This window comes from candidate division KSB1 bacterium (assembly GCA_034521575.1).
Classification (GTDB): domain Bacteria; phylum Zhuqueibacterota; class Zhuqueibacteria; order Residuimicrobiales; family Krinioviventaceae; genus JAXHMJ01.
Window position 1 is genome coordinate 2,076,173 of sequence record JAXHMJ010000005.1, and the last position, 57,671, is coordinate 2,133,843.

At 43.9% G+C, this 57,671-nt stretch carries 42 protein-coding genes and 1 pseudogene (2 of these 43 running past the window's edge); 8 read left to right on the top strand and 35 right to left on the bottom strand.

Translation table 11 applies throughout. The features are described 5' to 3' along the window. From U5R06_22290 to U5R06_22355, 14 genes are all read right to left on the bottom strand, one after another. Positions 1-5,230: the 5' portion of a tetratricopeptide repeat protein gene (locus U5R06_22290; GenBank protein ID MDZ7725475.1), read on the bottom strand. 2,849 nt of this gene lie to the left of the window's left edge; only the first 5,230 of its 8,079 coding nucleotides appear in the window; its start codon is at positions 5,228-5,230; its stop codon lies off the left edge, out of view. 9 nt (positions 5,231-5,239) lie between these two features. Then, positions 5,240-5,791 (bottom strand): DUF1318 domain-containing protein, encoded by a 552-nt coding sequence (locus U5R06_22295; GenBank protein MDZ7725476.1) that lies wholly within the window; start codon positions 5,789-5,791, stop codon positions 5,240-5,242. 22 nt (positions 5,792-5,813) lie between these two features. Further along, positions 5,814-9,071: a hypothetical protein gene (locus tag U5R06_22300; protein ID MDZ7725477.1), complete on the bottom strand. Its 3,258-nt coding sequence runs from the start codon at positions 9,069-9,071 to the stop codon at positions 5,814-5,816. 12 nt (positions 9,072-9,083) lie between these two features. Continuing rightward, the gene (locus U5R06_22305; GenBank protein ID MDZ7725478.1) at positions 9,084-10,496 is read right to left on the bottom strand and encodes a UDPGP type 1 family protein; all 1,413 of its coding nucleotides are present in this window, start codon (positions 10,494-10,496) and stop codon (positions 9,084-9,086) included. Positions 10,497-10,508: 12 nt separating this feature from the next. Continuing rightward, a complete protein-coding gene (lon, locus tag U5R06_22310; protein MDZ7725479.1) occupies positions 10,509-12,902 on the bottom strand; it encodes an endopeptidase La in 2,394 nt (797 codons plus the stop codon). Next, complete coding sequence (locus U5R06_22315; protein MDZ7725480.1) at positions 12,899-13,354, bottom strand: Hsp20/alpha crystallin family protein; 456 nt, start codon at positions 13,352-13,354, stop codon at positions 12,899-12,901. Before U5R06_22315 ends, lon begins: the two co-directional genes overlap by 4 nt. A gap of 78 nt (positions 13,355-13,432) precedes the next feature. Beyond that, positions 13,433-14,089, bottom strand: a complete 657-nt coding sequence (locus U5R06_22320; protein MDZ7725481.1) for a TrkA family potassium uptake protein — start codon at positions 14,087-14,089, stop codon at positions 13,433-13,435. An 18-nt stretch (positions 14,090-14,107) separates the two neighbouring features. After that, positions 14,108-15,493: a TrkH family potassium uptake protein gene (locus tag U5R06_22325; protein MDZ7725482.1), complete on the bottom strand. Its 1,386-nt coding sequence runs from the start codon at positions 15,491-15,493 to the stop codon at positions 14,108-14,110. A 70-nt stretch (positions 15,494-15,563) separates the two neighbouring features. Next, positions 15,564-16,271: a hypothetical protein gene (locus U5R06_22330; protein ID MDZ7725483.1), complete on the bottom strand. Its 708-nt coding sequence runs from the start codon at positions 16,269-16,271 to the stop codon at positions 15,564-15,566. Then, complete coding sequence (fusA, locus tag U5R06_22335; GenBank protein MDZ7725484.1) at positions 16,225-18,378, bottom strand: elongation factor G; 2,154 nt, start codon at positions 18,376-18,378, stop codon at positions 16,225-16,227. Before fusA ends, U5R06_22330 begins: the two co-directional genes overlap by 47 nt. Before the next feature lie 247 nt (positions 18,379-18,625). Further along, a complete protein-coding gene (gene hflC / locus U5R06_22340; GenBank protein MDZ7725485.1) occupies positions 18,626-19,570 on the bottom strand; it encodes a protease modulator HflC in 945 nt (314 codons plus the stop codon). Then, the gene (gene hflK, locus U5R06_22345) at positions 19,570-20,553 is read right to left on the bottom strand and encodes an FtsH protease activity modulator HflK (protein ID MDZ7725486.1); all 984 of its coding nucleotides are present in this window, start codon (positions 20,551-20,553) and stop codon (positions 19,570-19,572) included. Before hflK ends, hflC begins: the two co-directional genes overlap by 1 nt. A 310-nt stretch (positions 20,554-20,863) precedes the next feature. After that, complete coding sequence (locus U5R06_22350; protein ID MDZ7725487.1) at positions 20,864-22,153, bottom strand: glucose-1-phosphate adenylyltransferase; 1,290 nt, start codon at positions 22,151-22,153, stop codon at positions 20,864-20,866. 14 nt (positions 22,154-22,167) lie between these two features. Beyond that, a complete protein-coding gene (locus tag U5R06_22355; protein ID MDZ7725488.1) occupies positions 22,168-22,416 on the bottom strand; it encodes a hypothetical protein in 249 nt (82 codons plus the stop codon). Between the two features lie 171 nt (positions 22,417-22,587). On the opposite strand from U5R06_22355, the gene purL reads away from it, so the two are divergent. The 5 genes from purL to U5R06_22380 all read left to right on the top strand — a co-directional run bounded on the left by purL (position 22,588) and on the right by U5R06_22380 (position 28,995). Then, positions 22,588-25,446, top strand: a complete 2,859-nt coding sequence (gene purL, locus U5R06_22360) for a phosphoribosylformylglycinamidine synthase subunit PurL (protein MDZ7725489.1) — start codon at positions 22,588-22,590, stop codon at positions 25,444-25,446. Between the two features lie 3 nt (positions 25,447-25,449). After that, positions 25,450-26,265 carry a phosphoribosylformylglycinamidine synthase I gene (gene purQ, locus U5R06_22365; GenBank protein ID MDZ7725490.1) on the top strand — a complete coding sequence of 272 codons (816 nt, stop codon included), beginning with the start codon at positions 25,450-25,452 and terminating at the stop codon, positions 26,263-26,265. 88 nt (positions 26,266-26,353) lie between these two features. Further along, a complete protein-coding gene (locus U5R06_22370) occupies positions 26,354-27,685 on the top strand; it encodes a hypothetical protein (protein ID MDZ7725491.1) in 1,332 nt (443 codons plus the stop codon). Next, positions 27,685-28,392 carry a ComF family protein gene (locus tag U5R06_22375; GenBank protein ID MDZ7725492.1) on the top strand — a complete coding sequence of 236 codons (708 nt, stop codon included), beginning with the start codon at positions 27,685-27,687 and terminating at the stop codon, positions 28,390-28,392. The genes U5R06_22370 and U5R06_22375 overlap by 1 nt, the downstream gene beginning before the upstream one ends. A gap of 27 nt (positions 28,393-28,419) precedes the next feature. Then, complete coding sequence (locus U5R06_22380; protein MDZ7725493.1) at positions 28,420-28,995, top strand: phosphatase PAP2 family protein; 576 nt, start codon at positions 28,420-28,422, stop codon at positions 28,993-28,995. A 14-nt stretch (positions 28,996-29,009) separates the two neighbouring features. Here U5R06_22380 and U5R06_22385 read toward each other — a convergent pair whose 3' ends face one another. The 21 genes and pseudogenes from U5R06_22385 to U5R06_22485 all read right to left on the bottom strand — a co-directional run bounded on the left by U5R06_22385 (position 29,010) and on the right by U5R06_22485 (position 54,440). Beyond that, positions 29,010-29,972 carry a phosphoenolpyruvate carboxykinase (ATP) gene (locus U5R06_22385; GenBank protein MDZ7725494.1) on the bottom strand — a complete coding sequence of 321 codons (963 nt, stop codon included), beginning with the start codon at positions 29,970-29,972 and terminating at the stop codon, positions 29,010-29,012. A gap of 71 nt (positions 29,973-30,043) precedes the next feature. Then, positions 30,044-30,694: pseudogene (locus U5R06_22390) on the bottom strand (phosphoenolpyruvate carboxykinase (ATP)). 201 nt (positions 30,695-30,895) lie between these two features. Next, a complete protein-coding gene (locus tag U5R06_22395) occupies positions 30,896-32,149 on the bottom strand; it encodes an asparagine synthetase B (protein MDZ7725495.1) in 1,254 nt (417 codons plus the stop codon). Beyond that, positions 32,146-33,852, bottom strand: a complete 1,707-nt coding sequence (locus U5R06_22400; GenBank protein MDZ7725496.1) for a tetratricopeptide repeat protein — start codon at positions 33,850-33,852, stop codon at positions 32,146-32,148. The genes U5R06_22395 and U5R06_22400 overlap by 4 nt, the downstream gene beginning before the upstream one ends. 97 nt (positions 33,853-33,949) lie before the next feature. Beyond that, positions 33,950-37,270, bottom strand: coding sequence for a DUF4175 family protein (locus U5R06_22405; protein ID MDZ7725497.1), 3,321 nt, complete (start codon positions 37,268-37,270; stop codon positions 33,950-33,952). A gap of 4 nt (positions 37,271-37,274) precedes the next feature. Then, entirely contained in the window at positions 37,275-37,853 is a 579-nt protein-coding gene (locus tag U5R06_22410) for a DUF4159 domain-containing protein (GenBank protein ID MDZ7725498.1), read from the bottom strand. A 161-nt stretch (positions 37,854-38,014) separates the two neighbouring features. Beyond that, positions 38,015-39,313, bottom strand: coding sequence for a peptidylprolyl isomerase (locus U5R06_22415; protein MDZ7725499.1), 1,299 nt, complete (start codon positions 39,311-39,313; stop codon positions 38,015-38,017). Next, entirely contained in the window at positions 39,306-40,175 is an 870-nt protein-coding gene (locus U5R06_22420) for a peptidylprolyl isomerase (protein MDZ7725500.1), read from the bottom strand. The genes U5R06_22415 and U5R06_22420 overlap by 8 nt, the downstream gene beginning before the upstream one ends. Beyond that, complete coding sequence (locus tag U5R06_22425; GenBank protein MDZ7725501.1) at positions 40,172-41,389, bottom strand: peptidyl-prolyl cis-trans isomerase; 1,218 nt, start codon at positions 41,387-41,389, stop codon at positions 40,172-40,174. The genes U5R06_22420 and U5R06_22425 overlap by 4 nt, the downstream gene beginning before the upstream one ends. A 4-nt stretch (positions 41,390-41,393) precedes the next feature. Then, the gene (locus U5R06_22430) at positions 41,394-41,900 is read right to left on the bottom strand and encodes a hypothetical protein (GenBank protein ID MDZ7725502.1); all 507 of its coding nucleotides are present in this window, start codon (positions 41,898-41,900) and stop codon (positions 41,394-41,396) included. Positions 41,901-42,241: 341 nt separating this feature from the next. Further along, on the bottom strand, positions 42,242-43,801 hold the full coding sequence (locus U5R06_22435; GenBank protein ID MDZ7725503.1) for a peptidylprolyl isomerase: 1,560 nt from the start codon (positions 43,799-43,801) through the stop codon (positions 42,242-42,244). Between the two features lie 226 nt (positions 43,802-44,027). After that, positions 44,028-45,458 carry a TRCF domain-containing protein gene (locus tag U5R06_22440; protein ID MDZ7725504.1) on the bottom strand — a complete coding sequence of 477 codons (1,431 nt, stop codon included), beginning with the start codon at positions 45,456-45,458 and terminating at the stop codon, positions 44,028-44,030. Further along, on the bottom strand, positions 45,430-47,259 hold the full coding sequence (locus tag U5R06_22445; protein ID MDZ7725505.1) for a CarD family transcriptional regulator: 1,830 nt from the start codon (positions 47,257-47,259) through the stop codon (positions 45,430-45,432). Before U5R06_22445 ends, U5R06_22440 begins: the two co-directional genes overlap by 29 nt. Positions 47,260-47,344: 85 nt before the next feature. Further along, positions 47,345-47,893: a 16S rRNA (guanine(527)-N(7))-methyltransferase RsmG gene (gene rsmG, locus U5R06_22450; protein ID MDZ7725506.1), complete on the bottom strand. Its 549-nt coding sequence runs from the start codon at positions 47,891-47,893 to the stop codon at positions 47,345-47,347. 101 nt (positions 47,894-47,994) lie between these two features. Beyond that, complete coding sequence (mnmG, locus tag U5R06_22455; GenBank protein ID MDZ7725507.1) at positions 47,995-49,887, bottom strand: tRNA uridine-5-carboxymethylaminomethyl(34) synthesis enzyme MnmG; 1,893 nt, start codon at positions 49,885-49,887, stop codon at positions 47,995-47,997. Positions 49,888-49,905: 18 nt separating this feature from the next. Further along, positions 49,906-50,391 carry a hypothetical protein gene (locus U5R06_22460; GenBank protein ID MDZ7725508.1) on the bottom strand — a complete coding sequence of 162 codons (486 nt, stop codon included), beginning with the start codon at positions 50,389-50,391 and terminating at the stop codon, positions 49,906-49,908. Then, positions 50,388-51,275, bottom strand: a complete 888-nt coding sequence (gene mnmE, locus U5R06_22465; GenBank protein MDZ7725509.1) for a tRNA uridine-5-carboxymethylaminomethyl(34) synthesis GTPase MnmE — start codon at positions 51,273-51,275, stop codon at positions 50,388-50,390. Before mnmE ends, U5R06_22460 begins: the two co-directional genes overlap by 4 nt. A 75-nt stretch (positions 51,276-51,350) precedes the next feature. Beyond that, complete coding sequence (gene yidC / locus U5R06_22470; protein ID MDZ7725510.1) at positions 51,351-53,111, bottom strand: membrane protein insertase YidC; 1,761 nt, start codon at positions 53,109-53,111, stop codon at positions 51,351-51,353. A 20-nt stretch (positions 53,112-53,131) separates the two neighbouring features. Next, the gene (gene yidD / locus U5R06_22475; GenBank protein ID MDZ7725511.1) at positions 53,132-53,371 is read right to left on the bottom strand and encodes a membrane protein insertion efficiency factor YidD; all 240 of its coding nucleotides are present in this window, start codon (positions 53,369-53,371) and stop codon (positions 53,132-53,134) included. Positions 53,372-53,725: 354 nt separating this feature from the next. After that, complete coding sequence (gene rpmH / locus U5R06_22480) at positions 53,726-53,869, bottom strand: 50S ribosomal protein L34 (GenBank protein MDZ7725512.1); 144 nt, start codon at positions 53,867-53,869, stop codon at positions 53,726-53,728. Between the two features lie 76 nt (positions 53,870-53,945). Beyond that, positions 53,946-54,440, bottom strand: coding sequence for a C40 family peptidase (locus U5R06_22485; protein ID MDZ7725513.1), 495 nt, complete (start codon positions 54,438-54,440; stop codon positions 53,946-53,948). Positions 54,441-54,556: 116 nt separating this feature from the next. Here U5R06_22485 and U5R06_22490 point away from each other — a divergent pair, with 116 nt between their 5' ends. The 3 genes from U5R06_22490 to U5R06_22500 all read left to right on the top strand — a co-directional run. Beyond that, entirely contained in the window at positions 54,557-55,462 is a 906-nt protein-coding gene (locus tag U5R06_22490) for an NHL repeat-containing protein (GenBank protein MDZ7725514.1), read from the top strand. A 12-nt stretch (positions 55,463-55,474) separates the two neighbouring features. Continuing rightward, on the top strand, positions 55,475-57,271 hold the full coding sequence (locus tag U5R06_22495) for a hypothetical protein (GenBank protein ID MDZ7725515.1): 1,797 nt from the start codon (positions 55,475-55,477) through the stop codon (positions 57,269-57,271). Between the two features lie 134 nt (positions 57,272-57,405). Then, positions 57,406-57,671 carry the beginning of a hypothetical protein gene (locus U5R06_22500; protein MDZ7725516.1) on the top strand. 1,207 nt of this gene lie beyond the right edge of the window, so only the first 266 of its 1,473 coding nucleotides appear in the window; its start codon is at positions 57,406-57,408; the stop codon falls past the right edge of the window.

The window sequence follows — 57,671 nt, forward strand, 5'->3', positions numbered from 1 at the left end:
TGTAAAACTCGTCATAATAGGAATCATCTTGGTTGGACACGGTTAAAACTAACGTGCCGATTCCGCTGTATAACAGAGTTTGTTCCAGGGCAATCATCGCCTCTTCGGCTTGATCCGGCGGTTCTGACAGGTCCAGTACCAGACAATACGCATTCTGCCGGTACCGGAGAAAATCCTGAACCGCCAGCTTTTTCAATCCGGAAAGTTCCAACACAGATTTTAAAGGCGCCATTGCATTGACCTGCAAACGCCCGGCGAGATGAATGATATGCGCTCCTCCCCATCCGGACAGAGAATCCCGGGGGATGATCTGATAATTCAGAGCGGAAAGAGTATCTCCAAGGGCAGCGGAAAACGAACCGGCAATGCGGTCGCCGGAAATATGCTCCTGCATATCAAATTGATAATAGCTGTACAAGCTGCTGTTCAGCCGGATAATCCGGGGGAACCGGGTATTCGGTCGAACCTGTTCATCGAACCAGGGATACAGCAAAAAAGAACGATCGGGAATCACAATCAGTTGATCCACATCCGGATACTCGGAAACAGGCTGCAAAAGCTGTTTTACAATTTCAATTTGATCCAGGCGCTGCAAGCGTTCAGAGTCTGCCTGCAGATCATTGATCTGATAATCGACCGGAATTTGAACAAGTTGAATGGTATCACGGGTGATCAGCCAGACCAGGCTTTTTCCATCTATATGGGTTTGATAATAAACCATTTGCCCCTGTAACAGATGTGTTTGTATACGGGCGGCAGGAATGGTTACCGGTTTCAGGTACGGCAGGAGAGCGGGTGCAGAGTTTGAAATTTCAGTCAGAATCGAGTCATATCGGGCCTGAACCGTCTGTATGGGTTCCTTGTCTGCATTCAGCGCCGGTTGTTTTCCCGTCGTGATTTGTCCGTTATGCTGACGGGTGCGAAGCCTGTCGCGCAAACTCGCAGCCTGCTGGAACATCAGGTTATGAGACGGATTTGCAAAGCGGGGATTTGACCGTTCCGATATGCGCATGAACGTAGCGGCCCGCATACGCTGCGCACAGGCCAGGGCATTCAAGGTATCGCCTCGTTCAACAGACTCCTGAATTGTCAGCTTGTAGGGATTCTCATACAGGTTTAATACGGTTTTAATATCCATTCCCGGAAGGTCCAGAAATTCAGTCTCCAGCGCATTTAGAGCCTGTTGATAATAGTAAAGAGCATCCCGGGCATTCAGATTTTGTCGCACACTGTCCGGTAAACGCTCGGCAATCAGCCCAAGCTGAGTATAGGTTTTCCAGACCAAATCGGGACGTTGTTGTTCTCTGGCCAGGTTCAAAGCATTTCGCTGCAAAGAAAAGGCTTTGTCCATGTCCCCCCATTTTTTTTGCAATTTACCAATTTTGTATTGAAGCGCTGCAGTTTGTTCATCTTGTTGATAGGATTTGCTGATGCGCAGAGCTTCTTCAAGATGATTTAACGCTTCCTGTGAATGTTCCAGAGCAAACAGAGTGGCGCGCATCTTGTCTACCGGATTCGGACTGTTATAATGCAGCGGATCCACCATAACAGCATCCGCGCGGTAGGCGTGAAAATCAATCAAATCGCGGTAATAACTGCGCTCTTTTGTGCTCAGCTGTTCAATGATCACAGCGGTTCGTTTTAAAAGCCAGCGTCTGGCCTCTTTAAAGGCCGGACGCTCCGGGAGATCCCGGCTGCGAACCCGCGCCAGAAAAATTTGTCCGGCATTGCGGAGATTCAGAGCCTCACCGGCAATATAGTTGGTTTTCCTGCATTTCCAATAGGCTTCTCTGAAATGATCCCAGGCGTTCTGATAATCTCCCCGCAGGTAATTAATATACCCCATATTGTTGTAAACAATCGCCACCGCCTCATAATCATGTTCCTTGAGATACAATTGCTGCTTATCCTGATAATACTCCAATGCCCGGTCAAAATCATCCCGTGCCAGGTGAGTTTGACCCAGAATACTGTAAATAAATGCGGTTTCATCCATCGAAGAAAAACTGAGTGTGGACTGCAGTCCGAGGCGGCGCAGATCATAAGGGACCGGAACGTACAAACCGAACAATCCGAGTTCGATATAAAGCGGCTTGTCTTCGCTCTTTGTGATCAAATCGCTTTTCAGCAATGACAGGGCTTTTTCCGCATACCCGGCGGCCTGGTCGTAGTTTTGCAATTTGTTGTTATTGTGAGCAATGCTTCGATAACTGCGCATCAACCCGTTGTATAAATTCAGCCGCTGTTCAATCTGCATGGCCTGTTTATAATACTCTACAGCATTTTCATGATTACCGTCCAGCTCATACAGCAGCGCCAAACGTTTGAGACTCGACAGGGCTCGTTTGTCCTGATCCAGTTCCTGATACAGACGTACGGCCCGGGTCAGATAAGGAACACCGTTTGTCAAATCTTCAAGTACAAAGGCACAATGTCCCATTCGTTCATAAATCAAGGCTTGCTGGTTTTTGTCCTTGAATGTATTGTCATACTTTAATTTCAGATGATAATACCGATAAGCATTTTCAAACCCGAATTCGCCCAGATTATAATAATTATTGGCCATATTCAATGCCAGTCGGGCTTCCAGTTGAGGAAACTGAGACTCGTCGTTTAACGCCAGCGCCCGGCTGAGTTCACGAATGGCCTGCTCATAATAACGCACTTTTTGATCCCGGGTCCAAAAGGTAACCGTATCGTACAGCCAGAGCAATGGATCGACAATCGTGTTCAGAGCGCGTTTTAAAAACGGTTTTTTTCTATCCTTCAAGGCCTGATAATAGGTTTCAAGAGCCTCATAATTATAGCTCAACGTCAAATACGCGTCAATCAGTGTGTAATCCAGCGCCAGTGCACTGTGCAGGAACGTATTGGATTCTTTGAGAACTTTGGGTCTCATTTTGAAGACGCTGTTTTCGCGTTCAGCAGCGGCTGTGGCTTGATAAGAGAGAGCGAGGCCGGCGCTGTAGAGAATAATATTATTATCAGGTAATTGTGCACTCAGAACCTTGTATTCTTTAACGATTTCATCAATTTGCCGGGCAGCCTCCAAGCATTGAATATATCCGCGGTGTGCCGGCAAATAATTGTTATCGATACTCCAGGCGCGCTTGAACACCACCGCAGCCAATTTAATGTTACCGCGTCTCTGTAACTCGGCGCCGGTTTGCAAAAGTCCTTTAAGCAGCAACTGTTTAGCCTGATCCGCCCACCGGGGATGTTCCGGTTCCAGCGAATTCATGAGTGAATACAATTCCTCATGAAAAGCTTGAAACTCTCCGGTTTTCAGGTAAAGTTCAGCACGCTGCAAGCGGGCAGTCAGCTGTTGGTCGCTGGAAACGTTTTTGTCATCGACAATGGTTGTATAGAGTGTACGGGCCGAATCCATCTCACCCTGAGACTGCAGCAAGTCCGCAGCCCGTAACCGTGAGGCAGCAGACAATCTCGGAGCATGCCGATTTTCCCGCGCCGTATGTATATATTGTGCAATTTTTTCAGTCCGGGTTAATTCCCGGGTGACAATCGAGAAAAATTGCTGCTGCGCCCGCGGGCTCCATTCCGCATGATAAAGGGAATCCGTCAGCAATTCGGAAAATCCGTTCAGGGCCCGGTCGGTTTTCCCCTGTCGGTTTGCCACCCTGGCAATCATATAGCGGCTTTGAGCCCGAACATCCGTATTATCGTCAAACTCCGTCATCATCGATGAAAAAGCCGAATGGGCGGCATTAAAATTTCCGGCACGGAACAACAGATTCGCTTTTAAAAGCGCAACATGAGCCTGCATTGACCGGGGAATATCGTTTTGCATGCTGCTCAGGCTGTCATAAAAGGCCGTCCAACTCCGATCCAGGTCACCGTGACGCTGCTCTAGATCCAGGGCAACTCTGAGGATTTGTCCCAATGTCTGGATGTCTACCTGATTCCGATACTTTGATCTCAGCGAGTCCAGAACCTCACCGGCTTGACTGTGCATCCCCAGCAGCCAGTATCCGATGCTCTGTTCATACCAGGCATTAGCGCAGAGCTGTGTCGAGTCTGGAAACCGGTCTATCAGGGTTCCAACGGCTTCGGTCCGACTCCAGATCACCTGTTGCTGCGCAAAACTCAGGGAATCCTGTTCATAAAACAAAATATCCAGAGACGATGAAGACCATTGATGCGGAAGCTGAAAGGAATTGATTGCATGATTAAATTGATCACGGGCAGTTTCAAATTCGGGCATGGCATTGCTGTCCGGGCGCGTCCAGACGTCAAAATTCCCTTTGACCCGAGATGCAAAATAAAAACGTTGGTCTCTGCCCCATTCCGGTTGCACGGCGTTGAATTGAGGAAACGTAACCGGGCGCGGAGTCCTGTTCGTGTTCAGGGTATCGCTCCCCAAGGAACGTGCTACACTGGGGCGGATGTCCTGAACGGACAATATGGCCTGATCGGCCAAAGTGATTTGCTGATCCCCATTGGTATCCTGCTGCCGCCTGACAAATACAATCTTTTGTTCATCGGGGGAAAACATTGGAAATCCGTCCATTGCAGCACCGCGGGTGACTTTATAAACCGGCGGCTCGAAGGTAAACGCAAAATTGATCCGTTCGATAGTACGGCGCGCTTCTTCCACATTCATAAACCAGATATCGCCGTGATTGTCGTCCGACGACCGGAAGGATGTAAACACCAGATATTCATGTCTGGGACTCCAGCAGGGATGTGTAGCGCCATTAAACGTGATCTGGCGGATCAGTTTGTGCGGGCCTCTGTTTTGCAGCCAGATATTGTCCAGACCTGAACGGTCGGAGACCCAGACAATCTGTCGTCGCGCCGAAATACTGGGATAGGCATCCAGACCCTTGTACTCGGTTAATTGCTCGGGAGGTTTGCCCGCATAAATGTAATCGTCCTTTTCGTTCAGCACCAGCCGGTACAAATCACCTTTGGCGTCACTGCGTTGAGAGACAAAAACAATATATTCGCTTTTGGGGTCCCAGGCCGGCTGATAATCATCCGCCTTGTGAAACGTGACTTGATAGGACATCGCGGTGCGCATATTACGTATCCAGATGTCATTATTTCCAGATTTTTTTGATGTATAGGCAAGCCATTTGCCGTTCGGCGACAGCCTCGGAGTCAAATCCTGGTTCGGATGTGTGGTGACCTGCCGGAATGGAACAGCCGCAGGCAAATAACCGGCGCTAAACAACCAAACACTGCAGAGTATGATTAAAAATTTAGCCATGAGTCTCCATCACTTTTTGGGTTTTTCAAGCCAGCGTCCATCCTTCGTCTGGATCAGAGTTTCAGGAGGCGACTCTTCCTGGCGCATCTGCGCGAGTATTCTTGCCACTTTGATACTGTCGGTTTTAGACACGGAAATATTGGCTGCGATCAACCGTTGATAAATCATACTCCGGCTTTTATTTTCCAGATCAACGCGCTCATGGGTCCATAGATGATAATCCATATCATTTTCGTATTTTTGTCCGCCCAGAATGTCCAAAAAGCCTTTATTGTTTTCTCCCACCGTCTGGTCGCGTTTTAATTCATTGATATCATCGCTATAGAACCTGCGATTTTCCAGCGCGTCCTGAACCGCGGTCTGCTGACCGTCCCGCGCTTGAATAAAAGCAACCTCTCCGCTGCGCGCCGAAGCAGTCAACCAGGTTTGATGCTGAATCTGTTCATGGGTGCCCAGAATTTGGCTTTCAATGACCGTTTTTTCGCCTGTCAGAGTGATTTCCGGCGCCTTGATGCTGCACCCCATGAAAGACAAACTGAACATTATTAAAATCCACCGCATAGACGCCTCCAGAAAACCACGTTTATTGAAATAAATAATTAATCGGTATGCGTGTAAATTCAATCCGGCTGCCGCTCAACCGCACGGGCATGTACCAGGGTTGTTTGAATGAAATAGACGGATAAAAATAACCGTTTTGGATCTCAAAGGAAAACAGTCTCGGTTTCAGTCCCCGGTTCAGCAGCATACGAGCCGAACGGATTCCTGAATCTTTGCCTTTGGGATCCATAGATCTCAGCAGATTATCTGCGAATTTAGAGCCGATCGTGGTAATATAAAAATACCCATTCAGATCAATTCCGGCTTGAGGATCTATGCTTTTTCCATCAATCTCGGTATTGGCATTGACAACGCTTTCTTTCTTTTTTCCGGGAGTATCCGGCATCATTAAAGCGGAATTGATGCCTGCTATGTGCGAAGAGAGCCTAAACGTCACCTGATCCGGCGCCTTGCCCGCCGCGTCCATAGAAAAACGACCGCCGATGTTTCCATCGTACAAGTTGACATAAAAATTCGGGATTTCCACATGTCCGCGTCCCAAATATCCTTCGATAACCGCCTCGGTCAATCGGTAAGCGCCAATTTTGAGCGAATCTATGGTGATTATACTTTTTTCCTGACGGCTGAAATAATCCTGATGCAGCGCATAATCGGGCGCTGAGTGGAAGGGGGTCTGGACCAGGGAATAATCCCGTCCGGTGAACAATCCGGTGTTCAGATCAAATCCCTGATCTACGAATAAATCCACCTGGATATTTTCAACAATTCCGCCGGGGGCGAAATACAAATTGATATTGTGACCGTTCACAGCCGCTGTCAAACCTATTTGTGAGGTGTCCGCATCGACCTGAACATCCGCGTTCAGGCTGCCGATCAACGAAACATCATCCGTCACATCAATCATTCGGGGAGGCGACAGATTCACCTGCGCCCGGGCCGTGCCGGCTGTAGAGGGCAGTGTATACACATCGGATAACAGCATCGCCTTTAAATACAAATCCGGGACTGTTAAAACGGTTGTATCAATATGATAATGTATAAAATCAGTGGTATTGAAACGGTAATCCAGATTTGTATTGTAGAATGGCTGTGACCGCATGGATTCCAGCAGCGCTTCTTTGCAGGTCAGGGTGCCGTTAACGGCAACACCCACTTTTTCATCCAGTTCTGCGGTCAAATGCACTGAAACGCCGGACAATTCGGCATCCGGAGTGATGATTTTTGTGGTGCTGTCCATATTCAGCTGCACCGATGCTGCATAATTCATTCCTTCGATCCCGAGATGTCCCTGCGCCTCGGCCTGCAAGCGGGTCACACCGCTCAGAGCAATATCATTTTTAACGCTGGCCGGCAGCGGCAAAATCTCCAGCAAAGGATGATGATCCAGAGCCAGTTCCGGCATTTCGAAACTGAACAGGATACCGCGGGTAACGTTGATGCTGGCCCTGGCCTGGGCGGAAAGTATATCATTCAAGGCAACATGAAAAGAATCGATGGTAATATTCTGAAACAATGTATCGCTTTGGACGCGCAGGTGATTGTCAAGTCGAAGCGGAGGAATTGAGTAACTCAAATCATCCTGATAGAATGTGAGTTCATCCGTCGAACACAAAATGTGCGCAGTCATGGAATCCAGAGTATTGGCGGTGAAATCTATTTTTGTGTCAAAATGCCCGGCAAGGGGAAAATCAGGGATTTGTTCAAGATCAAGATGCGCAAGTTCGAACGTACCGGACCCGGTCAGCCCCTGAACACCGCCATTACGCGAGTACAGATTAAAGCGGCTGAACAATGCCGCATTCATAATATTGGGAAAGTCCAGTGTGAACCGCGCGCGTGAAGGATAAAATAAACGCGTCAGCTGGGTTTTAATATCCAGGCGCCCCGGTCCCGATGTGACAGGAATACTTTGTGGTTGTTTTACAAAGAGAGAGTCGTAATGCAGAATTATATGCGGTTCGGTGCTTTGGTGTTGTAGACCCGACAACTTTGACGTGAATTGAGCGCTCAAGTTAAAGTTTTGCAGCAAGGCTTCTCCGGAATTAACGGTTATTCCGAACCGATCCAGTTTTAGTTCCGAATGCAGTGTCCACGGCAGAGAAGATGTGTCATGGGGGGCGTAACCATTGATTCCGGTTCCTTTCAGAGACAGATACGAATTGGGGTTGTGCAAATAATAATCCCAAAGCAGGGTATCCGGGATAAAAGGCCGGGCCAGAGTCAGCACATCTTTTAACGGGATTCGGCTTTCAATCACCTTGAAATCAATAAAAGGCCGGGTGGACAGACTGTCTGCTTTGCCCTGGATCTGCAACCATTCATATTGTCCGATCTGCAGGGCAATCGGATTGAAGATGATTGATTCCCGGTGCCCATCCAGTACTGCAACCGTTTGCAAAGACACCGGAAACGGTAATTTATAGCGAAATACAGAGTCTTGGATCACCTGTTCGAACGAGAGTTCGGATATCTCTGTGTTCATTTGCAGCAAAATATCGCTCAGAGATCGGAAAGTTAGGTTTGATACAAAATTCAGGTTGGTGTTCAGAGACAAACTACCGGACGGAGTCGTTTGTTCAATCCTCACGGGCGAATTTTCAGCGCTGAGTTTAAAATCCCCGCGAACTTTTGCCTCCGGCGCCAAAACATTACCCCGGGGCAGATAGAACTCTTTGATATTCAGGCTGATGTTGCCGATATGGAGCGTCTGTTGGCTGGTGTCATTATGGGCGCTGAACCTGATTTCTGCATGGTTGAGTGAAATTTCGCGAATATCGACTGTAATGGGAATGTCGCTTTCAACCGAATCGAGTTTTTTCTCGTCACGAACAACATCTGCCGAGTCAGAATCTTGCGGAGGCGGCATCGGAATATTCAGCGTAAAATCGGCGGAATCAATCACGAGTTTATGAAATACCAGCTGTTTTCGCAGCAGGGGAACCAGGCTGTATTTGAACTGAATACGGGCTGCGTGTTTTACGGTGAGTGGGAAATCAGAATCCGTTGACGAATCCGGATAAAGGCGGATGTTCCTGAACTCAAATCCGTTGAAAATACTGAAATGCACCCCCTGCATCTCCAGATTTTGTCCCAGATGTTCTTTTAAAAGACGCGATGAAATATTTTCAACCCGGCCGGGGGTAAGATACCAGTTGAGGGAGAAAACCGCCAGGCCCACCAGCGCAACTGCAAAAAGAACAAGCACAAGCAAAAAGATACAGAATCGGCCGAAAAATGAAGGCTTTCGGCCGGATTGGTGCGATCCGGATCGAGATTTCATAGGCTCCTGCCGTTAATCCAATACGATATCACCCATAGGTTTGTAGTTTACAGGTAATTTTTCTTTCAATTCATCAGCGGTCAATGCAAACAGCGGGCTGATCTCCACCCGGCATAGCAGATCACCGTTTTCATCCCGTAGCCCGGAGACACCGGCTTGTTCGAGCCATTCGGCATAATACTCGGATATATCCTGTCGGGCGGTTTCCGGTGAATCTTGACCTTTTTTGTTCTTAATGGGACTGAATTCCCGACTTCGGTCTGTCTCCATAATCATCACCTGATCCGCTTCCGGCATGGCGTCAAAAATAAACTGTTCAAATTTATAAGCATTGGGCTTATCGGGTTTGACGCGCGTGCCATCCGGTTGGATATACTCGATTTTCTTATGGGCCAGATGAAACGGCAATTCTTTATCCGTCTGCACCAGGGTTTTGAGAAACTTGACATCAAACACATGAATGGCAATGCTGCCCTGTCCGTAAACCCAGGTCCCGTCTTTTGTTGTCGCCTTTTTATCCGCTTCGGACAGTTCAGAATATTCCACCACCACATTTTTGCCGTTTCGTTTTACCGGAATACCCAGTTTTTCATCCCAGGAGCGTTTGTAAATGGTTTTCGCGGACATGTCCGCCTGATTTTGAATATGAGCGCCGATATAAACCGGATCGCAAATCTGTACAAGCGCATTATCTACTTGAAAATAAAACAAATATTCAATCCCATTCTGAGCCATATCATCAAACAAGCCGTTTTGATAAAGCGCATTGATGGTTCCGCCATGCCCGTCCGGTGAGGTAAACAGTTCATGTTTATTTTTTAACAAAAGTTTACCCTCCGCATCCATGGCCGGCAGCATATTCTGCTTGAAAAAATGTATGGTATCCTCGGATTTGCCGAAACAGTTGTTTTCATTGTAAAAGGAACGCGTTTCCTGATCATTCGCGTGGCTGGTCATGATATAGAACGGGATCGTGGTGTTATACTTTTGCTCCAGTGCTCTTGTCTTTTCAGTATGATATTGAAATAACGTCCGGCGGGTGACTGGTCCAACCGGAAACATGCCCTTGGGATGATGAAAACCCAAACGAGAGCCCTGTCCGCCGGCCACAAGAACAGCCGCAACCCTGCCGTTTTTCAGCGCTGTTTCACCGGTTTTTTTGTACTGATCCTGCTGTTTTTTCTGTTCCGGTGTTTCCGGCAGCCGCACCACAGGTAAAGGAGTCATCTCCCCGGTCAAAGTTGCCGAGTCGGCCTGCTCGTTGATCAATTTTTTAAACTGCCGGAGACGTTTTGAATTCAATTTTTTTATTTGTTCAGACAGCGCTTTTTTTTCAGAGTCGCTGCACTCATCCCAAAATGCCAGCAAGTGTTGTTGACCCATTTCTGCGAGTTTTGTCTCTAATTGTTCACGCGTATCCGACATAAACCATCCTTGTTATTTTTCTGATTTGTTTTGTTTCGACCGGGTTCGTTTTCCATGCATGGCTATATCAAACACTTCATCGAGTAAATCCACTGGATAAAAGGTCATATTTTTCTTGTGCTGTTCATCAATCTCCTGCAGATCATCCTCATTTTTCTTGGGCAGGATTACTTTTTTAATTCCGGCGCGCTTGGCGGCCAGTATCTTTTCCTTGATTCCGCCGACCGGCAGCACTTTACCGCGAAGTGTAATCTCACCGGTCATAGCCACGTCGTGGCGCACTTTTTTATGGGTCAAAAGAGATAAAATTGCAGTAGCAAGCGTTACACCGGCGGAAGGCCCGTCTTTGGGTATGGCTCCGGCGGGCACATGCACGTGGATATCATGTTTGCTGAAACTGGAATTCGGAATATTATAGTCTTTGCTCTTTGAACGAATAAACGACAGAGCCGCGTGAGCCGATTCCTTCATCACATCGCCGAGTTGTCCGGTCAGAATAAGTCCTTTGGTACCCGGCATACGGGTGGCCTCAATGAACAGGACGTCTCCGCCGGTGGCGGTCCATGCAAGTCCCGTAGCCACACCGGATTGCGAGGTTCGTTCCTTGACTTCAAAATAGAGCCGCTGCGGTCCCAGAAAATCTGTCAGTTTCTCCGGGGTAATTTTCTGCTTTTCTTCATTACCCTCGGCGACCTTGTGGGCGACTTTCCGGCAGACCGTTCCGATCTCACGCTCCAGATTTCGGACTCCGGCTTCACGCGTATATCCATGAATAATCCGGCGTAACGCACTGCGGTTAAAGGAAATATGCTTTTTCTTTAATCCATTTTCATTAATTTGTCGTGGAACCAAATATTTTATAGCAATTTGCAACTTGTCTTCCTCCACATAGCCGGGAATACGGATAATCTCCATCCGGTCCCGAAGCGGAGACGGTATGGTATCCAGCACATTGGCGGTGGTGATAAACATCACCTGAGACAGGTCATAGGAGACGTCCAGATAATGATCGGAAAACATAGCATTTTGTTCCGGATCCAGCACCTCAAGCAGCGCCGACGACGGATCACCGCGGAAATCCTGACCCACTTTGTCTATCTCGTCCAGCATGAAAATGGGATTGTTGCTGCCGGCTGTTTTTAAACTACGTAGTATCCGTCCCGGCAGCGCGCCGATATAGGTACGGCGGTGACCGCGTATTTCAGCCTCATCATGAATACCCCCCAGAGAAATCCGAACGAACTTGCGTCCCATAGCCCGTGCGATGGATTGACCCAAAGAGGTTTTGCCCACGCCGGGCGGACCGACAAAACAAAGAATCGGGCCTTTTGTGTCTTTTTTCAGTTTTCGCACGGAAAGATATTCGACGATACGCTCTTTAACTTTTTTCAGATCATAATGATCTTCATCCAGCACCTGTTGAGCTGACGCTATATCCAGATTATCTTCAGTGTACACCGACCAGGGCAACGTGATCATCCAGTCAATATACGTTCGGGAAACCGTGTACTCGGCAGCGCCGGGCTGCATTTTGGCCAGCCGGTCGAGTTCGCGCAGGGCTTCCTTTTCAGCATCTTCCGACATGCCGGTTTCTTTGATTTTTGTTCTCAACTCTTCTATTTCATTATTGCGCTCGTCGCCCATTCCCAGCTCTTTTTGGATGGCGCGCAGCTGTTCGCGTAAAAAATATTCGCGCTGGTTTTTGCCCAGCTCGCTCTGCACCTCATTCTGAATCCTGGAGCCCATTTCAATCACTTCAACTTCGCGATTGACGTACACCATCAGGCGTTCAAGACGTTTATCGACATTCTTAAGTTCGATAATCTCTTGTTTCTCTTCCAGAGAAAGATTCAGGTTTGAAGCCACCAGATCCGCCAGCTTTCCGGGATGTTCAGTGTTCATCGAAACCACCTGCAGTTCATCCGGCAATTGCGGCACTTGCGTGACAATTTTCTGAAATTGTGAGGTGATATTGCGTTTTATCGCTTCCAGTTCTGTGGTTTCTTTATAGGCATCTGAAATAACTTTAACTTTACACTTTAAATAAGGATCTGATTCCAGAGTATCCAGCAGCTTTATACGGGACATGCCCTGCATGAGTACACGGATTGAGCCATCCGGAAATTTCAGCATACGCAAAATGCTGGCAGCCGTTCCAAATGTATAAATATCATCTCTTGTGGGTTCTTCTTCATTCGAGTCCCGCTGAGCCACCAATCCCACAATGCGGTTGCCGGCCAGAACATCATTCACCAGCTGAACCGATTTATCCCGGGCAATCACCAGAGGCGTCACGATGTTGGGAAACGCTACAGTATCCCGAAGCGGTAATATAGGCAATTCAGCAGGTATTTTTTGATCATTTTCCTTGGGAGGTATTTTTATCTCGGTATTTTGATCGGTCATATAATCGAAGGTCCTTTCTCCGGTTCGTCTTTGAAATCTATGGGAATTTCTACCGTGTCATCCTGTTTTGAAATATAAATATTCAGAATACCATCCCTGAACTCGGCGGTTATTTCATTGTGTTCAAGGGACTGGGGTAATAAAATTGACTTTGCAAATTCTCCACAGTTGATTTCCATTTGATGATAGCTGTACATATTACGGCACAAGGGCGCCCGTGTTCCTATAATTGTCAATTTTCCATCTGTTACCTTGACGGTGATATCCTCGCGTTTTACACCGGCAAGTTCGACATAAATACATACATGGGTATCAGTCTCTAATATATCCGTATTGGGCACCCACCTTCCCATGCCGGGCTGGCGGGTATCTGAATAAGCGAATTGTTGCCGCTGTTTTCGAGGAGAATGTTCGGAAAATTCCCGTATCACACGGATTAGATGTACAGCCATAGTTATTCTCCTGATTTCAAACTATAATATACAAATCGCACAGTATAAAAAACAAAATATTAATTTTAAATATTCTCATTAATTCATCTTTTTAATCTTTTCAAGATCCTGATTTTTCCCCAGCAGCAACAAAACACTGCTGTCTTTGATCACATGCCCGGCTGTGGGGATCACCACTTCTTCTTCCGGTATGAGATCTTTAACCACAAGCACCAGCACATTATATTTGTTTCGCAGATCCAGTTCATTCAGGGTTTTACCTACAAATTCTTCCGGAGGTGATGTCTCGATGATACTGGTATCATCGCCCAAGTCGATCACGTCCAGTAAATAATGATTTTCTACCGTCTTGGCAATCCGACCGGCTTCGTCGCGTTCCGGAAAGACAATTCGATGGGCCCCGATAATATTTAGAATTTTTTCATGATCTTCGGTCAGGGCTTTGGCAATAATATTGGATACCTCGAGTTCTTTTAAATACAAAGTCACCAAAATACTGGAATCCATTTGATCACCCAGGCTGACAAATACCCCATCATAATCAGCTACTCCGAGATTCGAAAGGGTTTCTTTGTCAGTGGCGTCAACAATAATTGCGCGGTCAACAAAAGATTTGACGCTTTCGATCCGAGTTTTACTCCTGTCAATGGCCATGACCATATGACCGTTTTCGGACAGGGTTTTTGCTACATAAAAGCCAAAACTTGACAATCCGATTACTGCGAATGATTTCATAATACTCTTCCTTTGTGATTAACCCACCCAAACATCTTCCTCCGCATAGCGGATTCCCGTGTATTCGCGTCGGGAAACCGCCATACTCAGAGTCAAGGGTCCGATACGTCCCGCAAACATGAGAATGGTAATCACCAGTTTACCCGCTTCAGACAGATGGGCGGTTAGCCCCATACTCAGGCCCACGGTTCCAAGGGCAGAAGCTGTTTCAAATAGTACCTGCAAAAAAAAGTTACTGTGCGCACCCGCATAGCCGGTATTCGCCTCAGTGATACACAGCAACAGACACCCGACAATAATGGCGGCCAGAGCATAAAGCAGAATCTGCATCACTTTGTTAATGACGGCCCTTGAAACACCCCGATCAAACAACGTGATCTGACGTCTCTCATCATGAGAATGCGTGCGCAGCAGAGTCCATAGAACGGCAAATGTGGTGGTTTTTATTCCACCGCCGCATGAGCCGGGCGATGCCCCGATGATCATTAAAACAATGATAAAAAACAAGCTGGCATGCGTCAATCCGGCAATATTCAGTGTATTAAATCCGGCTGTGCGGGGCGTCACCGACTGAAACGCAGCCGTCAGCAGCTTGTCTCCAACCGAAAACGACGCCATATGGTGACTCCATTCCAGTAAAAGAATAACTGCAAATCCTGTAACCAGCAGCAGAGCAGTGGTGGTCAGGGTAATGCGGGTATGAATGGAAACCCTTTTTAACGGATGTGTCTTTTGACGAATTCGTCTCAGATCGAACATCACCCAGAATCCAAGTCCACCCAAAATAATTAACAGCATCACGGATAGATTGATAATCAAATCAGATCGGTAGCTCATCAAACTGTCCGAAAACAAAGAAAATCCGGCATTGCAGAACGCAGACACAGCGTGAAACACTCCCGTGTAAATCGCTTCCGGCAACGGCATCATCTGTGCAAACCGCCAACTAAGCAAAACAGCACCGAGGAGTTCAAATATTAATGTGCCCCCGACAATCCACAGCAACAGAGAGTTCATATTCACAGCACGCACTCCCCCTACCGATTGTTCGAGCAGGGTTCGAGTACGGATATTCAACCGTCCCGAGAGTATATAGGCAAAAAAAGTGGAAAATGTCATAATCCCCAATCCGCCAGTCTGAATCAGAGCGAGAATCACTCCCTGTCCAAAACCGGACCAATACACACCGGTATCCACCACAATAAGACCCGTTACACAGACGGCTGAGGTCGCCGTAAACAAGGCATCAATCATACTTGCGGTCTGCTTTTCAGCGCTCCAGGGCAGCGCCAGCAAAACAGTCCCTGCAAAAATAAGCAGAAGAAAGCTGAGAGCCAGAGTTGACTGTGGATTTAAGGGATCACCCCGGCGTTTGTTCCGGTTGTTTTGATGCGTATTTCTCATTTTGTAAACAAGAAACGACTTTTTTTAAGGGAAAGAAAAAAATACGCCCCGGTTATTCGGGGCGTTACAATCAAGCACGGTGATTTGATAGCAGCAATGTTCGGGGATTCAGCTTGAGTCGAAGCTTTTTTTGCTCTCCCGGTGTATGGGATTTTAACAATTCAAGCTCAATATGATGCTGCATCGGATTCAGCATAATAATAACAGACAAAAGATGTGTAAACTGATTCACAGGAAACGGAATTCCGTTGTCATCAAACTTGGGGTCCTCCCGGTGCATGGTCGCTGAAAACCAGACAGCTGTCTTTTTTTCCTGTGCATAGGATTTCCAGTTCTGCACATCTTTAGCTGAAGCCGTCTCAAAGGGAAATCCATCCACAATGATGATCTGCGGTGATTGATTCATTCCCTTGATCAAATCCTGAATATCCTTGCAGATATGATCAAATTCAACCTGTTGTTTATAATGCAAGATCAAGCGATGTCGGATAATATCATCATGCACCTGACGTGCATCCTCGAGCTTGTAAGCCTGTGCAAGCTCATCGAATAAATGTTCGTACCAGTTGGTGATGTGCCGGGGATCATCCGCAAAAGATATATGTAACACATTCAGATCCCGCATTAATTTATCTGTGGCAATATGAATAAGACTGGCTGTTTTTCCAACGCCTTTTCTTGACGTTATAACGCCGAGGTTGCCGAGCCCGAGCCCTCCTTCCAGAGTTTCCTCAAAAACGCGAACCGGGCTCCGCTTTATGATTTCTGATTTTATCATATATATCCTCTTTATCGTTAAGGATTCTATAAACTTTAATTATTTTTTTGCTTTTCTGCAAATTCTTTTTCAGTTCTTCAGAAATGGATTCGGGCACCTTGGCGTATCGGCTGAATTCCATGGTGAATTCCGCTTTTCCCTGGGTATTCGAACGAAGAACCGTGGAATATCCAAACATTTCACTCAGCGGGACTTCGGCCTCAACCACCGTAAAGTTATTATCTTCGGTCGCACTGTGGATAATACCGCGTCTCTGGTTCAGCGTGGCGAGGATCGCACCCTGAAATTCACTCGGTCCTTCAACAGAAACGCGCATCACGGGTTCAAGAATGATCGGTTTACATTTGTTATAAACCTCACGAAAGGCCATAATCGACGCTGTTTTAAAAGCCATTTCCGATGAATCCACCGGGTGGTAATTGCCGTCATTCAAAGTTACTTTAACACCGACAATCGGGAATCCGATAAGCGTTCCTTTTTCCATACATTGTTCAAATCCTTCTCGACAGGCCGGGATATATTCACTGGGAATAACACCGCCTTTAACATTATCTTCAAATTCAAAATCTGTTTCATGGTTGGGTTCAACAGCGCCGACAACTCGCCCGTATTGGCCGGCGCCACCGGTCTGTTTTTTATGCGTATAATCAAAATCAGACGCTCTTGCAATGCTTTCCCGGTAAGCCACCTGAGGCGCTCCGGTTTCCAGGTCTACATTGTATTCACGACGCATCCGCTCAATGTAAACTTCCAGATGGAGTTCCCCCATCCCTTTGACAATGGACTCGCCGGTTTCTTTATCCACAAAAGTCTGAAAAGACGGATCCTCCTTGGTAAACCGGTTGAGGGCTTTGGCCATATTTTCGGATGCCTTGTTGTCTTTGGGTTTCAATGAAAGAGAAATAACCGGTGTCGGCACATACATTGAGGTCATGGAATAATTCAATCCCTCTGAGGTAAACGTATCACCCGATGCACAGTCGATGCCAAACATCGCTATAATTTCCCCGGGTCCGGCTTGAGTGATGTCTTCCATTTCATCCGCATGCATACGAATCAAGCGCCCGACACGCACTTTTTGACCGGAACGACGGTTGAAAATCTCTGAACCTTTTTTCAGTGTACCCTGATAAATGCGAACATAGGTCAGCTGACCATATCGCGTATCATCCAGTTTAAAGGCCAGTGACACCAGTGGATCATCGGGATGACTGGACAGTGTAACTTTACGCTCTTCATTGTCAAGATCAAGCGCAATATTTTCAACCTGATCCGGATACGGCAGATACTGGATAACGCCATCCAGCAGAGGCTGAACACCCTTATTTTTAAAGGCCGATCCCATAAAAACGGGTGTAATTTCACGAGTCAGAGTTCCTCTGCGCACCGCATCATAGACCAGTTCTTCCGTCACATGATCTTCAAGATAAGCTTCCATCAGTTCGTCGCTGTACATGGAGACCGTATCCAGCAAAACATCCCGTTTTTCCACCGCGTGTTTCAAAAGCTCGTCAGGAATATCTTTATAAACGAGCTCTTCTCCGAACTGCCCCTTGAAATAAACCGCTTTCATCTTGACCAAATCCACCACACCTTCAAAATCATCTTCAAGACCGATGGGTAATTGCATCAGTACGGCATTGTGATTCAACTTGTCACGCAGCTGCTCACTCACTCGTTCCGGATTGGCGCCCATACGATCGCATTTGTTGATAAACGCAATCCTCGGCACCTGATATCGCGTCATCTGCCGGTCTACTGTTATAGATTGTGACTGCACCCCACCTACGGCGCACAGAACCAGAACCGCGCCATCCAAAACACGCAGAGACCGTTCAACTTCAACTGTAAAATCAACGTGTCCCGGTGTATCTATGATATCGATCGGATGTTTTTTCCATTCGACATTGGTGGATGCTGATGCAATGGTAATACCGCGCTCGCGCTCCAATTCCATAGAGTCCATTTTGGCGCCCACACCATCTTTACCTCGAACTTCATGAATCGCATGGATCCGATTGGTGTAAAACAACATCCGTTCCGTCAGGGTTGTTTTACCCGAATCAATATGAGCGCTGATCCCTATATTACGACGTAAATTTCCCATTTTATAATAGCTAACCTCATTTAATTCAACTATATTTTGGATTAGGTTTAAAAATCAAACAACCTATAATATAACAACTTTATTTATTAAATTCAATAAAAAATCAAATGACACCTGCACACCCTATAAACGGCACGTCTATTTAACAATATTCATACGCTATGTAGTTCCATAAACCCAACGAATTAAATATTCCGACTCCCCTTGAAAAACGCCCGCCGAAACTGAATTCGACGGGCCATTGTCTTTATCGTGTGCTCTTGAGATATTTGAGAAAGTCTGATTCCGTACTCAGAATGATTTTGGTCCCAGAATCTACCGCCGTTTTGTAGTTATCCAGGGCCTGCCAAAACGCGTAAAAATCTGCGTCACGCGAATAGGCGTCAGCGTATATCTCCGTGGCCTGTGCATCGGCTCGACCTTTGATCTGCTGTGCCGTACGATAAGCCTCTGATTCAATCCGGCGTAGTTCTCGTTGCATTCGACCTTGAATCCTGGATTTTGCGCCCATTCCTTCAGAACGGTACTTTTCTGCAATGCGCTCGCGTTCCGAGATCATACGGCCAAACACTTTTTGCCGTACCTCATCAATATAGTTAACCTGCTTGATGCGAATATCCAGCACTTCAATGCCGTACTGGGGCATGAGTTTTTTTACTTCAGTTAGGATATTTTCCGTGATCTTTACGCGACCGCGTTCGATCATCAATGTATCCGGTCGGATGGTCATCGTGGTTGAATCTTCAATAGAAATACGCATCTCCCGGTTTGAATTTCTTACCACTTCAATCAAATTATTTTCGGAAATAAAATCCCGGGTGATACCATCAATCACATCATCCAGTCTGCTTTGGGCATTGCGTTCTGTGTAAATTGACTGGTAGTATTTTAACGGGTCGACAATATGCCAACGCGCGAATGTATCCACCAGGATATATTTTTTGTCCGCTGTCGGAACCTGATTGGTGTCGCCATCCCACTCCAGAATGCGTTTCTCAAAAAAAGTGGCTTTTTGCACAAACGGAAGTTTAGCATGCAGCCCCGGTGACGTGACAGGATCACCCACCGGATCTCCGAATTGCGTAATAATAACCTGTTGGGTTTCATCAACAATATAAAGAGCATTGCTGATAACAATGAGGGCCACAATGACCAGCAGCCCGATCAGATAGTATTTATTGGCAGGTTTCATTACTGCACCCCCTTTCCGTTCAGATTAAGAAGAGGCAGCAGATTCTCCATATCCTCATCTATGATAATTTTACCTTCAATTTTGGGAAATATTTCTTTCATCGTTTCCAGATAAAGGCGTTTTCGCGTCACATCCTTGGCCAGACGATACTCGCGATAAACATCAATAAACTTTTCCGCATCACCTTTGGCATTATTAATACGTTCCGTGGCGTAGCCTTCGGCCTGCAGTACCGTCTGCTCTGCTTTACCTTCGGCCCGTGGAATCTCTTTATTATACTGCTCCCAGGCTTCATTGATAAAGCGCTCTTTGTCCTGACGCGCTTCATTTACCGAGTTGAACGCGGGTTGAACCGGCTCTGGCGGATTGACATCCTGAAGGTTCACAGTAACAATATGAATACCTGTTTGATACTCGTCCATCAGTTCTTGCAATAGCTTTTCGACGCGGTTTGCTATTTCCTTACGACTTAGAATAATCACTTCATCCACACTCATATCGCCGACGACCTGGCGCATAACGGCCTCGGAGGCGTCGCGGATGGTGGATTCCACGTTGCGAACCTGGAACAAATAAGCTTCCGGATTCCGAATACGGTATTGGACAATCCATTCCACAACGGCAATATTCAAGTCTCCAGTCAGCATTAGAGCTTCTATTTCATAATTTCGGCTTGAATATTGCGTCTTTACGCCCGCCTGAGCCGTGCGAAACCCGAATTCGTGTTTGAACACCCGCTGCACTTTGATCTTGGTTACTTTTTCAATTCCCCAGGGTAATTTAAAATGCAGTCCGGGCTGGGTTTTCCTCACATACTTTCCAAATTGCTGAATGACGCCGACTTCATCGGCATCAACCGTATAAATTGAGGAGAACAGAAACAGGATGGCCAGAATACCCAAGCCGATATACAGCAAGGTCTTTTTTTTAAGATCGGGTACCTGCACCTGCTCTCCGCCAATATTTATTGTACGACGATTCATGGTGTCAGCTCCTTTCGGTTTTACTCATTATAATGTATTAATTTGTAAAATTATTCCTGTTTATATTTTTAGTATTGCTTAGACACCGGATCATGTGCTTTTTGACCCTAAACACGTTCAAAAGCCCGAAAAGCCGGATATAAATAATGTTTTAGTGTTTGAACCACCCAAAAACTTGCTCCTGTTTGAGTCTGACGGACTTGCAGATCCTGCAGTTCAGGCAAAACCGGGCCAATTTTAGATCCCTTTCTGTTATTGTTCTCTGCATTGTTCCCTCGGAATTAATTTTTTAATCGTTTTTCTGCTCGTTTTAAATAACCGTTCCTTCTTTAATAACCGCGTTTTTGGTTATAACCACAATTCCGTCACGAATATAAAACCCTTCCGCTTCGCGTTCAGACTCTTGAATGTCATCCTGATTGATAATTCGCACATTCGCTCCAATGCGCGCGTTTTTATCCACAATTGCCCGTTTGATCACTGTGTTGGGTCCAACCCCTATTGGAATTTCGCCGTTATCCAAAAGCGCCTGTTGTTTTTCATCCTTGATTAAAAAATCCGCGCCCATAATCAAAGAATTTTCAATGATTGCATTCTCATTGATGTAGGTGCGAATTCCAATCAGGGAATTGCGGATATGGGATTTTAACAGAGTACATCCTTCCGTGATCATAGAGGATTCAATATGGCAGTCGATTATTTTGGTCGGCGGTAAAAAACGCTGACGGGTAAACAGAGGCGCTGACGGATCATGAAAAGAAAATGCAGGATTGGGATATTTCAGCAAATCCATATTGGCCTTGTAAAACGACTGAATGGTACCGATATCTTCCCAATAATCATCAAAAAGATAGGTTTTTATTATCTTTTCTCCGATCGCCGCCGGGATGATTTCTTTTCCAAAATCGGTTTTTTTATGATCCCGTTTCAATAATTCAAGCAGCACATCGCGTTTAAAAGCATATATTCCCATCGAGGCAATATAGGGCTGCTGTTCCGCCTGTTCCGGATTCAATCCCAAAACCGTCGTATCCACCCGCATTTTTTTGAGATCATCCCCTTTAGGCTTTTCACTGAATTCGAGCACATTTTTCTCTTTATCTATCTTTAAAAGTCCAAATGACGAAGCGCGGTGTTCTCCAACGCCGATTACCGGGATAGTGACATCCGCGTTCGATTCGCGGTGCTCGTCAATAAAACGATGATAATCCATGCGATACAAGTGATCACCGGACAGGATTAAAAGATCGGTCACTTTAAATTCTTCAATTTGTCGCAGACACTGTCGCACTGCATCTGCGGTGCCTTGAAACCAGTCCTGGTTTTCAGGCGTCTGCTGGGCAGCCAGGACTTCAACAAATCCGTCGGACAAATGGCCGAATTGATACGCGAGATTGATATGACGGTTTAACGAGGCGGAATTGAACTGGGTGAGTACAAATATTTTCTGAATACCTGAATTGATACAATTACTGATCGGAATATCGATCAGACGGTACTTGCCGGCAATAGGTACCGCAGGTTTAGCCCGCAGTTTGGTAAGCGGATGCAAGCGGGTGCCCTGACCGCCGCCTAAAATAATGGCAACCACATTTCGCATAGAGATATTCCTCGTTATTTTTTTGTATCATTGTCCTGCATCCATTCTTCTAAAGCGACTTCATAAGCCGCGATGCGCGCTTTTTGAGTAATGTGAAACAATTCACCCCGGCCCACCCAATCATTTCCTTCATTGATAAGTTCGGTTTCTATCAAATTCTCGAGATCTGCGGGACGAAACAGCGGATCTCTTTTTCGCTTTTGGCGTATCTGTTCCAGACTGGTATGATAGGTATCTCTGTATTGTTGTTCCTTTATATCCAAGGCACTCCTTCCTGTTTTGATAATATAAATAGTGAAAACACCAATGTCCAATAAATTTTTTAAAAATAAAGCATTTTCGAAATCTATCACATTTATTTTACTGCTTGCTTTTTTGCTGATTTATTAGTAAAATTTTCTTTAATTATCTAATCCTAAACGAAAAGGCTCTTTGTGATCACAAGAATAGAATATACATTACAATCATCCTTTCATGATTCCGAGGCGGAATCCGTCGAAAAAGGCGCTCATGACCTGGGGATTGACGGTATCGAAGCCGTACGGTTTTTTACAGTCACCTATATCAAAGGCAATCTCTCATCCGAAGACAAAACCCGCATTGCCGAACAGCTGCTGGTAGATCCGGTCACTCAGTATTACGAAATTGATCAAAAGATTGCATTGTCTGCTGATACAGCCTGGTCTATTGAGGTGACTTTTAACCGCGGTGTGACTGATATGGTTGCGGAAACCACATTAAAAGGCATCGCTGACCTCGGCATTGAAACCGCCGAGTCTGCAAAGACCGCCCGACGTTATGAGATCAGCGGATCTTTATCAGACAGCGACAAGGTGTTGATTGTTGAAAAACTGCTGATGAACAAAGTGAACGAACATGTGGTGCAGTCCGATGAAGATATCTTTATGCCCACGCAGAGTGATCACTTTGAGCTCAAGCATACCCCCCTTCTTGATGCCGATGATACTGAACTGGAACGCATCAGTAAGGAGGGGGACCTGTTTCTTAATTTGAATGAAATGAAAACGATCCAGGAGTATTTCAAAACCCGGGATCGCGAGCCGACTGATATCGAGCTGGAAACTCTGGCGCAAACCTGGTCTGAACACTGCAGCCACAAAACGCTGACCGGTCGCGTTGAGTTCGAAGGTCAAATCATTGACAATCCGTTGAAGGAAACAATTTTCAAAGTAACCCGCGAACTGCAGAAACCCTGGTGCCTGTCGGTATTCAAAGATAATTCAGGAATCATCGAGTTTGATGAAGACTATGCGGTTTGTTTCAAGGTGGAAACCCACAACCATCCCTCAGCGATCGAACCCTACGGAGGCGCCAATACGGGTATCGGCGGAGTGATTCGCGATCCTCTGGGTACCGGCATGGGGGCCAAACCTATTATCAATACCGACGTATTCTGCTTCGGTCCTCTAAATATGGATCACAAAGACCTGCCACAGGGCGTCCTGCATCCGAAACGTGTGATGAAGGGTGTGGTTGCCGGTGTCCGGGACTATGGCAACCGAATGGGGATACCCACCTCCAACGGTTCAATTTACTTTGATCCGCGCTACCTGGGGAATCCGCTGGTGTTCTGTGGAAATGCAGGACTCATCCCCAATACCATGACGGAAAAGAATGTGCAATCCGGCGATTACATTATTGTTGTCGGAGGCCGCACCGGTCGTGATGGTATTCACGGCGCCACTGCATCGTCCGGGGAACTGCATGAAGAGAGTGAAAGCACCTGGAGCGGAGCCGTACAGATCGGAAATCCTATTGTGGAAAAAAAGGTGGTGGATACACTCCTGCAGGCGCGGGACCAGAACCTGTACAATGCCATTACCGATTGCGGTGCAGGCGGATTATCCTCGGCCATAGGCGAGCTGGCTGAGACCACCGGCGCAGAGGTGAACCTTGAACGGGTTCCGCTAAAATATCACGGTCTCTCTTATATGGAAATCTGGATATCGGAAGCCCAGGAACGTATGGTCATTTTTGTATCTCCGGAAAATCTTTATGACATTTTAACACTGTTTCAGAGTGAAGATGTGGAAGCGACGATCATCGGGCGCACCACCAATGATAAAAAACTTTACTTGAAATACAATGAGACACGCGTGGGTGAACTGGATATGGACTTTTTACACAACGGTTTACCCAAAATAGAACGCAAAGCGGAATGGAGCCCTCCGCAAATCAAGGAATCCATTTTTGAACCGGCCTCCGACCTCGGCTCTGTCCTCAAGCAATTGCTGGCTCAACCCAATATTTGCAGCAAGGAATGGGTCATTCGGCAGTATGATCACGAAGTCCAGGCCGGAAGCGTGGTGAAACCGCTTGTGGGGGTGGAAAACGATGGCCCTGCAGACGCCTGCATCACCCGTCCGCTCCTGAATTCCAATAAAGCGGTCATTCTCTCCAACGGATTCAATCCCAAGTACGGCTTGATCAATCCCTACTGGATGGCGGCATCCGCCATCGACGAAACGTTGCGAAATCTCGTTTGCGTGGGCGGTAACCTGTCGAGAACAGCTCTTTTGGATAATTTTTGCTGGGGAAATACCAATAAACCGGACCGGCTGGGCGGCCTGATACGGGCTGCCGAAGCCTGCTATGATATGGCCAAGGTATTTGAAACTCCATTTATATCCGGAAAAGACAGTCTCAACAATGAATTTCAAAGCGGTGATCAAAGTATATCCATCCCCCCCACCCTTCTGATCTCCGCCATATCCGTTATGGATGACGCCCGAAAAGCGGTCACCTCGGATTTAAAGCAGAGTCAAAATTTGATCTATATGGTCGGGTTGACCCGCAGCGAGATGGGCGGCTCACATTACTATGATCTTTTAGGGAAAAGCAGTTCCTACGTCCCCATAGTCAATCCGCAAATGGCAAAAATGATATTCCACGCCATATCTGTGGCCACTGAAAAAAACATTATCCGCGCTTGTCATGACTGCTCAGAAGGAGGATTGGGCGTTGCCATAGCTGAAATGGCCTTTGCCGGCGGCTGGGGCGCCAGTATTTTCCTGGACCGGGTGCCGAAAAACGGATTTATTTCCAGAAACGATTTGATGCTGTTTTCGGAATCCAACTCCCGATTTCTCGTTGAAGTGAGTCCACGAGACAAAACTGATTTTGAAGCCATTATGCACGAACTTCCGTTTGCCCAGATCGGACGCGTTCTGGAAAAACCCGAACTCTGTGCGTATGGGTTAAACGGCGATCAAATCTTTAGTATCGATATCAATACGTTAAAAGAACACTGGCAGAAAACCATCAGGTGGTAGACTATGACGCCCCGCGCACTCGTATTAAGAGCCGCTGGCTCGAATTGTGATATAGAAACCAAATTCGCTTTTGATTCGGCAGGCGGACACGCCGATCTGGTCCATATCAACCGGCTGCTGGATCAATCTGTCAGCCTGAAAGATTATCAGATTCTTGTCGTGCCCGGCGGATTTACATACGGAGATGATATATCAGCAGGCAAAGTGCTGGCCAATCAGCTGAAAAACAAGCTGCATGATCAGCTTTATGAATTTCATGAACACGACAAACTGATCCTTGGAATATGCAACGGATTTCAGGTTTTGATCAAATCAGGGTTGTTACCTAAAATCGACATGCAGGCGGAACAGCAAGTCACTCTGGCGTTTAATGATTCCGGTAAATTTGAAGACCGCTGGGTGCATTTAAGCGTCAACAGGGAATCACCCTGCGTGTTCACACGGGATATGAAATCAACGGTTCAATTTCCCGTCGCCAATGCCGAGGGAAAACTTGTCGCCAAGAATCATTCTGTACTTCAGCGTCTAAAAAAACAAAACCAGATCGTTTTTCAGTATACAAACCCGAACAGCGGCGAAGCAGACTATCCATACGATCCCAGCGCATCCATGCAACATATTGCCGGAATCTGTGATCCAACAGGCCGAATTTTGGGGCTGATGCCGCATCCGGAACGACATTTTCATCCGACTCATCATCCCCAATGGACACGAGTCGGTCTCGCAGAGGAAGGAGACGGGGTGCCCGTGTTTAAAAACGCGGTCAACTATTTTTATAAACAGCAACCCGTAAGCAGGACATGTTCAAAGAAATTTTAACAAACTGTAACCTGTTACAAAGAGTAAACGTATAAGCTTAATAGTCCTAATTTTTTATAAACCAACCACCAAACGACAGAGGGACGTCATGAAACAATTTTTGAGTCTATGTATGGTCATGCTGCTTCTAGCTTTCTCAGCTCATGCACAGTACTCCAGTCAATCGGGTTTTGGACTGTACGGGGAAGAAAACAATATGTTCTTTGGCGGTATCGGTCTCACCAGTATCGAAACCGATGGGGAATCCAACCTGTACTATAACTTTATGATGCGACCGGAACTCTCTTTTGGGAAATTTGGAGTCGGTCTGAATATCAATTTCAACATCAATACAAAAACCGGAGAATTGCGAAAAGAAGATTGGGATGAAAACTATGACTATCTGCGTCTGATCCGATATCTCCGTTACGGGCACAAAAATGATCCGTTTTACACGCGTCTCGGCGCGTTGGATGCGGCGCGTCTTGGTCATGGTACTATTGTAAACTATTACACCAATGAAGCTGTCTACGATGAGCGTAAGCTGGGCCTGGCATTTGATATGGATATGGGTACATTTGGATTCGAAACCCTGACCAACACTTTTTCTCGTGCTGAATTGATCGCAGGCCGCGGTTACCTACGACCGCTTCGGAACGCGATTCCCATCCCTGTTATTAAAAACCTGGCCTTCGGCGCGACCTTTGCCCGCGATTTTGACCCGGACGAACGCACCTCTACCGATGACGGGGTTTCTGTCTATGGTTTGGATACTGAACTTCCCATCTTTCAAAATCGCTTTCTAAAAACCGCTCTGTACTATGACTGGTCGCAAATTCACGGTTACAGCACAATCGAAGACAAATCCCGCAGCTTTGGTAACGGACAGGCTGCCGGTGTGCAGTTTGATTTCCCCGCACTTTCCAGTATCTTTGATTTGACGTTTAAATTCGAACGCCGCTGGATGAGCGACGAATATATACCTTCTTTTTTTGATGCATTTTATGAACTGCAACGCTATAATAACGGCCTGAGAAAAACCGATCAGCTGCTCAGCATCACTGAAGATCGCACAGGATGGTTCGGCGAATTATATACAAGTATGTTGGGAAACACCATTCGAGGTATTGGTACATTTTCACGTCTGGATGACACACCGGAAAGCGGTATCATGCACCTGGCGCTGAATGCCCCGGACGCCATTCCGTCGATCGCTGCACATGCAACGTATGATAAAATTGGTATTGAACAACTCAACGATGTGTTCACACTGGATAACAGGAGTGTGGCCCGGGTCGGTGTCGGCTACAAGCTTAACGCTTTTATGATCATGTATGTTGATTATATCTGGACCTATGAAAAAGTAAACGAAAACGGCAATGTCTATTACAAGCCGCAGGAACGGTTTGAGCCGCGTCTCGTTTTCTCATATCAGTTTTAATGAACAAGTATTTTAAATATACGGGCCGTTTTGTATTCAAAGCGGCCCGTTTTTGTACGCTTCCCCTGCTCGACGTTCTTTATCCGGCATTCTGCTTAATCTGTGAAAATCCGCTGCAAAACAATACCTTGATTTGTCCTCAATGCCAACACTCGCTGGATCAGGCCGTTTTACCAAGGGATCATCTCAAAACAAACCCCGTATCGGTACCGGAACCTCAATTTGATGCAGCTATTGCCGCGCTCTCTTATACGCGCAGCGTGCAAACGCTGATTCACAACTTTAAATATAATGGTTATTCCAGACTATCAAAAATATTCGCCGGTTATATGACGGATCAAATTAAAACAAACAATCTGCAATTCGATTCACTTCAGCCGGTACCGCTGCATTCAGGACGAAAGCGCGAGCGCGGTTTCAATCAGGCCGAATCTCTATGTAAATCTCTGAGCAAACAGTTCAATGTGCCGTTGCTTGACTGTTTGATACGTCACCGCTACACCAGCCAGCAGGCAAAATATCATCGTGAGAAACGCTTTCAAAATGTGAAAAATGCGTTCAAACTAAAACAGTCGGTAAGGGTGAACCACATTGCCCTTGTAGACGATGTGATAACAACCGGCGCAACAGTAAATGAATGCAGCCGTCTTTTAAAAGAATCCGGGGCTCGAGAGATTACAGTTCTGACAATTTGCCGGATTGAATAAACCAGAGATAAATCAATGGATTACAACATGTTTCTCGAAACCCTGATCCAGCTTGATATTGCTGTCTTTATATTTTTCAACCATACATGTCAAAACCCGATATTTGATGTGCTGATGCCGTTCATCACTGTTAAAGAACATCTGGCTCCTGCGATGTTTCTGGTGGTCGGTTTATTACTGTGGAAAGGCGGCCGCAAAGGAAGAATACTGGTCGGAATGCTGATAGCCGCCATTGCTCTGTCCGATCAGGTGACCTCACACTTGATCAAGCCCTGGGTCAGCAGGCTGCGCCCCTGTTTTGTGTTCGAACCGCTCAGTTCCATCAACGCGCTATTTGGAAGCAAATCTTCACCCTCATTCCCGTCTGCCCATGCATCCAATGCTTTTGCAATGGCCTCGCTGTTTGCCCTCACGTATCCGCGTTCCAAAGCGATCGCGCTCGGCGCTGCTTGTCTGGTTGCATTCAGCCGGGTCTATGTGGGTGTGCATTATCCGATGGACATTATTTCAGGCGCCATTATCGGGACGCTATGTGGTATTTGGATAAAATATACATTTGATCTTGTATCAGGGTGGCCGGTTGAAAAACAGGGAAGCATCTGACTTTATCGTTTTCATCAGGCTTTCGGACATTCGGCGGCAATATCTTTCTCTACTTTGCCGGCAAAATTTGCTTCAAAATGGCCTTTAAATTTTTCAGCCAGCTTTTTAGCTGTACTTTCAAATGCCTCTTTATCAGTCCAGGTATTGACCGGATTGAGAATATCAGCCGGAACATTCGGACAGGACTGCGGCACCAACACCTTGAATATGGGATCCGGCTTGAAATCGACAGGGTCGAGCTTACCGTTCAGAGCCGCGCGCACCATTGCGCGTGTTAAATTGATATCAATCCGATGGCCGACACCATAGGCACCGCCTGTCCAGCCGGTGTTTACGGTGTAAACCTGAACGTTGTATTTTTTCATTTTATCACCCAAAAGACCAGCGTAATCAGAGGGGTTTCTCGGCATGAACGGTTCACCAAAAAACCGGGAAAACGTGGCCTGGGGTTCTGTTACGCCCGTTTCCGTTCCTGCCAATTTGGATGTATAGCCCATAATGAACCAAAACATGGCTTGTTCCGGTGTCAATTTTGCGATCGGCGGCAATACGCCGTATGCATCTGCAGCCAGAAACAAAATGGTGCTTGGATGTCCGGACGTTGAGGACTCTTTAATATTGGAATTATAGCAAAGGGGATAAGAAGCCCGGGAGTTGGGAGTAAACCTGTCATCATTGAGATCAAATGAACCATCAGGATAAACCATTAAATTTTCGACCATGGAACCATGCTCAAGATAGTGGTCCGGGTGAAAAGTCGCGTGAAATATATCCGGTTCCTTATCCGGATTCAAGTTAACGAGTTTCGCATAGCAGCCGTTTTCAAAATTGGCGATTCCGTTTTGATTCCATCCGTGTTCATCATCCCCCAAAAGAGATCGTTCAGGATCAGCGGATAATGTGGTTTTTCCGGTTCCCGACAACCCCAACAGCATGGCGCTTTTTCCATCAGGTCCCTCGTTCGCAGAACAATGCAAAGGAAGAATATTTTCCCGGGTAAATAATAATTCATAACCGTAAAAATCAGCTTTTTCATGGATCCCATATAGGCGGACCCGTAGACAATCCCGATTCTTGATTCAAAATCCATAGCCACACAAATGGTGGAGGCGCCGCCGTCCGACAACGTTCTCAGTCTGTTCTCATAGCGTTTTGATTTGAGGTAATCACAAGGCAGCGCCAAAAGTGTAAATGGTTTGTCTACAAAAATACTCTTTTCGATATCGTTTGGTACGGGACGGAACATATTATCAGTGAACAGCGCACTCAAAGGATTATCGGTCACGGTCAATATGGGCAGTGCGTAATCGGAATCCGCTCCAACCACACGCTTCAGGGCATAAATCCTGTCTTTAGATTTCAATGTGCTCAAAGCATCCTGAAACACCATTTCAAATGTATCCGGAGCCAGCTCGATACAGTTTGGCGAGCTCCAGTCAATATTATCAGAGGTTCCCGGTCGTTTTACCAGGTAAGTATCCATAGGGCTTCTTCCGGTAGAATGTGCAGGAGTCCATGTGGCCAGAGTTCCTGTATTCAGTACAATGGCACATCCCGATGCCACGGAATCATTGATCATCTTTTTCCTGGCCGGGTTGTTGTACACCTGATTCACATCATTGAGGATTCCACAGACTTGTTCTCGATACGATTCCATTGACTGCTCCCTATGTTTTAGAATACCCGAATAGCACCCCATGCTTGACAAAATTCATTTGATCGGTTCAAAACAATCCGATGCTTAACAACCCACGTAGAAATACAAGGCTTTAACGGGACATTGGAAAGAACAGCTAAATATCTCATTTTTCCCAGCTAAGAAAATAGCCAATTTTCACAATAAACACAATCTTTTTTTAACATTTGCTCCGGGGTGTTCAAGTACAAGACTATAACAGGTTCAGGTCTTGAGTTTTTTCTTGCGCGCAGCCGGAAACAGAATATTATTGAGAATTAATCGATAGCCCGGAGATTTTTTATGCAGTGAAAGCTGAGTGGGAGGATCATTAATAAAATGCTGATAGTCTTCGGGATCGTGACCTCCGTAAAAGGTAAATGTGCCTTTACCCAGGTTTCCGTGTATATATTTGGCCTGCTTGGTCCCCTCTGCCTGTCCCATAATAACGATAGACTCTTTGATCAAATCTTTGTTAAACCCCGTGGTCTGTCCCATAAATCCTTCCACCGCATTCACATGACATTGAGTCAGCATGGTGGGTACCGGATCGTACTTTGCGGAAAATTCAAACAAGGTAAAATACTCGGCCTCTGCACCGCGCAAAACCGGATTATTGCTCGGCGGCACATCGATATCCGAATATTCATAAACCAGCGGGTTGGTCACCAATTGAAAATTTTTAAAAGCCAGCGTATTGGAATAATCAAGTTTTTGCTGAGCAGCCGGATTCGGGGGATCGCCGTCAAACGGAGCATCGACAATATCTACCCCCTGAGCCGCCAGAGCGATATCCATGGTATCCGTGGCCGAGCACATGGCAAATAGAAATCCGCCACGGTTGATATAATCCTTAAACGCCTGAACAACAGCATGCTTAAGTTGCCAGACGGTTGCAAAGCCAAGAGATTGGGCCATGCTTTTGTTTTTTTGCACCTGATCACGATACCAGTCCGTATGTCGGTAATTGGCGTAAAATTTTCCAAATTGCCCGGTAAAATCTTCATGATGAAGATGCAGCCAATCAAACGTTTCCAGTTTGCCCTGCAGCACTTGCTGATCCCACAGGGTTTCATAAGGGATTTCGGCGTAATCCAGGGCCAGCAACACGGCATCATCCCAGGCTTGTTTGTTCGGAGGCGCGTAAATTGCTATTTTGGGAGCTTTTTCAAGCAGCACAATATCCATGTTCTCATTTTTAATCTCATTATAAATCCGGGCTGCTGCGGAACCGCCAACCGATTCATAGCTGACCCCTCGCAGCAAGAGTTCGCGTTCCAATGCCGGATAATGATCCATGAGAAACGATCCGCCACGGTAATTTAAAAGCCATTCGACATTAATACCTTTTTCAAGTGCAAAATAAGCCGCGCCATACGCTTTAAGATGATCAGACTGTTGAAGGTCCATGTTCACCAGTAATTTTTGAGCATGCAGTGTATTCAGCAAGATGAATAAAAGGATGAGAATTCTTTTCATGATTTGATCTCCAGGTTCCTCAAACGCTCGCGGACGTTATCCAGATAAATACTCTGAGGATACTCGTATAAAAACTTTTCATACAACTGTAGTGCTTGTTCGGATTCATCCTGTCTGCTATGAATATTCGCCATTTCATACAGAGCTTTGTCTGAATACATTCCTTCTTTGTTGTTATAAACAGCTTTAAGTTTATCGATTGCCTGCTCTTCGCGCTGCAACTGAACCAGGGCATCAGCGGACAATAACAGAATTTCATCCCGAAGCGGTGTACCAGGCACATTGGATATAAACCGTTCCAAAGTATCGACACAGGCCGAATACTGCAATTGCCGATATAACAACGACGCTTTTCCCAGAACACTCAAACTTGTCGAGTCCTGAACGGTTTTTTGCACCAATAGCTGCATTTCCAGCACGTCGTTAACCAAAGATTGATGACGGTTTAAATCAGATTCTAACAACGCCTGGATATATTCTGACACTTTTCCCGGTTTTTGCCGATAAAAAGCCAATTCCGCCAATTTATACAACGCCCGGGGTTCCGGTTTTTCACTATCATTCAAAGGGATCGATTTGAAATAAGACTCGGCGAGAGGCAAATCTCCCTTTACGACCGCGCATTCTCCGAGTTTGTAGCGGGCCTGCTTGGCCTGATTCTGATCATTGGCATAGCGGACGACATTTTTATAGGCTTGCATGGCCTGTTCCAGATCAAAAAGCGCTTTAAAACACAAATCCCCCAGATTCATCATTGCATTGACGGCCTTGCTTGTACCGCGGTTGTTTTGTGCATATTGTTTGAGCATTTGCACCGCTTTCTCATACCGACCGCTGCCAGAGTAAGCCTTTGCGAGTTGAATGCGGGATTTTTCAGCAAACGATCCCTTGAAATGATCAATTAGATACTGAAATATTTCGATCGCTTTATCGGTATCACCAGCTGACAATACTGTTGAACCCAGATCATAAAGCTCTGAACCCAATTGGTAGCGATTCAGAAACGTGACCTGATCAGATTTTTGAGCCAGATTTTCAAAACGAATCAGATGAGAAAACGCTTTTTTGAAATTTCGCAGCATGGTATTAAAGTCGGCGCACCACAAATGAATGGCCCATTTATCATCAGCGTGTGACTCCAAGACCGTTAATACGGTTTTCTGGTCTTCCGGTGACCTTGCCGAGTGTTTTAGGTCACTGCGCAAATAATTAATTTGCTGAGGATGCTGTTCAAGATACTGGATATACTCTCGGGTTAATTCTTTAAAATTATCCTGTGCTTTGTAAATTGATGCCATATTAAACATAAACAAAGTCGGGTCATCAAATCGGCTGCGTCCCTTTTTATAAACTTCAAGAGCTTGATTCAGGAAATGATAGTCAACCATCGCACGCCCCACAAGCATATACACTTCCTGTCTGTTTGCATGCGATTGCAGCACAGAATTCCAGCTTTGCAGAGCTTTTTCAGGTCCATCCCGCTCAAATTTCAATGATGCCAGATCAACTTTATACCGGAGACCGGGTTTTTTCTGCTGCAAATAATAGATTAATGATTCAAGCTCCTTATATCGTTCGATATGGATCAACGTTCGTTTCGCCCCCTCATAAGCAGCAAGATTGTCAGGGTCGGCCCGGCAGATTCTGACATACAATTCAGCAGCCTGTTCATAGCGATTTCCGCGTTCGTAAAGTCTCGCCATCCGCTGCCACCGCTGAATTTCCTGTTCTGTAGGAGAGGCGGGTTCAGCCGCAAATACCGACAAACAGCAGAATAGTAATATGATGAACAAAAACAACCTATTTTTTTTCATTGTGTCGACTTAGCGCTTTGTAATATTGTTCAATCAGTTCAAGATAATCACGGGTATAGCCTTCTTCCTTGGCACGCAGCAGGTATTGATTTAATTTATTTTTGTCATAAATCGTATTTGGCAAATCTTCGGGGCTTTCGGATGAATAATACGATCCGGTTTCAGCTTTTCGTTTGCGGCTGTATTCACGTTCACGCACGGATTTTTGAGAATCGAGCATGCGTGACAAAATTCTGTTTTGGCGCTGGATCGTTTCCGGGTCAATGTTGTTTTGCAGAAAATCATCTTCGACTTTTTTCATATCATCGGCGATTTTCTCAAGGCTTCCCAAAATCTCGCCGTTATCCGCCATTTGACCTGACAGTTCCTGCATGGCTTTGCGAAGGCTTTTCTGCTGGGCGGCCAGTCTGGATATAGCTGCCTGCTGCTGCAGGCTCATCTGACCGCTTGACAATGACGGAGTGTTTTGATTGATCTGCTGCTGGGCATCAGCCATTTTCTGCATCTGCTGCATAAAGGACTGCATGCTCATTCCGCCTTGTCCGCCCTGTTGCATCATATTCTGCATCATACTTTGAATACCCTGTACCGCTGAGTTGAGCGCGACCATTGCATTTTCCTGATGCTGTGCGGCCGGACGTGCATTTCTCTGCTCCATCTTTTGCAGTGCATTTTGCATTTCCTGATCAGCCTGACCCAGCGATTCGTTGATCCTCGGACTGACCTGAAGACTCTGGCGAGCGGACTCTATGATAGACTCTATCACGCGATTCAGAGCAGAACGCGTCCTCTCCTGCTCGTCGGCCACCTGCGGGAAATCGGGACTGTTTTCGGACAATGATCTTGTTTTTTCGCCAATATTTTCCTGCGATTTGGACAAATCCAAAAGCTGTCGTGCATTTTTTTGCATGGCCTGCAAAAGTTTACGCATCAGTTCGCCGTTGAGCATCTGTTTGGCCGTTTCAAGGTCCGAAGCCGCTTTTTGAAAAGATTGGGAAATCTGTTCAGATGATGGCCGCATATCTCCGGACTGCTGCATGATTTTTTGCATATTGGACAAGGCATCCTCAAGTGACTGTGCTTCGAGTTCAGAAAGCGCCCGGTTTACCATTTCTTTCGGCGGTTCTGCCTGGTTCTGCATGGATTCCTGTATGTCTTTTAAAAGATTTTTTAGTTTTGCGTGGTCACTCTCTATTCTATCCTGCTCCCGCTGCATGCGCTCCATTGAACCCGAGGAATCACCAGCCATTTTTTTCTGGCGTTCGGCCAAATCCCGCGCCATTCTGGCAGCCTGGTCCAGCTGCTGCTCTGTTTTTAGACGTTTGAGCAGTTCAAGTGTTCGGTCCAGGGATTGATTCAAATCCTGTTCCTGTTCACGCATTTTTTCCATTGCCTGTTGCAGGTCTTCCCGGCTGAACTGATCCAGTTTTTGCCCCATCTGTTTCATCAATTCTTGCATTTCAGCGGTTTCAATTTCCCGGTACAGCTCTTGAATCTTTTCGTATTTTTCCAGAGTCTCCGGAGAAAGCAACTGGTCTTTCTGACCCTGATCCAGCATCTTTTGAATGTTTTTTTCAATCTCATTCAAATCATTTTGGATTTGCCGATGTTGCTTTACAGTTTCCTCAATCTCTTTTCTCTTTTGCCAATCAATTTTTTGTTCGCGTTTTAATTCACGCGATAATCGATCCACACGTTTTTGCAAATTTTGTGATTTTTGAAACGTGTCTTTGATTTTATCGGTCGTAGTCTCGCGGGTTTGGGTAAACGTATCATACATCTCTGCAAGTGACGGAAACCGCGCCCGATATCGGCGCGTTTCAGAAGACTTGGGACCGTTTACCGTATCATTGTCATAAACCCGAACAAAATAGACCAGAACATCCGTAGGCAAAAGATGGGTCTCTTCTGTATCCCAGTCGTAATTTGTTTCAATTTGGGTGGTTTTATCCGTTTCCAGGGTTTTGAATGAAAAACCGGTCGAGTCTACATTGCCGCGTCCTTCGTGCAGAACCTGATAACCCAATTGAACACGCGATATCCCATAATCATCCTGACTGTTCACCGCAAGCGGAATGCGCATATCATCACCCAGTTCAATATCCCGTCCCGGAGATGTGATTTCAACAAAAGGATATTGATCTGCCAATGCTTTGACCTGATATGAAATCGGATCCGGATTTGATAACGAATCCCGGTCTGTAAGTTGAATTTGATATTTGACATCCCGATACAGGCGGAAAGCCCCATAAATCGTTTCATTTTGTACATCAAGAGATTGTAATGTCGAATCTGAAAACAGTAAAGCTGCATCATGCAGAGGTTTATTGGCCGTTGCATTCAGATGAACACGAGCGCCCGGTAACGCAGTAACATTACCGACATTCTTTTCAACAGACCTGGTTGTTAGTCCGGTATACGCCGGCGGGGTGACCTGTAAAGACAATTCACGGACGACGGGCCGTTCAAGCACACTTACCGTATATTCCGGTGATTGCTTTGATTGTGCACGTATTCGATACGTGAAAGATTTGCGTATGTTCATCAGGGTTGTTGTAAACACACCGGGGGCTTTTTGTTTCAATGCACGTTGGTCTGTGGTGGTTTTGTATTGTACAATCATCTCCGAATGTTTCAGAGTGGAATCGGAAGTCTGAACGCTGATTTGCAGGGAATCACCGCTGACAACGGTTGCATCTCCCGGATCGACGGAAAACACCAGGCTCTGCTGATGGGTGTAGTCTGTGAACGGATGTACAAACCGGTCCCATGAGTGCAGCATCGGTGTGTAAAACAGGACCAATATCATTATCGAGATCAGAGTAACAACACCGGCCTGGCGCAAACTGCGTTTGACGGGCCCATGGTCAACAAGTTTTGACAAATCAAAGGATTGGCACTGCTCAATTTCGGCGTCCAAAGCCGCCAGAGCAAGTTCCCGGGAGGTAGAGTGTTTGTCGCGTTCAATATGAATAAACACATCGAGCGCATTTCCAAGGCGGTCATGCACAGAATCAATTTTTTCACCCACAGCATAGGCCGTTTGCAGCAGACTTGGAGATGAGGGACGCAGTAAAAGTCGATACAAAGGAGACCCTGTATAAACCCCGAAAACAGCTATTATATAAATCAGACCCAGCCCGACAGGAACAGCTCGCAGTCCCATGGGAAAATGAAAAACAGCCTCGGCGCTGAGCAAAATCACCAAAGCCGGAAGAATCCATACGACCGCTTTAAAACAGCCTGTGGCGAGGGCAGCGAGCTTTTCTCGATAGCGATAGCGTTTTAATTGTGTCGTAATTTTCAAGATATCACCGTGTCAATGCATACATCATAATATTCACACCCATTTGAAGCGCTTGCAGTCGTACCGCTTCTGGATCATTATGCACGTCCGGATCGGCCCAGCCGTCTGAGATATTCGTGTTTGATGTATAGAACACAATTAGACGGCCTTGGTCAAAGTAACCGAATGCTTCCGGCGGTCCTCCGTCAAATTCATGTATCTTTGGCAAGCCGTTACTGAACTCGAACGGAAAATGAAAAATTTGATGGGAAAACGGCACCTTGTGAAAATCGCGGTCCGGGAACACTTTGTGCATTTCTCGAAAAAAATGTTCCTGCATGCCGTAATCATCATCCGCGTATAAAAACCCGCCATTTGTCAAATAATCACGCAAATGCTTTACCTCTTCCGGAGAAAAGACCACTCGTCCATGACCGGTCATAAATAAAACAGGATAGGAAAACAAACGATCATCCATAATGGATAACTGAACTTCATCCTCCCGCGTTTGGATGATCGTTTGTTTGTCGATAAACTCAAGCAAATTGGGTATAATAGAAGGGTTATTGTACCAATCCCCGCCGCCACGATAATGAAGCCTCACAACCGTAAAGTCATTCTCAGCTGAATAGAGGGTCCGGCTTGAAATCAGGAGCACAGCCATATAAATGAAGACTATATAAATATTGTTCTTTTTCATATTTATAACAAAACAAAAGCAGCCCATAAAAATGGGCTGCAGATTTTTAAGTTGTTTACCAGGCTTTATTTAAGAGAAGAAATTTTATATTCGACATAAACCTGATCGCGTTTTTCATCCAGCCATTCGTCCAAACGTTGCTGCTTTTTATAACTCAGCACCATTTCCTTGATACGATCATAATCCTCTTCGAAACTGAGCTGCCGGGCACTAATTCTGTCATGCAATTTCAACACATGAAATCCATACTGGGTTTTGACCGGTTCACTGACCTCACCCGGCTGGAGGTTGCTTAATACAAAAGTGAACTCTTTTGCCATTTGCTCAAGCTGATCCACTTCGAACTCGCCCAAATAGCCGCCGTCATCAACAGTGGATTCATCATCCGAATATTCGAGCACAAGGCTGTCAAAATCAGCGCCGTTCTTCAACATTGAATAAATTTCTTTAATCTTCTCCGCCGCCCGCCTCTGATCTTCTTCAGTGGGTTCAACGGAAACAAGGATATGTTTGGTGTGTATTTTTTCTCCGCGGCGTTCAATGAGCTTGATGATATGAAATCCAAATTGCGATTCCACGACCCCGGATATCTCTCCGGGTTTTAGATTAAAGGCCGCTTCGGCATATTCCCGCACAAAATCATCACGTCCCTTGAATCCAAGATCTCCGCCTTGTTTTGCGGATCCGGGATCATCCGAATGCTTTTGGGCCATTTCGGAGAAATCGGCTCCGTTCATAATATCCTCGCGGAGCTTTTGCGCGGTGTTCATTGCTTTCATTTTGGCTTTTTCACCGGGTTCCGGTTCAATAAGTATATGACTGATTTCTATGGTTTCCCGCATTCGGCCCAAAGAATCCTTATTCTCGTTAAAAAATTCACGGGCCTGCCGTCGTCCGACCCTAACCGGCAGGAAAATGCTGTCTTTTATCGCATTGGCCCGCAAATCTTTTACAATACGCCGTCGGTAAAGATCCCGAATCTGCGACATCATCATGCCCATTCGTTGTTCCAGTTGGTTTTCGCCGCCGGACTGCTGAATCACGTTATCCAATTGCTGTTCAAGATAAGCTTCAACCTGCTGTTCGTTGGCAATAACGGTATCTTCATCGGCCTGGATCAGCAACAACTCGCGATTGATATAACTTTCCAGCGCCTGTTTCCTCATTTCCTGAAAGCGTGAGGGATTCTTTTGGGGATCTATGCCTTGTTGCATACTCATCATATAAGCCATTTGAGTGACTTCCGAATCCAGTATAACCTCATTGTCGACAACGGCCGCCACCTGATCCAAGACGTCCTGGGAAACTCCTGGAGAAACGGCAAAAAAAGCTAAAATCAGTAGTAATTGTATATATTTATTCATTTTCATCCACTTTGTTTTGATTTAACAATTCAATAGAGTCTAAAACAGTCCAATCGACTTTGACATAAATATTTTCTTTCAGTTCATTGACCAATTGAACATATTTTTCCTCACGTTTGGCAGCATTGATCATTTGCTTTACGCGGTCCCTGACTTCCTCAAGTGTCTGTGGTTCTCCTTCTTTTCGCAGCCCCGCAAGATACAGTATATAATATCCGGCGTCGCTTTTGTACGGTTTGGACGGTTCTTCTACATCCAGATATCTCAACCGGTTTTGAATAAAGTCAGATAGTTTTTCTTTTTCAACCCATCCATAATCCCGGTAAACACCTGATACTTGTTTGAACGTACTATCCTCGGCGATTGTTTCAAGCGATTCATTATTCAATAGGCGTCTGCGAATGTCATAAGCGTTTCGATACGTATCCACCAAAAAATAATGTACATCATAAAGCGTTGCCGGACGAATAAAGCTTTGTTTGTTTTCCTGATAAAATGCCTGGATTTCGTCTTCGGTAATGACAATGTTAGAATCCAGATATTTATCAAGGTAAAGGGCAACCAGATACTCTTTTTCAAGTTCTTTAAGTTTTTTTTGAACAAATGGATCTTTATTCAGATCTTCTTCCAGAGCTTTATTGAATACCAGTTCCCGCTCTACCCAGCGTCGGATGTAATTTCTCACCTGAACATTGGATAGTTCCAGCCCGGATTGATCAGGAAGCATGTTTTTCAGCTGATCAAGTGTATACTCACTTTGACCGGCAGTCGCAATAACAGGTGACTTGTCCTGGACCTGTCGGTCACAAGTCAGCAAAAACAGAAAGAATAAAAGCACACCTATAGCTTTAACCCATCTCATTCGTTCTCTCCCGCAAATTCAGCAGCCAAAACATCAGGAAAGGTTGTAATCTGACTTTCTGATCGCAGCTCTTTTAGCCAGTTTTCATGCAGATCATCTGTTTTCTTTCTCTTTAAAGCAGCTTTCACAATATCTTCGGCTTGCTCATATGTTCGGGGTTCGCCAGGCTGGCGCTCAAGAACTTTAATCACCGAATAATGACCGGAATAATAAATAGGCTCACTTACTTCTCCCGGCAGCATTCTGAAAGCTTTATGGGTGATACCGCGGTGTCTGACAGGACTGATAAATCCGAGAACACCTTGACGATTTACAACCGAATCCCGTTCTGTATATTGTTCAGCCAGCTTTGCAAAACTCTCACCATTCTGAATTCGATGATACAACCAGTCGGCAAGTTCTTTTCCTTTGACATAAATCTCCTGAACCTTTACCTTGGGGTCTTTTTCGAATCGTTGTGCATTTTCGGTAAAATATTGACGGCACTCGTCTTCCGTGGGATTAACTCTGTTGTCAATGTTTCTGCTTTTTTGAATTTTATACATTTCATCTTCCAGAAAACGGCGAACTTTTTTGGCCACAGGGTTTCTGCTGTCAAAATCATGGTCATAACCATATTTCAAACACAGCTGTTTTGTGGGATCAAGAAATAGAATCCGATCCCAAGGTTCTTTCATCCCAAGCTCCGGTCGCGCCCCCTGGGGAAGATTTTTCATAACTCGATTTAAAAAATCAAAAACAATAACAGTTTGTTCTGAGAAAGAGTAAACAGGCATATTCATTTGTCTATTGGTTAATGAATTTATAAACTCATTAAATCCCTGGTTTGTGCGATAGTCATATGAGGTTTTATCAAACCAGTGTACCAGAGAATCAACCGTATTTTCATAAAGTGAATAGTTATAGTTTTTCTTCAATTTATCTATAAATCCATAATAAGCTTCATTTACTTTTTCCGGATGATTGGTATAATAATCACGCCGCAAATAATCCAGTTTTTCCTCGAAAGGTATTTGTTCCCGTTCCCTGATTGTTTTCAACTTTACAATATGCAGTCCCCTTGAAGAACGGATCACATTTGAAAGTTGTCCTTTTTTCAGTTTATGCAACGCTTCGTAAAAAGATGCCCCATAGCCTTTGTCATGCCATTTTAAAAATCCAAGCCACCCTCCTTTTCCGGAACTAGTTTTGTCCTGCGAATGCAGACGGGCCATTTCTTCAAAATCGAGCTCCCTTTAGCAATCGATTATGAACAGTCTTTAGCTTTTGGCGGGCGTTGCTAATTTCAGTTTTCGGCATTTGGGGGGAAACGGGTATAAAAATATGGCTTATTCCAAACTCCAGACCCTGCTTTTTGTAGATTTCTCTCATCATTTTTTCCGGCATTACCTCGCTATAGACTTGATCACGGATGACCTGCAGGTACACCATATTTTCTTCCTTTTCTTTCACTTTATTCTGCAGCGCCGATTGCAAATGGATACTGTCTTTATAAGCGGACTCTATCACCAGCCGTTTATCGATAAAATCGTTCAGTCGTATTTCCGCGGTTTCAAATATTAAAGATGACTGATCAACCTTTTCAGAACTCAAATAATATTTGAATGCTTCCATCGTGAGAAAACTATTATTCAGACGTGCGACATTCTTCGAGTCATCGCAGGCGCTGAACAGCAAGATCATACTCATCAAAACAGCAATACCGCCTATCCAACGGTTTTTCATTTTTCCACTCCCTTTCTAGAGCATCTATTTTATGTACCATTCATTAATAAAGTAACACAGAATGCAGTTCTTTTTGGATTTTTTTCGCAGTTTCATGGCAGGATATTTCGGATTTGAATTTCAGTTCATATTTTTTTACTCCTGACGCGGTTCTACAAATATAAGAGACATGTTTGTTACCCAGCCCATGCTAAAAATGTTCCCCCATTCTGTAAAGATCGATACTGAATTCAGACAGAATTGTGCAAACGTCGAACTTTTAGAACATGAGACAACCACCATCTAAAAAATCAAAAAAGCAACGTGAAGAATCTGGGAATAAATTTACAATACAATTTGAGTTATTTTTCAGCGCTCCTAAATTGATCGTTTAAGACATGTTCAAACATAACAACATTGCATTCTGAACGCAATTCACTAATCCACTCTTCCCAAAGTTGATCTCTGCGCTGCTTTTTAACAACAGCCATAACTCGCCCTCTCACTCGTCTGAAAGATTGAGGCTCTCCCGGCTGGCGTTCCAGTATTTTTATAACCGAATACCCGCCGGAAAAATAAACAGGTTCACTGATCTCACCCGGCAGCATGGTCGTGGCTTTACGCCCCATCTCACGGTGACGAACCGGGCTGACGTATCCCAGAACGCCCTGACGGCTTTTGACAGAGTCGCGTTCAGTATAGCGTTCCGCAAGAGATCCAAAATCCTCACCGTTCTGAATCCGATTGTACAACCACTCTGCTTTTTCTTTATCACTTACAAATATCTCCTGCACAACAACCTGTGGATTCCTTTGAAAACGCTCCTTGTGATCGGCATAGTATTTACGGTAATCCGCCTCTGTAAGATTCAACTGATCGTCAATATTTTTTTTGACTTGAAGATCAACGATTTCTTTTTCTACAAACGTTTTCAGCTGTTTCTGAACAGTATCTTTTTTGGCATAGTTTTTTTCATATCCGTATTCAAGAAGAAGAAATTTGCCGGAATCCAGAAAAATAAAACGGTCCCAGGTTCGTCTCATCGTAAAAGGAGGCCGTCCGCCCTGAATCACATTTTTAATAATTTGTTTGAGAAATGTCTCCACGCTAACCGTATCCGAGACATAACTATAAACCGGCATCCGTTTCTGTTCCGGTGTTAATGAATTGATAAATGCTTCAAACTCGGTATTCATCTGAAAATCATATTCTTCGGTATCAAACCAGACCAGAAGAGAGTCCACAGTATCTTCATTCAACTGAAAATCATATTTCTCTCTCAAACGATCGATAAATTCAGAATATCGATTATTGATTTCATCAGAATGGTGTTGAAAATACTGTTTCCGCAAAGCCTGTATTTTTTCGTCAAACGGCATCTGCTCCCGTTTTCGTACAGCTCTTAATTTTACAATATGAAACCCTTTTGTCGATTTTAATACCTTTGAAAAATCTCCCTTGTGCATATCCTTTAATGCCATGTAGAAACGATCACCATATCCACGGGCTCCCCATCTCAGAAAACCTATCCATCCACCCTTCCCGGCGGTTTTTTTATCCTGGGAATAGGTCTGAGCCATTTTATCAAACTCTGCTCCCCGTAGCAACTTTTGATAAACCGTCTCCAGTTTTTCCCTGGCCATGGTCACTTCATGAGGTGTCATTTGAGGTGTTACCCGCATAAAAATATGGCTAATCCCAAACTCAAGCCCTTGCCGATCATAGATTTTTCGCAATTTTGAAATGGGTATTTCTTCGTTGTAAACTTTTTCGTGTATCACTTGCATATAAACAAGGTTTTCTTTTCGCTCCTTTCGTTTACTGACAACCGTCGAATCTAAATGCAAACTATCGCGAAAAGCAGATCGGATTACGAGGCGTTGATCTATCAGATCAGTCAACACTATTTTTGCTGTTTCCATAGTAAGTGAATTTTTATTCACCTTTTCTTCTTTAAAAACTCTTAAAATCCCCCATATTGATAAAAGAGTTATTAATTCGGGCTAAATTGGCCTGTTTCTCACAGGAAAAAAGTATCATAATCAGCGCCAATAAAACAAAAGCTCCAGATAAATGTCGTTTCATATTCCCTCTTTTATTTTAAAGTATCTATTTTATTTACAATCAATTAAATAAAAAAGTAATATATTATACAATACTTTGCAAGAACTTTTTCGCAATTTCAATATGAGAGGATCCTGATTCACCGCGCATCGTAAATTTCAACTTGTTTTGAGCCTGATCAAGTTGAAAAGAGTCTGGAACATGTTCAACCATATCAGCCAACCATTTCTGAAATTGTTCCCCTGTGGGTAAAACCTCATTATTAAACTCTCCATTAATCGCATCATTGTCCACACTCAATTTTTCCACTCCGGCTTTGACGGCGTAACGTTTAAGATAGATATAATCCAAGAGATTTTGCGCCGGTTTGGGGAGCGGTCCAAACCTGTCCAATATCTCATGATGAATCTGATCGATTTCTTTTATTGATTTTGTTTGAACCAGTCTGCGATACAAATCAACCCGTTCCGACGCCGAATGGACAAAATCACTGGGAAGATACGCGTTGATCGAAATCTTGATTCTGGCTTCAAATGGATCTTTGCTTTCTTCGGCTTGATCAAATGAATCGATATTCATTTCTTTGCGGACCTTTCTGATAGATTGTCTGATAATTTTGGTAAATAATTCGAATCCAAGTGCGTTGACAAAACCGGTTTGTTCCGCCCCAAAAATATTTCCGGCACCACGTATTTCAAGGTCTCGCATGGCAATTTTATAGCCAGATCCCAGATGTGAATACTCTTGTATCGTTTGCAATCGTTTGATCGCATCCCGGGAGGGTTTCTTTGATTGTGGAATCAGCAAATAAGCGTAGGCTTGTTGCTGCGACCGCCCCACTCTTCCCCTTAACTGGTATAATTGTGATAACCCGAGTTTATCTGCACGATTGACAATTAGCGTGTTGGCTTTGGGCATATCGATCCCGGACTCGATAATCATAGTTGACACCAATACTTGTACCTCGCCGCGCACAAATTTATGCATCACAGTTTCCAGTTCATGGCCCTTCATTTGTCCGTGAGCGACGGCAATCGACACTTCCGGCACGATATCGTATAAAGTGGCAGCCATTCCATGAATGGATTGAACCCGGTTGTGTACAAAAAACACCTGTCCTCCTCTATCAATTTCTTTCAGCACAGCCTCTCTGATCAGGTCACAATCAAAGCGGCTTACTTCGGTTTTAACCGGAAGACGGTTGTGAGGAGGTGTGTTAATAATCGACAAATCTTTTGCGCCAATCAGAGACATGTGCATTGTCCTCGGGATCGGAGTGGCCGAAAGTGTAAGAGTATCAACGGTCTCTTTAAGCAGCTTGAGTTTTTCTTTGTGCATAACCCCAAATTTTTGTTCTTCATCGACAATCAACAGACCCAAATCTTTAAACTTTATATCCTTTGACAAAAGTCGATGCGTCCCAATTAAAAGATCAATTTTTCCTTCGCCTATGTTTTCAATAATCTCTCTCTGCTGTTTTGCCGATTTAAACCGTGATAACAGATCGATAGCCACAGGGAAAACTCTGTATGCGCTCCACAAAAGTCTCGTAATGCTGTTGTGCCAAAATAGTTGTCGGCACCAACACACAGACCTGCTTGCCGTCATTAATTGCTTTGAAAGCTGCGCGCACCGCCACCTCGGTTTTCCCGTAACCAACATCTCCACAGATCAAGCGATCCATAGGTTGATTCTTTTGCATATCCTGTTTTATTTCAGTTACAGCGTTCAACTGGTCATAGGTTTCTTCAAACTGAAATGAGGCTTCAAGTTCCTTTTGCCATATTGTATCTTCAGAAAATGTGTACCCCGTGCGTGCTTTTCTGGTGGCATAAAGTTTAATCAATTGTTCCGCAACCTCTTTCATTCGTTTTTTTGTACGCGTTTTCAGCTTTTCCCATTGCGCCGTTCCCAGTTTATTCAGAACCGGAACCACACCGTCGCGTGAACTGTATTTTTGAACCTGATCCATTTTTTCCAGAGGCACATAAAGCTTATCCTGATCCTTGTATTCAACCACCAGACACTCACGCTCTTTTCCGTAAGCCTTGATCATGGTCAACCCCTTGAACAAACCAATACCGTGCTCTTCATGAACAATATAATCGCCTTTGTTGATCTGAAGCTGTTGTCTTAACGCAATTTGACGTTTGTCAAGTTTATCCGGTTTTGGAAATCGGATGCGGCTGTATATTTCACGATTGGTATACACATAAACCCCTTCATCCGGCCAATGAAATCCGCGTGCCACATTCAGGGTTTTAAAATCAAGCGGAGGGAACTCTTCCTGTTCAAAAAGATCCTGCAACCGTTTGCGTTGAGACTCCGATTCACACAACAGCGTAGCAACAATATTCTGATTATAAAGCTTATCCACCAGAGTTTTAAACAGGGCAAGATTTCCCCCGAAACGGTTATTTTCAAAAAAAGGAAACTGTATCCCTTTATTTGAGATTGAAACCGGTTCTATCTTACAAACAGCATTTCGTTCTATGTGATGATCCAGCTGTTCAGGCAGCCAGTAATAATCTTCATAATCTACATTTTCATCATGTTCCCGCACCTGCATGTCCCGCACACCTTTCACTTCATCAGCCTGTGCACCACACAGCTGCGAATTATGAATAAAAACAAAAGGATCGCAATATTCAAAAAGGGTCGAATCCTGAGGATAATCAAGTAACGGCATTTCTTCGGGAGGAGTAAAATTTCCGCCGGCAAAGGGCGGTATAATGTAAAGTTCAGAACAGGGTTCAAGAGATTGTTGCGTCTCCACATCAAATTTACGCATCGAATCCACTTCATCTCCGAAAAATTCGATACGATAGGGATGTGTGCTTTCAAAAAGGAAAACATCAACAATTCCGCCGCGCACACTCATTTCACCCGGGCGGTCCACTCTGTCTTCACGCACAAATCCCATTTTAATCAAATTCTTGATAAAAGAATTAAACGGACGCACTGTATGCAAAGTCAGATGTATAAATTGCTGTTTCACCCATTCCGGCTTGAATATTTTTTCCAACAAAGCATCAGGAGTTGTAATCACAAGACAAGGTTCTCCTGAAACAAGAGCTTTTAAAACAGCCAAACGATGTCCCGTAACCGAACCCTGGGGTCCTAATTCTTTCCACATCTGATTACCGATAGCCGGATAATACAATATATTATCATCCGGCAACAGGACACTCATATCATCCCGAAACTGAACAGCATCTTGCTCATTATCAAAAATCGACACAAAAACCCGTTTTTCCTCAAGGTAAAGCAGGGTTTGAAGAAAAGCAAACGAAGAACCGGGCAGCCCCTGAGCCATGCACGTTTGGCGCTCCTGAACAGCCGATTTGATTTGATTATAGGCGTCATGCTTTTTTATTTTACTGTAAAGAACGTCCAGAACGTTATCCTTTTTTTATAATCAACAACACCTTTGTTTTGTCCTCAAACACAGCCTGCTTTTTTACAATACATGTTTCAGGCAGACCCTCAACCTCCCGATCAATCTCTCCGCCCTTTTGCGCCAAAAGAACGCCCGTGGGTTTTAACAAGGGTTCCGACCACATCCACAAAGTTTTCAAATCAGCCACAGCCCGTGCAGTTACAACATCGAATTGCCCAGATCGTTCAAAACACAACTTTTCCACACGCGAACAGACAACCTCAACATTTTTAATCTCCATCAATTCTACGGCTTCCTGAAGAAACAACGTTTTCAAACGCTTTGAATCGACAAGAACAAAAGAACAGTCCGGGCGCAATACAGCCATTGGAATTCCCGGAAACCCTCCACCGCTGCCAATATCCAAAACAGCCTTAAAATCAACAAACTCGGGCGACATAAATTGAATGGATTCTGAAATATGTTTGGATACTATATTTTCAACATCGGCCGATGAAACCAGCTTTGTACGCGCCTGCCACCGCTCAAAAATATTGACAAATTGATACAGTTGATGCTTTTTCTGTAATGTTAAACCTGAACGCCGGGAAAAATCGTGTAAATCTTTTTATTTTTGTTTTTCATCATGTTTCACGTGGAACCTCCTCGTCTCTATGTTTCACGTGGAACCTTTTTCCTTTGGCTTAAAAACATCATAAGTACAGAGATATCTGAAGGAGAAACACCCAATATCCTGGAAGCCTGACCCAGTGTTCGCGGATGAATCCGCGATAGCTTTTCTCGTCCTTCATTGGATATAGATTTAATCTGATTGTAATTAAAATGATCCGGTATTTCGAGATCTTCGAGTTCTTTCATTTTTTCCACCTGGTCCGCCTGTCTTTTCAAAAAACCTTCGTATTTAATCTCAATCTCAACCTGTTCTCTGACTCGACTCCAGAATCTAGAGGGATTATGAACAAGATCATGATTTAAACACCTTAAATGTGTCAGGCGAACTTGTGGCCTTTTTAGGATTTGTGCTGCGGTTTCAACCTCCTTGATCCTTGCAGTATCCAGAGAATCGAGTATAGGATTAATCTCTTCAGGACGGATTTTTAATTGTTGAAGCATCTCTATATTCTCATTAATTTGTTGCTGACGATATTTCATATCAAGATAGACATCCTGCTCAACAAGACCATATCGGTGCCCATATTCTATCAATCTGAGATCTGCATTATCCTGTCTTAAAATCAATCGGTACTCGGCCCGGGATGTAAACATTCTATAAGGTTCTTCCAAGAGTTTGGTAACAAGGTCATCAACCAGTACACCCATATAAGCCTCGGAGCGTTTCAGTATAAAAGGTTCCATGCCGCGTATTTTTGCAACCGCGTTTATAGCAGCAACAAGTCCCTGAGCGGCAGCCTCTTCATATCCCGAGGTACCGTTAATTTGTCCGGCAAAGTACAAATTTTTAATGTGTTTGGTTTCAAGCGTGGGTTTTAATTGAGTGGGGGGGAAATAATCATATTCTATTGCATAACCCAATCTTGTGATTTTCGCACGCTTTAATCCGGGAATAGTGTGAAGGGCGTTGATTTGAATATCTTCAGGAAGACTGGTGGCAAAACCGTTTAAATAATACTCTCTCGTTTGACGTCCTTCCGGCTCTAAAAACAATTGATGATTTGCTTTATCCTTAAATCTGACAATCTTGTCTTCAATAGAGGGACAATAACGCGGGCCGACCCCTTTTATAACACCGGAATACAAAGGAGAACGATCCATGCCTGATTCGAGAATTGCATGCGTTTCCTGATTGGTTCTCGTTAAATAACATGGTATTTGTTCATTATCGACAGACTCATGAGAAAAGGAAAACGGTAGCGGATTTTCATCTCCGGGCTGTAATTCCATCTCTTCGAAATCAACAGTGTTTCCATCGATTCTTGGCGGTGTTCCGGTTTTTAAACGCCCCACCTTAAATCCGCGATTGGCAAGTTGTTCACTCAATCCCTTTGAAGCGATTTCTCCGGTACGTCCGCCGTCGTAATGAACCAGTCCAACATGAATCAATCCATTTAAAAAAGTCCCATTGCACAAGATCACTGTTCGGGATGTGATTTGGGTTCCAATGCGAGTTACAACGCCGGAAACTTTATCCTGGTGAAACAACAGTTCTTTTACATCATTTTGTCTGATTTCAAGATTTTCCTGATTTTCAATAACCTCTCTCATTTTAAGTGAATAGCCCATACGATCGTTTTGAGACCGCAACGACCATACAGAAGGTCCTTTACTCTTATTCAGAAGGCGAAATTGAATACCGGTCTCGTCTGCTATTTTCGCCATCTCTCCCCCCATCGCATCGATTTCTCGGACCAGGTGACCTTTCGCCAATCCGCCGATAGCCGGATTGCAGGACATCTGTGCAATGGTGAAAATATTTATAGTGATAAGAAGAGTTTTAGCATTCATTCTTGCTGCGGCAAGCGCTGCTTCACAGCCGGCATGACCAGCGCCAATTACGATCACATCATATTCGTAAGAATTGTTCATAGTGTTCCACGTGAAACATTATTTTCCGACACAAAAATTTGAAAAAATATTATTCAAAATATCATCTGATGTTACATATCCAGTTAATTGCCCCATTGAATCGAGGGCCGATCTTAAATCCAACGCAATAAATTCAGATGAGTAGCCCTGCTCTATACTCTCCCGCGCATGGGTGATAAATTCATAGGATTTGAGAATTGCATTATAATGGCGCGTCTTTGTCAAAATTTCAGTTTCGTGAACCGGAAGTTTATTTTCTACATATTCTACAAGAGAAGATTCTAACGAATCTAATCCTTCTTTTGTTTCAGCAGATATAAGCAAGGCATCAGGGTTTTGTGCCTTTATTCTGGATTTTTCATAATCCGAAACAAGATCGATTTTGTTGTAAACATAATATGTTTTGCTGCCGGGTTTGAGCTTTTTGAAGAAATCGTGTCTGGCGCTGCTTTCCTGTGACAGGCTGTCAATAATATATAAAACAATATCGGCTTGTGATATCATTTCATAGGTACGCTGGATTCCGGCATTTTCGATTGTATTGTTTCTGAGCGATGTAAACCAGCCGTATCTGTGATATAAAAAATAAAACCTCTAATATCCAAGGCTTCCTCTATAGTATCACGGGTTGTTCCTGGAATATCTGTAACAATGGCCCTATCTTGCTGCAAAAGTGTATTCATCAGGCTTGATTTTCCGGCGTTGGGTTTGCCGGAAATAACGAGCTTGACGCCTTCTTTGACCAGTTTTCCGTAAGTAAAGGTGTCCAGAAGACTCTTTAATCTGTTTTTGAGAATATCCATTTGATCTGAAATAGTGCTGTAATCAGCCAGCTTAATATCTTCATCGCTGAAATCAAGTTCTATTTCAAGCAACGAACATTGCTTGATAAGGGTTTCTTTAATAGCAGATAATTCTTTGGAAAGATCACCGTGTAGTTGATGTTGGGATAGTTTAAGACTGGATTCAGATTGCGCATGGATTGTATCTGCAATAGATTCTGCCTGTAACAGATCTATTTTTCCATTTAAAAAAGCCCGCTTTGTAAACTCACCCGGTTCAGCGGGTTTGGCGCCGTTTAAAATTAACAATCTCAAAATATGCTGAACAACAAAGGCTCCACCGTGACAATGGATTTCTATTATATGTTGTCCGGTATAAGAGCAGGGACTTTGGAATTTAAGAATGATCACATTATCGACGCTGTATGATCGCGTTGAATCAATAATAGTTCCGTTATAGCATTTTCGTTCCACCATATTCTTGACAGAAATATTTCCTGAATAAATTTTTTCAAGAATATCAAAGGCATCCGGACCAGAAAGCCGAACGATAGCAATAGCGCCTGTCCCCTTTGCGGTGGAAACCGCAGCAATTGTGTCATTCAAAGTATTCATGAATAAAAATAAAACCCCGCTAAAGAATTAGCAGGGCTTTTTTGTGTTTGATATTTATCGAAGAAATTAAGCAGCACGTTTTTTCTGATGTTTGGGTACCAAATACTTTTGTTGAATAATTGATAACAGATTGAACAATGCATAATACAAATTGAGTCCGGAAGGAAAATGATTGAAAAGCAGAAACAGAAATATGGGCATAAAATAGACCAGCATTTTTTGCTTCGGATCCGTAGAACTCATTTTCTGTTGAAGAAAGATCGTGACCATCATAAAAATAGGCAATATATTGACATGCTGACCATAAAAGGGAATGCTGAAAGGTAAAGTAAATATAGTATCAGGGGCGGAAAGATCGTTGATCCACCAAATAAAACCCTCTCCTCTTAATTCTATGGTGGTTCGAAAAATAACAAAAAGACCTATCAGTAATGGCATTTGGATGAGCATGGGCAAGCATCCGCCTGCAGGATTAACTCCCTCCTGCTTGTATAAATTCATTGTGGCTTTATTCAGTTTTTGCGGATCATCTTTATGCTTTTCCTGCAACTCTTTCAGCTTGGGTTGAATCTGCTGCATTTTCTGCATCGATTCGTATGATTTGTGTGTGAGAGGATAAACGACAATTTTGATGACAACTGCAAAAAACAAAAGAACCACACCATAATTAGGTATAACAGTGTGCATCTTTTTGAAAAGCCAAAGAATAAATTTACTAAAGGGTTTTATAAAACTCCATCCAAAATCCATAAAATCTTCAAAGCCTTTATCATACTTTTTGAGAGTATCATACTCCAATGGCCCAAGATACAAGTTGAATGAAGGTTCAGTTGTTCCATCCCCTAAATATGGCATGCTCATTGTAATTGAATAACGTTTTAAATTTGTATCTTTATTTGCTACGGGGTCTTCAAATCCCTGAATCGTTACGGATTCAGCGGTTTCCTGTTCCGGTACAATATAAATGGCAAAGTATTTGGTCCTTACAGCAGCCCATTCTATTTGACCGGACTCTTTGTAAACTTTTTCATTCGTTTTATATCCATCCTCTATGTTTTCGTTTGAATACACAGCAGCTTTTGCATATTGCATATCTTCTTTGACACGCTGCTCTGTTGACGCCATACCGTTAGGAGCGGATATAAAATAACGTTTATTAGCCACTAAATCATAAAGTCCACTAAAATTGATTTTATAATCAATCATATACCGTTTATCATGAAAGGTATAGTTTTTCGAAATAGACCGACCATTGCCCATGTCTAATGTAAAGGAAATCGTTTTTGAATCATAAACGGTAATATTACCCAATGAACCCGATTCAAATATATAATCGGATGTTGAAAGGCTGTCGCCGTTTACTGTCAAAAAGGAGAGTGAAAAATTTCCATAGCTATTGGGGCGAAAAAGGTTTACATATTCACTGTCGGGTCCCATGAAATTTTTTAATTTCCATTGAAGAATGTTACCTCCACGGGTGGTCAAGACCACTTCATACAGAGACGTTTCAACATAAATAAATTCTTCGGTTTTGCCTGATTGCAAATCCTCAATTTGGGCTACGATTTTGCTCTTTGAAGAGGGTACAAAAGGCTTCTGGGAGGTTTTTTGTGATTCGGATTCAGCGGCGACAGGTTCCTCGACTTGCTGCTCAACAGACTCTTGGGATTGTGTCTGTTGAATTGTTTCTGGTTGATTCAATTGCTGCTGTCTTTTATTATACCCTTCAGGATCAACCAGTTTGAGATAGAAATCTGTTTGCGTAAAAATGATCACAGATATAATTAAAATAAATGCCAGAATTGTATTTTTGCTATCGAAATCCATAAGACTCTCTTTATTTTATGTTACACCGGGTCATAGCCGCCTTTTGAAAATGGGTTGCATCGAATTATTCGATATATGGCTTTGACTACTCCTTTTATAATTCCTTTTTTTTGTATTGCTTGTATTGCATAAGTAGAACAGGTTGGGTAATATCGGCAGGTGTTGGGCAAAAGCGGAGATACTATTTTTTTATAGACGATAATCAGACTTGTAAGTGCAACTTCAAGTCCTTTTCTGATATGTAATGTTATATTTTTCATAGCAACGATTCAGCATCGTTTATGTAAACCTTTTTCTGATTCTCTCTAATAAATGATCCAGTTCATCAGACAAGCATTCAAAATCAATATGTTCCATTTTTTCATTACCCATGAGCACATATTTGGCGACAGGCAAACTTTGAATATGACGGGTTCTCCAGAGTTCTCTCAATAATCTTTTAATTTTGTTTCGCTTTGGCTTTGTACGTGTACGCTTGACCGCAGTATAACCGACTTTTGTATTCTTGTCTCTTTTTGCAAAAACATATATAAAAGACCCCTTTTCAGAGAACCCGTTCCTGATCACATCTGCAAATTCTTCATTGGATTTTATAATGAATTCTTTGGACAATTTTATTCATCGCTAACAGTCAGTTTTTTTCTGCCTTTGGCCCTTCTTCGCTTCAATACAAGGCGTCCGTTTTTGGTCGCCATTCTTGCGCGAAAACCGTGTTTGTTTTTTCGCTTTCTATTGCTGGGTTGAAATGTTCTTTTCATAGTTGGCTCCGATTTTTGACGTTATATAAATTACAAACTCTTATTTTACTATATTTTCCGGATAAAATCAAGTTTTTTATTTAAGAATGCGTCGAAATCCGACAAGTTGACTGATATAAGGTTTTGAGTCCAATTGATCAAGCGTCACCCCCCGGCTCACAGAGGCGTGTAAAAACTTTCCCTGTGACAGATAGAGTCCCATATGATTTGGAATAAAACCAGTTTTCGTATTGAAAAATACGAGGTCTCCAAATACTAACGAGGAACGAGATACGGGTGTTCCCAGTTTATAGATTTCTCTCGTGCTGTGAGGCAATGAAATATTGGCTGCTTTTTTGTAGAGGGTCAAAACCAAACCGGAACAATCAACACCGTTAACGGTTGTGCCTCCCCATCGGTACGGTGTGTGTAAAAATTTTAATATCTCACTCGCAAATTTTTCTTTCATCCGCGAATGAGATTTTTTGAACTCTGGTTCATTCAACCGATGGCTGTATGGAGCGGGTGAAAAAGGTCCACCACAATTTATAGTTAAAAAGAATATGAATAGAAAAATTAAAACAGTTTTCACTTGATTTTTCCTTTGATTGCAGTAAATTGGTAAAACAATCGTTGCAAATTATTTGCCGTTGTCTAAAGGGAAACATTTATACTTTTGGACGTTATATTTATACAAAAGGATCTGATATGAAAATATTACTCGTACAATTAATTTTACTCTTTTCATCAGCTGCCTGTCAAACAGTGAATATTGCTCCTTTGTATACAATTGACAAGCCCGCTGATTCTCTCAATTTCAATCAGCCTCAAGGGCTTTCGATCGATTCAAATGGTCATCTCTACATATCAGATACAAAGAATCATAGAATACTCAAAATGGATCAACAGGGGAATATATTATCCAAAGTCGGGGGTATAGGCTGGCTTAAAAATCAATTTCAGAATCCGATGGGCCTTTATGTTTTCAATACGATGAACGTTTTTGTAGCAGATCATGACAACCACAGAATTGTCCGTTTTGACAAGAATTTGAATTGGATTACAGAATTATCCCCGGAATATCATTGGGACGATCGGTTTTCATTCTCTTTTCCCATGGACATTTTTACAAGTTTTTACGGTGATTATTTTATTATTGATGCTGAAAATCGCGGGATCATAAAACTGGATTCCGGGTTTTCGCCTGTATTAACCTTTGGCGGATACGACTGGGGAAAAGGCGCCCTCTCTCGTCCGGTTTCCATTTTTCTTTCGAATAATGACAACGTCTTTGTGAGCGATTATAAAGCGGGTCGTATTTTTGTTTATGACTATTATGGTAACTATTTGTACAATTTTGGTAAAAATATTTTAAAGCATCCTCTTGGACTGTTTATTGATTCTAATAATAGGATCTATGCAACGGATGAATTTCATCATTCATTATATATTTTTGATGAGGAGGGGCGTATGTTAATCAAATTTGGAACTCAAGGCAACAAATTAGGCGCCTTTAATGCTCCATCCGATGTGGTGGTTTTTAATAATAAACTCTTTGTTCTGGAATCTCTGAATAATCGTATCCAGGTTCTGAGTATTGTTTTTTCACAATAAAGGTCTTTTTGATTGTCAAAACCAATAATAATAATTATTTTTGTTTTTACATCCATTCTCTGGTCTCAAACTGAGGGAAAACTTGGTTCCATTCAGTTGAATGAAAAAACCCTGTTTTTAGAAGGCGAGTCTCGCAAAGGCCCCTATTTTCTTCCCGATTCGTTAATCATAATCAATACAGTCGACGTATATATCGATGGTCACATTCAACATCCGGGTTCGTATGTCTTGGATGCGGTAAAGGGTGAAATCCGCTTTAATCGAATAATTGAAAACACTTCCCTTATACGTGTCGAGTACAAGATATATCCGTTTGACATTAAGCGTGAATATTATCATCACAAAATGCATAAACGGTTGTTTGCAATAGAATCCAAAAACAGAACATCTCAAGAGACATCTTTAGATGATACCCTGAATTATGCTTCACAATTAAGCAAAAGCGGAAGTATAACTCGTGGAATATCTGTCGGTAATACTCAGGGATTAAAAGTTAATTCAGCATTAAATATCAATGTGTCCGGTAAAGTTGGAGAAAATATAAAAGTACTGGCCGCTCTCACGGACCAATCAACCCCCATTCAACCGGAAGGGACCACTCAAAATTTACAGGAAATAGACAAAGTTTTTATCGAAATAGAATCACCCCATTGGGCTGCAACAATGGGAGATTTTAATCTCAGGTATTCAGGTACTCAATTTGCTCAATATCAAAGAAAACTTCAGGGTGTGATGGGAGAGACATCCTACAAAAATACATCAGCCAAACTATCCGGTGCGGTTTCCAGGGGCAAATACCGCTCTCTTAAATTCCAGGGGCAGGAGGGAAATCAAGGTCCTTATCAGTTAAAGGGAGATCGCGGCCAGGTAAATATTATAGTGTTGGCAGGTACAGAACGTGTTTATATAAATGGTGAAAGAATGACGCGTGGGGAAAGTAATGACTATATTATTGATTATTCATCAGCTCAGATCACATTTACACGTCGACGCTTGATTACATCTGAATCCAGGATAGTGGTGGATTATCAGTATTCTGATGAACAATATAGACGGAATTTATATTCAGCCTCTGTAAAAACCGGAATATTTAAAGATCGTCTTTTCTTAAAAACAACATTTTTACATGAGGCTGATGATAAAGACAATCCACTTGATTTCACACTCGATGATGAAAACAGGAATATACTTTCAGAAGCGGGTGATAATCCACTAAATGCAAGAGTAAGTGGTGCAAAATATATGAAGGACTCTAATGGTAGGTATGAACTTACAAAAGACAGTATTTATGTTTATAAAGGCGAGGGGAAAGGAAGTTACAATGTGGTTTTTTCTGATATAGGCGATAATTCCGGAGGCTATACCTACAAAGGATCCGGTATATTTAAATATTTGGGTAAGGGACAGGGAAGATATGCGCCTGTAATAATTCTTCCAACACCTTCCAGTCATTCTTTACTTGATTTTGATATTCAATTTAATCCTTTGAAATCAGTCTCTATACAGAGCGAATATGCTCTAAGCTCTTTTGACAGAAATACGTTCTCCGGTCTTGATGATGAAAATAATGAAGGATTGGCTCAAAACCACAGGCTTTCTATCAAACAGGACAGTCTAACCGCTCTTGGCCTGAAATTTGGATCTGTAGAATTTTCAGGAATGTATAAAAATATAAATAACAGATTTAATTCAATAGACAGATCAACAAAAGTCGAATATGACAGAATATGGGATTTGCCCGATACAATTGAAAATTCGCGCGAAATGTTATTCAATTTAATGCATCGTATCTTCCGGTATCTTTTTTAGAATTAAAGGGTGAATATGGTAGAAATGAATCCGGAAACACATTTTCTTCAAAACGCTGGTCTTTTGAAGAAAAATTCAATTTAGAATCGTTTCCCGCTGTTCATTACAAACTGGAATATATTAACAGCGAACGTTTGCAAAAAAATCAAGCCAATGAGTGGATACGCCATAATGGTTCTATTGATTATTCGTATGCCTCTGTGCAGCCATTTTTCAGGTATGAGGGTGAAATTAAAAAGGAAAATTGGTCAGATTCTCTCTTTACAGGGTTTAAATTTAATGATCTAAAAGGTGGTGTAAAAGCATCTGTATTTAAAAATTTGAATACATCCGTATCTTATGCCAGACGAGAAGAATATGATTACAGAGGAAAAGAAATTTTTGAAAAAGAGTCGACTTC

Excerpts from the sequence above, each read along its gene's own strand:
- U5R06_22295 (MDZ7725476.1), bottom strand. The coding sequence starts at position 5,791 with ATGCGGTGGATTTTAATAATGTTCAGTTTGTCTTTCATGGGGTGCAGC.
- U5R06_22300 (MDZ7725477.1), bottom strand. The coding sequence starts at position 9,071 with ATGAAATCTCGATCCGGATCGCACCAATCCGGCCGAAAGCCTTCATTT.
- U5R06_22305 (MDZ7725478.1), bottom strand. The coding sequence starts at position 10,496 with ATGTCGGATACGCGTGAACAATTAGAGACAAAACTCGCAGAAATGGGT.
- lon (MDZ7725479.1), bottom strand. The coding sequence starts at position 12,902 with ATGACCGATCAAAATACCGAGATAAAAATACCTCCCAAGGAAAATGAT.
- U5R06_22315 (MDZ7725480.1), bottom strand. The coding sequence starts at position 13,354 with ATGGCTGTACATCTAATCCGTGTGATACGGGAATTTTCCGAACATTCT.
- U5R06_22320 (MDZ7725481.1), bottom strand. The coding sequence starts at position 14,089 with ATGAAATCATTCGCAGTAATCGGATTGTCAAGTTTTGGCTTTTATGTA.
- U5R06_22325 (MDZ7725482.1), bottom strand. The coding sequence starts at position 15,493 with ATGAGAAATACGCATCAAAACAACCGGAACAAACGCCGGGGTGATCCC.
- U5R06_22330 (MDZ7725483.1), bottom strand. The coding sequence starts at position 16,271 with ATGATAAAATCAGAAATCATAAAGCGGAGCCCGGTTCGCGTTTTTGAG.
- fusA (MDZ7725484.1), bottom strand. The coding sequence starts at position 18,378 with ATGGGAAATTTACGTCGTAATATAGGGATCAGCGCTCATATTGATTCG.
- hflC (MDZ7725485.1), bottom strand. The coding sequence starts at position 19,570 with ATGAAACCTGCCAATAAATACTATCTGATCGGGCTGCTGGTCATTGTG.
- hflK (MDZ7725486.1), bottom strand. The coding sequence starts at position 20,553 with ATGAATCGTCGTACAATAAATATTGGCGGAGAGCAGGTGCAGGTACCC.
- U5R06_22350 (MDZ7725487.1), bottom strand. The coding sequence starts at position 22,153 with ATGCGAAATGTGGTTGCCATTATTTTAGGCGGCGGTCAGGGCACCCGC.
- purQ (MDZ7725490.1), top strand. The coding sequence starts at position 25,450 with ATGACGCCCCGCGCACTCGTATTAAGAGCCGCTGGCTCGAATTGTGAT.
- U5R06_22370 (MDZ7725491.1), top strand. The coding sequence starts at position 26,354 with ATGAAACAATTTTTGAGTCTATGTATGGTCATGCTGCTTCTAGCTTTC.
- U5R06_22375 (MDZ7725492.1), top strand. The coding sequence starts at position 27,685 with ATGAACAAGTATTTTAAATATACGGGCCGTTTTGTATTCAAAGCGGCC.
- U5R06_22380 (MDZ7725493.1), top strand. The coding sequence starts at position 28,420 with ATGTTTCTCGAAACCCTGATCCAGCTTGATATTGCTGTCTTTATATTT.
- U5R06_22395 (MDZ7725495.1), bottom strand. The coding sequence starts at position 32,149 with ATGAAAAGAATTCTCATCCTTTTATTCATCTTGCTGAATACACTGCAT.
- U5R06_22400 (MDZ7725496.1), bottom strand. The coding sequence starts at position 33,852 with ATGGCGAGACTTTACGAACGCGGAAATCGCTATGAACAGGCTGCTGAA.
- U5R06_22415 (MDZ7725499.1), bottom strand. The coding sequence starts at position 39,313 with ATGAATAAATATATACAATTACTACTGATTTTAGCTTTTTTTGCCGTT.
- U5R06_22420 (MDZ7725500.1), bottom strand. The coding sequence starts at position 40,175 with ATGAGATGGGTTAAAGCTATAGGTGTGCTTTTATTCTTTCTGTTTTTG.
- U5R06_22425 (MDZ7725501.1), bottom strand. The coding sequence starts at position 41,389 with ATGGCCCGTCTGCATTCGCAGGACAAAACTAGTTCCGGAAAAGGAGGG.
- U5R06_22430 (MDZ7725502.1), bottom strand. The coding sequence starts at position 41,900 with ATGAAAAACCGTTGGATAGGCGGTATTGCTGTTTTGATGAGTATGATC.
- U5R06_22435 (MDZ7725503.1), bottom strand. The coding sequence starts at position 43,801 with ATGGAAACAGCAAAAATAGTGTTGACTGATCTGATAGATCAACGCCTC.
- U5R06_22445 (MDZ7725505.1), bottom strand. The coding sequence starts at position 47,259 with ATGGCTCAGGGGCTGCCCGGTTCTTCGTTTGCTTTTCTTCAAACCCTG.
- mnmG (MDZ7725507.1), bottom strand. The coding sequence starts at position 49,887 with ATGAACAATTCTTACGAATATGATGTGATCGTAATTGGCGCTGGTCAT.
- U5R06_22460 (MDZ7725508.1), bottom strand. The coding sequence starts at position 50,391 with ATGATATCACAAGCCGATATTGTTTTATATATTATTGACAGCCTGTCA.
- yidC (MDZ7725510.1), bottom strand. The coding sequence starts at position 53,111 with ATGGATTTCGATAGCAAAAATACAATTCTGGCATTTATTTTAATTATA.
- yidD (MDZ7725511.1), bottom strand. The coding sequence starts at position 53,371 with ATGAAAAATATAACATTACATATCAGAAAAGGACTTGAAGTTGCACTT.
- rpmH (MDZ7725512.1), bottom strand. The coding sequence starts at position 53,869 with ATGAAAAGAACATTTCAACCCAGCAATAGAAAGCGAAAAAACAAACAC.
- U5R06_22490 (MDZ7725514.1), top strand. The coding sequence starts at position 54,557 with ATGAAAATATTACTCGTACAATTAATTTTACTCTTTTCATCAGCTGCC.